Origin of the sequence: Nostoc sp., from assembly GCF_036917515.1 — a bacterium.
Lineage (GTDB): Bacteria > Cyanobacteriota > Cyanobacteriia > Cyanobacteriales > Nostocaceae > Nostoc.
In genome coordinates this window covers 1-57,671 of sequence record NZ_JBALDE010000117.1, presented here as the reverse complement: position 1 = coordinate 57,671, position 57,671 = coordinate 1, and the positions used below count along the sequence as shown (strand labels likewise).

Genomic DNA, 57,671 nt, shown 5'->3' with positions numbered 1-57,671 from the left:
CAATCAAGAAAGGTTGTAAAGCATTAGCTAGTGCGATCGGTAGGAGTAGGCACATTGATAGCGCCAGTAGCCGTCCGTTACGACGGGCATAAGGCACCAAACGCAAAAATAACCGCCAGTCATTTTCAGGCCGACGATCTGGTGTATAAGATTTTTTCAGAGATTGGTAGATGCTCATAGTAAGAGCATTATATTAATGTTTGGAAAAAAACACGCTTGTTTAAAGTAGCGTTTATCTTCTTACTCTGATACCATGCCTGAGATAGAAACTGCAAGACTACTACTAAGACCCTATATTCCTCAAGATTTGGATGATTCCCTTTACATTTTGCAATCTTAAAACTATCAGTCCTCTACCCAGAAATTTTGCCACTGTTTAATTTAATTTGGTGGCTCAAAACGATTCACAACCGTAGCCCACAGAATCATTGACGAACCAACTGCTAAACATAAGGACTTTCTAGGGGTGGAAGCTTTCAGGGTGCGCTGACTGGGTTACAGCCCAAAGGCTTGATTTTTGATTTGAGATTTTTTAAATTTCCTTGGTTTGATGAGTTCACTGCAACTAACAAGTTTTTTGTCACCCGACTGCGAGAAAAAACTGCCTACAAAGTCAACAAGTGTTTGTTAAATGGTCAATTCTATCGCGATGAAATAATCGCGATGGGTGAATACCGTTCTCATCCCTGTAAGCATCGAGTTCGCTTAGTTTCTGTGTTGTGAGGTGCAACTTGGTATTACTATCTGACTAATGTAGTTGATCCGCAAATGTTATTTGCACAACAGGTGTCTGAATTATATCGTATGCGTTGGCGAGTTGAAGACGCTTTTCTACTGACAAAACGGCTTTTGGGTTTAGCTTATATCTGGGTAGGCAATACAAACGGTGTACAAATCCAAATTCTGGCAACACCGGATTTTTTATGCTGTTCTCAATCAATTATGTATTGATATAGCGTAGATGCTTTGCAGCTTGCCTTTGGCATCGCTTTAAATCAACCCAAGGAGCGTATTTATACGTAAATAGTCTTTCGTGGCTTATACTATTTTTCTCAAGCTGTTCTACGTGACGAAGCTTCTGATGTTGTTACCTACCTCATTGAACACCATAAACTCCTGGGATTAATCAAAACCAGGCGTAAGCGTCACCCTTGAGATTGACGCTTACATCCAACAAATTTGGGCTTTATCTTCTTAAGTTGACACCAATGAGTCAACCTGCACCGATTACCAAGTGTCACTCGAAATGAACATCCCATTGTTTCATGCCAATGCTGAAGCTTGGGGTTTGGCAAAAATCATTCTTCCTGCTGTAGTTTGCAAAGCACTTGTGACTACTACTCGTAGTTCACCACCCACATAACTGCTACCTTCTTCAACAACTACCATTGTGCCGTCATCTAGGTAGCCAATACCTTGACTAGGTTCTTTGCCTTCCTTAAGAATTTTCAAATCCAAGTTGTCGCCAGGTAAATAACTAGGACGGACGGCATTTACTAAATCATTCACATTCAAAACAGGTACTTTTTGAACACTGGCGACTTTAGACAAGTTGTAGTCGTTGGTTAGCAGTGTGCCACTAATTTCTTGGGCAAAGCGTACTAACTTCGCATCTACTGTGGGAATATCTTCGTAGTCAACTGCATTAATCAGGATGCGATCAGGATAATCTTCCTTAATACGGTTGAGAATTTCTAGTCCTCGCCTTCCCCGCACCCGTTTTTGGTCTTTGCTAGCATCCGCTACTTGTTGAAGTTCTTGCAAGACAAACTGTGGTACGAGAATTTGCCCTTCTAGAAACCCTGTTTCTAGTAAGGCTTCAATGCGACCATCAATAATACAGCTAGTATCTAAAACTTTGGTATTGGCTGGTTTTAATGTTCCTTCCACTACCAATGATTCGACGGTGTTGGGATTAATGAACCGCAATAAGCCTCGTCCGTGGGTGTCTGCCAAATTCATGCCAGTGACGGAGAGGATGATACTACCGACAACTGCCACCAATGGCTTAATAAATCCAAAATCCGCCGGGATTGGGAGCAAAAATAATGGGGCTAGCATCAGGTTGGCTAGTAATAGCCCAATCACTAACCCAATGGCACGAGTTAAGATCGCTTCCAGAGGCATTTCTTTGACTTGTGATTCTAGGCGACGATATGTCGTCTGGAAACTCAGCCCGATCGCACCACCAATAATAGCGGCAAAGACGGCAACAACTAAGCGTAAAGCTTCTAGATTCGTTACCTGATCTAGCGCCCCATTGGGTAGTAGTTCAATGCTGTAGAACCCTATTCCCGACGCTGCTAGGATGAATGAAAAAATAATAATGGCGTCAAGCATGGTTGTCTTGTTTTCCTGCAACTGTGTTCACCGATAAACTTAAGTATTTTTTATTTCATCGGTAAGATAAACTTATCAATATTGCCTTACACTAAGGGTTTAGGCTGACAATATCTGCAATTATTATAACCAAAGGCTTTTATCTTAATATTTTTCATTGTTTCGTTGTAAAAAGACAAAAACTTGTAAATAAACTACTTATTTTGTAAAAAGTTAGAATCCAGAAGTCAGAATTAAAAAGACTTTCATACCTAGACTTAGTAATTTTAATAAAATTAAGAAGTGATTACACGCTTAATTTTACAATTCTTCTGACTCCTGACTCCTGACTCCTAATTCCTGAATTCTCACGTCATTTTCATTGTCTCTAATTCGCAGTTGAATTAACTTAAAACTTTTCTCAAAATGAGTAAAAAATTTAGTATTTCTGGAATTGCGAGTTCTGCTTATGTGCATATTCCCTTTTGTAGACGGCGGTGTTTTTATTGTGATTTCCCGGTGTCTGTTGTGGGCGATCGCTTGCGGGGCGAAACATCTGGTACTATCTCCCAATATGTTGAGGTGCTATGTCAAGAAATTGCCATTACACCAGCATTTGGTCAACCTCTAAAGACAATTTTCTTCGGTGGTGGTACTCCTTCGCTGCTATCAATAGAGCAGCTACAACGGATACTGACACAGCTACACAAGCATTTTGGGATTGCGTCTGGCGCAGAGATTTCTATGGAAATTGACCCAGCTACCTTTGATTTAGCTCACATAGCAGGCTATCACAGTGCAGGGGTGAACCGGGTTAGTTTGGGTGTACAAGCCTTTCAATCAGAATTATTGCAAAGGGCGGGGCGATCGCACTCAGTTGAAGATATTTTTGCAGCGGTGGAACTAATCCACCAAGTCAAGATTCCCGTATTTAGCTTAGACTTAATTTCTGGATTGCCGCATCAGTCTTTGGATCAATGGCAGGATTCCCTAGAAAAAACGGTGGCGATCGCACCCACTCACATTTCCATTTACGATCTTACCATCGAACCAGATACAGCCTTTGGTCGTTACTACAAACCTGGCGATACTCCAATGCCTACGGATGAAGCCACAGTCAAAATGTACCAGATGGGGCAGCAGGTTTTAACTAGTGCAGGTTATGAACATTATGAAATTTCCAATTATGCTCAACCTGGTCATCAGTGTCGGCATAATCGGGTTTATTGGGAAAACCGCCCTTATTATGGCTTTGGTATGGGTGCGGCGAGTTATGTTGAGGGAAAGCGGTTCACTCGTCCGCGCAAAACTAGGGAGTATTACCAGTGGGTACAAGCTGGCGGTGTAATTGATTGTGATCTGACTCCCCCAAAGGAAGTATTGTTAGAAACGTTAATGTTGGGGTTGCGTTTAGCAGAGGGTTTGAGTTTGGCGGCGTTGGTAGAGGCGTTTGGGGAAGAAAACGTAGAGAAGATTTGCCGATGTTTGCAAGGGTATTTTGAGAAAGGTTGGGTGGAAATTGCAGAGGGAAGGTTGCGTTTAATTGATCCCCAAGGGTTTTTATTTTCTAATGTAGTATTAGCGGAGTTGTTTGAGAAATTAGGGTGACGAACTGCTTATGCAAAAAAATCAAGTTAGAAAAGCTGTGATTCCGGTAGCTGGTTTCGGCACTCGGTTGTTTCCAGCTACCAAAGTTGTGAAAAAAGAACTTTTCCCGATTATTGATCGAGATGGTAAGGCAAAACCTGTGATTCTCGCAATTATTGAAGAGGCAATTAGTGCTGGAATTGCAGAAGTAGGGATAGTGGTGCAGCCGGATGACAAAAAAATATTTACAGATTTATTGAAAAATCCACCCAAAAAAGAGCTTTTACAAAAACTATCACCAGAAAATCAAGAATATAGTCGATATCTGGAAGATTTAGGTAGCAAAATTACAATTTTGTTGCAAGAGGAGCAACTAGGCTATGGTCATGCCGTATTTTGTGCCAAAGATTGGGTGCAAGATGAGCCGTTTTTGCTCATGTTAGGCGACCATATTTATGCATCTGATATTGAAAAATCTTGTGCGCGTCAAATTTTAGATGTTTACGAACAAGTTAATCAAAACATTGTTGGCTTAACTACAATGCCAGCAGAAATTATTCATAAAGCTGGGTGTATAACAGGAGTTTGGCAAGAGTTAAACTCGATTTTGTCAGTTACACAACTCTATGAAAAACCGACTATAGAGTTTGCACAAGAGCATTTACGTGTAGAGGGAATGTCAGAAAATGATTTTTTAGGTATATTTGGCTTATATTTACTAACGCCGAAAATTTTTGATTTTTTAGCAGAACATATTAACCAAAATTTTCGAGAACGAGGTGAATTTCAGTTAACATCCTGTCTTGAAAAATTGCGTCAGGAAGAGGAAATGACCGGATTCGTTGTTAAAGGCAAGTGTTTTGATACAGGTTTACCAAATGCTTATCGTCAAACAATGATTGATTTTATAAAAATATAGATTAATCATAGTTCAATTCGTTTGTCTGGGAGGATCTCACTTTTTAAGATGGCTTAAGCAGACAGTAATCCATTGAGGTAAGCAGAGTGATGAGCAAGGACTTGAGGGATCTTGAAACTATACCGTTTAATTTGCCCCTGGTGACAGCCTCCTGTTTTTTTGTTAAAGCAGTTTTCAGGTAGATGAGTTACAAAATGCAGGACTTTAAATCAGACACAAAGAATTTCTACTTCCTTCCTACTGCCTCCTTAAAAAACTACCTCAAAACTAGCGGTAGTTAGAGCCGGAAAAGAGTTAGTACCCAATTGTGCAAATTTACCCCCGGAATTAATTTCAGCAAAATCATCCGCCGAACCATTAGGGTTATAAAAGAGACTACCATTTGCGCTATTATAAACAATCACCGCACTACTACTTGCAGCTAAAGTATCGTTTATGACTGTATCAAAGTCTGCGGAATTTAATTTAGTTGGGAAGACTGAGTTACTTAGAGCGGTAAAGGTAGATTTAGATAGTTGGATCTTGTCTTGCTCAGGATTGAAGTCACTAATAACATCAACTCCAAGTTCCCCAATATCAAACTTCGATCCTGTTGCAAATGCAAACATATCTGAACCAGCGCCTCCTTCTAGTAAGTCATCTCCACTATCTCCTTGTAGGTAATCGTTGCCTATGTTCCCGACCAGAATATCTTTTCCGCTACTGCCAAAAAGAATATCATCACCGTTGCCCCCCACAAGGTTGTCATCATCACTACCCCCATCGATTTTGTCTGCACCAGTTCCACCAACGAGGACGTCAGAACCTGCCCCCCCATCAATGTAATGATTACCAATAACACTAGAAAGCGAAATGCTGTCATCACCGTCCCCAGCAAAAATAACCTTATCGCCAGTTGAAAAATTCTCTGAACTAAAGGTGTCGTTTCCATTGGTTGTAGTGACATCAGTACTGATCGCATTTCTGGCTCGAGCAACTGCCTCTTTTATGGTATCTGCAAGATTCTCACTTTTAGAACCAAGAGTCAGTACAGCACCTCGACCAAGCTGGGTAACTAGTGTCTCGTAATCGGCTGCAACATTACTCGTAGTTAAAAAAATTGGAATAATGTTATTTGCTTCTAGCGCAGTTTTTACTTGTTCGATCTTTGGATAATCTTCATAAGCATCAGCTATCCCATCTCCATTATTGCCAATACTATCACTTGGTCTAACTGCTGCTCGATCGCCAGCAACGTGATAAATACTATCGGTAGCTACTATAACAACACGAAATGAACCGACTCTGTAACCAAGACTGCCGGTATTTAAAGCTGAGAACAAGAGTGCAAATAATTGTGATTCTGGTCCATCATTGCCACCAAAAGCTTGAAAGTCAAAGATTTTATCTTTAATTGTTGTGACATTATTTGTCAAAGCGACTTCTACTTGATATACATAGTCAGCGTAACCCCCAAAAGGCGGAAGTGGCTTATCCTTGAAAGAGCCAATACCAAATTTCAGGTCATCACCAAAGATACTTGCTAACGTCGGATTGGTTAAGCGATTTACCGTCGCCGGAAGTATGGCTTTAAGCTGGACTAAATTGTCATCAGATGACGATGTTAAGTCTTGTACCAGAACAATATCAGATACTAAACTCATAGTTTTTCCCTCTGACTATTTTTATTCATGGTTTGTATGGCAAAGTGCCTGAGTAGGATTTCAGCTTGATATTAGCAGGGTTAATTGATTTAAGATAGTACTTAAACTCAAGAAAATATAATCTCTTTGATCAAATATTTGCTGTGTCTTTACTCAGGCTTGATTTCGTTTGTCTAGGGCTTGTTGTGTTGAGTTACCGAAGAGAGGCAGAGGGCAGGAGGCAAAAGGAAGAAAATATATTTTTTGCCCTCTACCACTTTCTTTTAGAGCAAGTAAATTTATTTATTGTTCACAAGGTTATAATCGCAGACTTAACGAGAGAGAATGTCACAAGATATGAGTTAAGCTAAAGTGCGTCAAAGGGTGAGCAATGAAGATAATGCTTTGGATTAGAGGATGAATCAGTATTTTGCAACGGTTGCTCGTGGATTAGAAACTCTTGCGGCTCAGGAGTTAGAGCAGCTGGGTGCTCATTCAGTGGAGCCGGGGTTTTGCGGTGTAGCTTTTGAGGGCAATCGCACCCTACTTTATCGCGTCAACCTCTGGGCTAGGCTACCGTTCCGAATCTTGGTAAACATCCATGAGTTTACATGCCTTGATGCCAAGGATCTCTATCGCGGTATCCAGACTATCGATTGGCAAAACTATCTCACGCCAGACATGACGCTGGCAGTGAATGTCACGGGCAAAAACGATCGCCTCAACCACAGCCACTTTACATCTCTCCAGATCAAAAATGCGATCGTTGACCAGCAGCAAGAAAATCTGGGCGAACGTTCAAATGTAGAGCTTCATGACCCAGATGTGCGGATCAATGTTCATATTGAACGCGATAGTTGTACCGTCAAACTCGACAGTTCTGGAAATAGTTTACACCGTAGAGGCTACCGTCCTGCGGTTGGAGCAGCCCCTCTCAAAGAATCTCTAGCTGCTGCCCTGATTCAACTTTCGGGTTGGCAACCAGACCAGATGTTCTACGATCCTCTGTGTGGGTCTGGCACTTTACCCCTGGAAGCTAGCTTAAAGGCACTTAACATTGCACCAGGGCTGTTTCGTGATCGCTTTGGATTTGAAACTTGGCTGGATTTTGACTTATCCCTTTTAGAAAAACTGCTCCAAGAAGCTAAGGACAGCCAACTGGATACCCTGACTGCGCCTATTTGGGGAAGCGATCGCGATGAAAATATAATCGAGCAAGCGATTAACAATGCTCAAAACTGCGGCGTTGATAATCATGTATGGTTTTCTCAAATGGAGCTTGCTGATGTTGTTGCCCCCGCAGACAGTGGGATTTTATTCTGCAATCCACCTTATGGCGAACGGCTGGGGCGAGATAGCGATCTAGGGGCGTTCTATAAACTTTTGGGCGATGTACTCAAACAACGCTTCAAAGGCTGGACTGCATTTGTCCTCAGTGGCAACAAGGAACTGTCTCAATCGATTGGACTCAAATCATCCCAACGGATTGCAGTGTACAACGGAACGCTGCCCTGTCAGTTAATGAAATATGAACTGTACTAAGTACAGCATTTCATTAATTCGTAGCGAATTAAATTTAGCAATACCTTGCAATGTCAATGCGTCCCCCTGCAATGCCAATGCATTCCCCTGCAATGTCAATGCGTCCCCCTGCAATGTCAATGCGTCTCAATACAATGCCAATGCATCCCCCTGCAATGTCAATGCGTCTCAATACAATGCCAATGCATCCCCCTACATTAAAAATGCTACGCTTTTACACAAAACTGTATTAAGACAGAATCGATCAGATTTTGCTATTTCTGGTTTGTAGTATGTTTAAAGCGATCGCTCTCAATTCCTTTTGCTCAGTAAAAAATACATTGCCTGAAAATTTTGTGACACTGGGGATGTACTGTATTGTCGGAGTTTGTGAGAACCGCGACCTAAATCTGCTGTTGCATGGCATTGGCTATCTCGATAGACTCAATCTGAATCGGTAATATTTTTAATACTCTTTAAGAAATTTAAATTAAGTCAAACAAACTTGAAACTATGTGTAAGTCTATATTCTGGCAGTTAGTATGACAACTTTTGAAACAAGTGGCAGTATAATCAGTGACTGACAATCTGCAATTTATTTATCATTAAAAGGCAAGGCTATTTATGTCAGACCAATTCACCTTTACCGTTACCAATAAAACTGAATTGGCAATTACAGAGTTGTGGGTATCTGTCGATGATGAAGAGTGGGCTTCATTTAACTTGGGTGAGTCAGGGATTCCATCAGGTGAAACAGCAACAATTGCTTGGGCTGAATATACGAATGGTTCGCCCTGTGAATGGTACATTTCTGCTGTATTTGAAGATGAATCAAAAACTGAGTCAGCCCTATTTAACTTCTGTAAAGAACCAGCTTTAACAATCGGATAAATTCTGCACTGCGATCGCCTACGGCGGGCGTGTACGCCATCGCGCTTGATAGATGATTGCATATCGACTCCAGACATAAAAACAAAAGCCCTACCTCGAAAGCATCTAGGTGGGACTTGATATTAGAATCCACATGGCTATTTCGCGATCGCCTTTTTTAAATTGACAATCTAGCTACTTGAGTAAATGAATAAAGCTGGCTTTGTCATTTTGCCTAATTTGTTGGGCTGAAACAGGTTTCGTCCTTACTTATCAGACAAAGCTGTTTCTGACCTAAATCGGTTTTGAATTTCACCTGATAAGTTTCATTTTCGGCAGGCAAAGTTTTCGTATAGTTATTAGCTGTGTCGCACGAAAAGTCACGAGTGAAAGTTGCTGGAGACCAGTTAATTGTCATCGTACTGCCGCTCAGACTGACTTTTCCTTTTCGAGATTGAAAAATTTGCTGGTTGCAGCTGCCGTTCATTACGTTCATTATTCCCGTAAATTCGACCGTTCCGTTCGGTAGAAATTGATAAGTGAAACGCGAACCATTCGATCCGATATATGCGCCACTCGTGCTTACAGCACTGTTTCCGGTATGCGTCCAAACCCATTTTCCAACCAGCGACGAAATCTCTCCAATGCTACCAGATGAATTATCAGCATCATTTGAAGCAGTTTCGCCAGCGTGTGCACTATCGTAAACAGACAGTAAAAGTTTAGCTTCTGCATCATTCGGTAAATTTCGCAATTGCCCTACAAATTCTCCGTTAAATGCCTGCCGAATCCGGCTTTGTTCCTCTTCATTCTTAGCACGAGCTTGTGTATAATTAGAAATTATATTATCAATGCTTTTTCTGGTTCCATCTGGGTCTTTGCGAAACTCATTTAATTTGATTGACTGATATTCATTGCGCTGTTCGCTAGTGAATTTTGCTGAAAAAGCCCATTCGTAAAAAGTGATAATTTTATCAATATCCGATTTGTCAAGAGATTCGTTTTGAGCCGTTACTAAAATTTTACTTCCAGCAGCCTGGGCAGAAACATTTATAGTCGCTCCGTCCATCAAAAGGATATATAAAAATAAAATGGAAAAATATTTGAATTTGTTCATCATTACTGTAATTCTGTTGCCATTAAATTAATTGTAAACGTTTAGGGGTACAAATAAGAATAAAAACACCCAAAGCTAAATAATTTATATTACATTCGCAAGTTGTCAAAACTTATCAAGAGTTAAATCAAGCTCTTATAAATGTACTTAATGTAATGACTAAAAAAGACATTAGGGCTTGTCCAATACAGAAGTCATTTCTGTGCTAAATCAGGAATAACTACACTTAGGGAGCCAATTAGTTAGAGAAGCAGGTATATGTCTATTTGCTGTATAAAGTTCGACTGAAATTAAGTTGTTAATTGTTGTGATAGTACTTGCAATATAACTTCCTCTAGAGACTTATTCAAACGTTTTGCTTGAGCATTCAGTGCTTGCTCTAAATCATCAAGAAGGTTTGAGCCATAGATTGTTTTTCGGCGGGCTAGATTGTAACTATTTTAGGCGATCGTTCTCAACTCAAAATCGGATGCTGAGACTGCGTAGTTTACCGCCGTAGGCATCGCATTCACTATTTCAGATTTTACGCTCGCAATGTCAGATTTTATGATTTAAAGATATAGAAATATATAAATTGTAAAAAGTTTATGCAGGTGGACTGCTAGTACAGCTTGGCAAAAATAAATTTTTTCTTACTAAATGCATAATATTGATTCCTCACACCGATAAATATATAGAAGTCAAGTTTCACTTACAAAATAGGAAAAAAACATCATGAATCCAGTAATGCTGACTAATAAATTCACACTTTTGGCAGTTTTAATTGCCAGTTCTATAGGTGGATTTACCATTTACCATACAAGTGTATCAGCACAATCTTCACAGACTGTAACAGATGTAACTTTGTGGGATCAACAAATTGGAAAAGGAGCATCGTTTGATACAAATAATGCTGTGGCCGATTTAACTAAGTTTGGATTCAACAACAAAGCCTCAGCTATTCAAGTCAACAATGGTCAAAAGTGGAGATTCTACGCAGACAAAAACTTCAGAGGTGAATATATTGATGTAGGACCAGACGAGGCTCGTGGAAACCTTGGTAAGCTGAATAATAGAATCTCATCGCTCAAATCAATTCGTTAAGTCATCCTCCAATACAGTTCGGATAAGTATTAGACAGCTAGGAATAAGGCACTTGTCCTGAAAGTGAAGTATGTCACTTAATCCGATCTTCTAAATGCTTTCAACTACTCATACTTTGCACTCTTGGCAGCTTCCCGTAGGCATCGCGTTCACTATTTCAGATTTTACGATCGCAATTTCTCAAAATACTTAAAGCCACCGCCTCTGCTACCTTAATTCCATCGATACCCGCTGAGAGAATTCCCCCCGCGTATCCCGCACCTTCCCCAGCCGGATAAAGACCAACTGTATTCAAACTCTGATAATCTTCTTGGCGTTTAATCCGAATCGGTGATGACGTGCGGGTTTCCACCCCTGTCAACACAGCATCGTCCATTGCAAAACCCTTAATTTGTTTGTCAAAAGCGGGAAGTGCTTCACGGATGGCGGCGATCGCATAATCTGGTAAACTCTGACTCAAATCACCCAAATGTACCCCTGGTGTATAAGATGGCTTAACAGTGTTAAATGCTGTCGAGGGACGATGGTTGAGAAAGTCTCCCACCAACTGCCCTGGTGCTTCATAAGTGCTACCGCCCAACTCAAATGCTCGTTCTTCCAAGCGCCGTTGAAAGTCAATTCCCGCTAAGGCGTTGCCCGGATAATCTGCGGGGGTGATGCCCACAACGATCGCACTATTGGCATTACGCTCATTACGAGAGTATTGGCTCATTCCATTGGTGACGACTCGCCCCCGTTCTGATGTGGCTGCAACCACCAAGCCCCCCGGACACATACAGAAACTATAGACAGAACGACCATTTTCGCAGTGGTGAACCAGTTTGTAATCGGCAGCACCTAAAAGCTTATGACCAGCGTGAGCGCCGAAACGGCATTGGTCGATGAGATACTGAGGATGTTCGACTCGAAAGCCGATAGAAAAAGGTTTCGGCTCTATGTAAACTCCACGATTAAATAGCATTTGGAAAGTATCGCGGGCGCTATGACCAACTGCAAGAACTACATAATCGCTGGCGATATATTCCCCACTGGCGAGGGTGACTCCCCGCACCTGTCCATTTTCGATGTTAATATCTTCCACCCGACTTTGAAAGCGAATTTCACCGCCTAGGGATTCGATTTTGGCACGCATACTTTGGACGATTCCCACCAGTTTGAATGTGCCAATATGAGGTTTGTTGATATAGAGAATTTCTGGTGAGGCTCCCGCATTGACGAGTTCGGTTAGTACCTTACGCCCATAATGCTGAGGATCTTTGACTTGACTGTAGAGTTTGCCATCGGAGAATGTACCTGCACCACCTTCGCCAAACTGGGCATTAGATTCTGGGTTGAAATCTGATTTTTTCTTCCAAAAGTTAAAGGTATCAATGGTGCGATCGCGGACTTGTTTGCCACGTTCTAAAATGATCGGACGGAACCCCATTTGCGCCAGCATCAAACCCACAAACAAGCCACAAGGCCCAGTACCAATCACGATAGGGCGAATCGTCAAATTAGTAGGTGCTTGTGCTACTGGGCGATAATTCATGTCTGGCGTAGCCATTACATGGGGATCTTTTTTCAGGCGCTTGAGTAGATAAGTCTCCTGAGTCGTTTCTACATCCAGAATATAAACAAGGGTAATCTCTCCTTTCTTACGGGCATCGTAGCTACGCTTGAAGATGGAATAGCCGATCAATTCTTCAACCGTGATTTGCAGCTTTTTGAGGATGGCAGTCTTGATTTCATCTTCAGGATGATTGAGCGGGAGCTTTACTTCTGTTAGGCGTAACATAGCGAGGAGAAATGCATACTATCTATCAAAATATTAATCAAAATCAGCGAATTTTGGATAATGGAATTGAAGATTCAAAAGCGTTCGACTGAGCGTTCACGCCGAAGTTTAAAATTTAAAAAGGTCTGAACACGAATTTATCTCTTAAAGCTGCGCCCAAATTTATACTCGCTCCGCAATAAGCAAACTACGCAAAATAAATCTAAAATCTAAAATCCAAAATTATTTGGCTTTTGACTTTTGACTTCCCCAAAGGGGCTGACAGCCGACTCTAACATTCGTATTGTCCCAAGTTCAGCATCTATTTCCACTTCTACACCGATTGGCAAGGTAAATTTATCTTTAATATGACCAATCATTGAACCGTACCAAGCAGGAATACCTAAAGGAAGTATGTGGTCTTGCAATACTTGCATTAAAGTAAATGATGGTTCATCGCCAAAACTACAATTGGTGCATTGCCCAAAGATAAAGCCAGCAACTTGATTAAGTATCCCAGCAGTTTTTAACTGCGTCAGCATCCGATCTACACGATAAATATCCTCGCCAATTTCTTCCACAAACAGAATGCTTTTGTTCCAAGAAGGTAGGTAAGGTGAACCTACCATCGCTGATAGCACTGATAAATTTCCACCCACAAGTTTACCCCTCGCTTTTCCTGGTGCTATTATTTCCACCCGCACTTCGCTAAGGTTGAGATTTTGCATAGTCACAGCTTCACCATTAAATAGAATGCGCCTGAAGTAATCCACTGTAAACTGATTCCAGGTAGACGTAGCAACTGGCCCATGAAAAGTAATCACCTGACTACGGGCATTAATTGCTAACAACAGCGTCGTAATATCGCTGTATCCGATGAGAATTTTCGGATGGGAGCGGATCAGCGAGTAGTTAAGTAAGGGTAAAATGCGATTACAGCCCCAACCACCACGCATGGCAATAATTGCTTTTATGGAGCGATCACTAAACATCAAGTTTACATCCTGGGCGCGATCGGCATCTTTACCCGCTAAATAGCCGTAACGATCTAAAATATGCTTCCCCAGCTTGACTTTTAACCCTAATTGTGAAATTGACTTCTGCGCTGTTTCGATGTCTTTAGCATCAACAATACCCGCAGGGGCGATTAACCCTATGGTATCGCCTACTTGCAGGCGAAGCGGTTTGCGGATAGTGTTTGTGAGTTTACCTTCAGCCGTAAGTGGTAATATTTGGGTAGCTAAGGTAGCAAGTCCACAGGTTGTGAGAAATTGCCGACGTTTGATAGTCATAACCATTCAGTTAAAGTTAGATCCCCGGCTTCTTTGAGAAGTCGGGGATCTGGATACCGCGAATTTTCACAAATTAAATAGGATGGCGATATATAAAATTAAACCTTTTGTACCATATCTGAAATCACAAATCCATTATTAGCAAACCTACCATCAGTATCAAATGAATCACCAATGAAAGGCAAAAGATGATCGTATAATTGCATCGCCTGTAAACAACTATTAATACTAAAAACAGCTGAATTATATGCTGCAATATTTTCTTCAACAACATTCAACAATCGCTGATTATTTGCAATTTTTTCTTCAGCTTCTTGTTGGAGTGTTTTCTCTAAATAAGCACGTGCCTGTGGGTATTGCTGTAAAATTTCATCCGCCTGCTGATTTGCCATTGGCAATAACTGAGTTTTGAGGGTTTGGTTGATGGTTTGACGGAAAGATTTACGAATAGTTTGAGAAACTTTTGGTTCAAAATCTAACTTCAATAACTGCCTAATTGCTGGTTCTGCTTCCACAATACTTTCAGCATCGTAACCTTGAGAAGTCTGTAATAGAGTTTGGCGAAATTGATATATAGAAAAAGTGCCTTCATCATAAAATCTGGGACTTTCTCGCACAAAGCGATCACACTCTACACTAGCTGCACTCACTAACGCTTGAGTAACTACTTTTTCTACAGTTCTTATCTCTTGTTCAATTCCACCATCATTATCTAATAAACGATACAGTTGGTGATAATATTCTGACTTGCGAATCTTTTCAATCAATTGCTGGAAATAATTTGTAACTATTTGTTGAGAAGATTCAACCAAAATATCTTCTAATTGATTTGCTAAGTAATAAAATGCCTCGACTAAAATAGCAATTAAAGGTGCGGTAGCGTTGCGAGGATGGCTGATGGTTGCACGTCGATAAGCATATGCTACAGAAAAAGTATCTAACAACTCATCTAAACGGCGAATCATTCGTGATTGCAATTGCTTAAAATCTGCTTCAAAAGCATCACAGGAATTATTAATTACATGGTTAACTTCTTCTTTGATATGCTCGCTAAATTCTCTCCCAATTTGCTGTAGTTGCTGATTTAGGTGTTGTAACTCTTGCGCCTTCATCATCTCAATTTCTTGGGGCTGACTGTCTAAATCGCGTTGGACGCTCTGATAATATTTTTTGAGCTTAATACAAACATCTTCCAAATCATCAGCAAGGTTTTTAAATAATTGTGGACGCTTTTCTTCTGTAAGATAACGAGTAATAGCTGTGCAAAATTCTTCAGTCCCACTATCTTGAATTAGTTTTTCTATCAGTTCATTTCCCCAATCTCCCAGAATCCGCACATAATTTTGATTTGGTGTTTCATAGCCGTTAACAGAAACACGGAATTTACTGAAAGACAGCTTTCCTGAGTTTACACAGTAGTTGTTAAAGGCATAGACAAATTGTGGTGTTTCTTCTTTACCATCTAAACCTTTAATACTTTCTGCAAAAACAGAATCTAAACCAAATCTATCTTGTTGACTTGTCTGTTTAATCTGACTACCGTAAAATCCTAATAATCCACTCGTTTTATAGACCTTCCTTGAATTGGCAAATTGTCCACTAATTAAATCATCTAATCGTTGCCGTAGCTGAGTATTATACCAAGTTTCATCGATGCGGTTGAAGACATAGAAAACGCGATCGCGTACTCCCCCATTCTCCCGCATTAATTCCAAAAGTTCTGTTTCTTCTTTGGTCATGTCACCCGCCGCAGCAGGTTTTAGCACACACACCACCGCCGAAGTATCAGGATGTTGGATTTTGGCATAAGTTAGCTGTGCATCTTTCTCTACTGGCGCATCTATACCAGGCGTGTCAATAATTACATTCCCATCTTGTAGCAAAGGATGATTACAGTAATATTCTATCCGTTTCAATACTGCACTATTACTACCACGACGGGCATATCCAGCAGCTTCCTTGAGATTAGAAAAGTTAAATTGTTCCATTGAATATGTAGCATTAATCACCGTATTGATGCGATCGTGGTTTGCTATATATCCCTCTACCAACAACATTAACGCCTTCGCCTGTTTTGCGCGTTCTGATTTACTCTCACCACCCTCCTGCTGAATAATAGTTTCAGAATATTGACGTAGCAAGTTAATTAAATCAGGTTGGTTGATATTAGGTACTGTCTTAAATCCTAACTGCTGACACAAAGAAGCTACTTGTTCTCGAATTTCTGCTTCACTTAAAAACGTCAAAACAACACGTTCTTTATCTACTTCTGCATACTCGATTTTGCATTCTGTACCTGTAGCGTGTCCCTCTGCACTGTAGAGTAATTCTCTTTCTAATAGTGCATTAATTAGCATTGATTTTCCAGCACTAAACGCACCTGCAAATACAATTTCAAACTTGGGAGAAATTGCTTTACTTAAAGAAGTTCGTACAGGTGTAATATCTTGGAAACGTAGCGTTGGTTCTTGTTGTAAAAGTTGTAATATAGATTCAACCTGCTCTTTCAAATTTCTGCACTGAAGCGGCATATCTGACATATTCAGCATCCTGACAATATTTATGTATATTTTAGTAATATTTGGTGTTTTAATGGTTCAGTAAAATTTCTGAGACTATCACTGTGCTTTAGCTGCTGGATATTACTAGGACTGACGCACTGTACAAATTAATTAATGAGCGGTTATTTTACAAACTTAAAGCCTACCTGGTTACGGAAGTAGCAGTTAATTGGTAGTTCTTAATAGTGCGCCCAGTCTCACCACATAAGATTTCGTTATGTAAGTGTCGGGGTATACATCTATCATTAGTGTCAACTTAAGGTAAAAGTTAGGTAAAAAAAAGCGTTCTAAAGTTGCCCTCATCCCCTAACCCCTTCTCCTATGTTGTGAGAAGGGGAACTGGAGAATTATGCTCCCCTTTCTCAAATTGGGAGAAGGGTTGAGGGTGAGGGCAAAACTCATGCAGTGAGGAGATTTTAGCTTAAGTTGATACTAATGTACATCTATACGCCCTTACTTAGAACACGGAACTTCAAGCGTAAAACCTTAAAGTTTACTCGCTGACTAACAAGAAATAAACACAGGAGAAAATTAGGCTATACCTTTTTGTCAAAGTCAATTTTTTTAACGAACCGCAGAGGCGTAGAGAACACAGAGAAAAGCGAGAAATGCTTAACTGAATTGTATTGGCTTAGAACTAGCTTTTAGATTGTCTCGTTCCTAGTCGGAGACTGGGAATGCTCATTGTTCTGGCGGCAGAGCCGCTAAGAGCAGCATTTCCAGCCAGAGGTTGGAAACGAGATTTGAAAAGGCTTTTAGCTTAAATTGATACGAATGAGCAATGCTGTACTCCTACGATAACTGAATTCTTTTAATACAATTGCATAGATGATATTTTTACCTCTTTTGAGGTACTAATACAGGTAGTTTACGGGCATTGGCTGCGGATTTGGCGTGTTGTCCAACAGTTAAAACATTAAATTGACTGGATATCATTTCTAAACTTTTGTTCACTATTGCCAGCTTTTTGTAGGTAGGGACACTCATACCTGGAAAGAATGAGAGTTCTGGCACATCTTCTTGACTTACAAAGTCTGTAGGATGGAGTAGCAGAGAAGGCTGAACGCGTGTAACTTTACACAGCCACAGAGCAATTCGCAGGTAAAGTAACGCCACTTCCGAAGAAAATGTACTCAGAAACATTATGTAACTGAAGTGAATTGGCACTTTAAAAATTGGCATGGTGGTAACGGGAATCTCAGTCAGTTTATCCTTATCTAGATGCCAATGGTAAGGTTTTAGCGGCTGCAAACCCTCTTTAAAACCGCCAAACAGCGCTTCTCGTTTTTTACGTTCTTCCTTGCTCAATTTACAAGTTATTAAATAATATGCTCGTGCTATAGGCCCTAAAAATGTGGGAAAAGTCGAAGCATCATATTCGTATCCCCGGCGTGCTAAGACTTTCAATACTGCTGGAGAAAAACTGTATCCTGGTCCCCGAAAGCCGATAGGATGTTGATAAGTGACGCGTTTAATATGTTCTTCGGCGAGCGCCACCTCTTGTTCAATCTCATTCTCTGAATACAGATGTAGCCAAGGATCGTGATAAAATGAATGATTGCCAATTTCGTGACCGGCGCTAGCGATCGCTTGTATTGCCTTGGTATTCTTTTCCAACGCTGCATCTTGACCAACAATAAATACTGTGATTGTCAAATCCCATTGCTGAAGAATATCTAAGAAACGAGGTACTGCGATATCCAGGTAAGAAGGATAAGTCTCCCAACCCGGAGCGCCCTGATTTTTTAAATAAGACCAAATATTATCTAAATCTAAAGAAAGACTGGCTATTGGTTTGTTTCTTTTTTGCTTAATTTTCATTATGAGTTCAAGTATTTAGACAATTTTAAGCGTAAATTATATTGTTAGATTTAGATTTTATCAGTAAAGTTCCATAGTTCAACTCAGGACTGAGTTTAGAATAAACTTCAAGCCAGAATGTTTGCATCTCTTCATTTTCAAAAGAAAGAGTTACTTTAAGAGCAGCATTTCATAGACATTGCTCAGATTATTGGGACAGATTTATATCTGCTTATCTAAAAAATATTCCCGGTGAATTAGATAATGGTTTTTCAGCGCTCCTTTGATATCTATTTTCTCGAACCTTTGAACAGCTTTTTACCTTGATATTTAATTGTTAGTCATTAATTTATTATAACCAAGATACATATAAACTTACATAAGTATTTTTTAGCAATTGCGCTAGATATATGAAGTTATTAATAATTTTGATATTTAATTTTTATCATCACTTCCAATTAAAAGTAATTAGACAAAAATTTTTATCCATATCTTAGATGTTGATTTGCTGCCTCTTAGTCAAACACATAGCAATTCCCTTCTCGTAGTAAGCTGCCTCATTAATAAAAATTGGCCAAACAGTAGATGTACCTTCATAAACAATTGTTTTATCGTCAAAAGTTATAAAAATTGGATCTCCTGGGTTCAAGGCTTGATAGTCTTTATCCTGAAACTCTGGATGAATCATTCCAAAGATTGTACCATCCGGTTTTTTTGGATAGTCCACAACTGATAAGTGGTCATAGAGAATCAAAGTTTCGTTATTTGATGAGATTTTATCCTGGTTAAACTGTTCTAGGTAGTCCAGAAGCGCGCAAACAAGTTCCTCTGTTTGTTGAAACAGCGTTGCTTTTAAGAGTCCTTGGGCAATTGGCCCAACCTCGAACGCAAAGCCTAATTCGCACAGAGAATTTACAAAGGGGTTTTCTGCAATTGATTTAAAAGAGCAGCGATAAACCCTAACTAAAGGATTAAGTTGGCTCAGATAAGCAGCCAATTTTAAGTTAAAAGGATGACTGTTATCAAGAATAATTGTCAGACCCATATTAGCTGTACTGCTGTGCAAGTCTAAGATGAAATCTACTTGTTTATCCCTATTTAATGCTAGGGTATCCTGAATTAATTTAGCTTGCAACTCTTCGTAACTATTCAGAGTCGGATCTTGTAAATCTTGCTTGAGAAAACAGCGATTTAAATCCTTTTCTAAATATCGTCTTCCGGCGGCAAAAGCATTGGGATTTGCTAACAGAGTGATTGTCTCAAAACTCGGTCTAGTAATTAAATCAGGAAACTGGGCAAATTTCTGAATCAGGTAAGCGCCTGTAAACTCATTGCCATGAGTGCCACCGACAATTGTAACTCGATTAATCTGGTTCATGAAGCATTCACCTTGCCAATGCGATCGCGATCGTGTGGTTGATTAAGATAGGACATATCAGGGCCGTTGGGAATAATTCCGCCGGGATTGAGTGGGAATAGGTTTCCGTAGTAGTCCTGCTTCACGCTTTCTACATCGCAAGTGTCAGCCACACCTGAAAGCTGATACAAGTCACGTAGATAAGCTCCAAGATTCTCATAGTCTCGAATTCGCTGCTTATTACATTTAAACAACCCATAATAGGCACTATCAAACCGAAATAATGTTGTGAATAAACGCACATCTGCAAGTGTCAGATATTCACCGCAGAGATAGCGATTAGTCTGCAATGCAACTTCAATCTCATCAAGAGTTGCGAACAGTTCATTACAGGCTTGATTGTATGCTTCCTGACTTTGAGCAAAGCCGCAGCGATATACACCATTATTTACTGCGTGATAAATCTTTTCATTCCACCAGTCAATTTTCTCTTTAAGTTCTTCTGGATAAAGATTTAGCGTCGGATTGTTGGCGAACTCGTTAAACTCAGAGTTCAGCATGAGGATAATCTCTGAACTCTCATTATTGACGATAGTTTTTGTTTGGTTATCCCATAGTACTGGTACTGTAGAGCGTCCACTGTAACCGGGTTCTGCCTTCTGATAAAATTCAGCCAGTGTGCGACAACCTTCTTCTTCTTGGTTGAATATCCAACCGCCTTCAATGGGAGAAGGAGAGACGATACAAACTGATATTACTGTTTCAAGTTTTTTGAGCGATCGCACAACCAAGGTTCGATGTGCCCAAGGACAGCCCAGCCCAACATAGAGTTTGTAGCGCCCCGTTGCTGGTGGGTGTGGATTTCCTGATTCTGTGCCGATGAACTTGCGAAACTGGCTATTAGGACGAATATATGCTCCCGACTGATTGCGAGGAGCAAGATTTGACATCATTATCTGCCACATACTCGTCCAGACAAACTTTCCTAGCCAGATAATCAGCTTGGGAGGAAGCGACTTACCTTTCTTCTTGGGGAGATTTTTCTCGTCATCCATTGGAGTTGAGTTAGTCATGGCGACAATCTTGCTTTGGGAGCGATCAAAGTTAGCGCTGTATATGCTGTTTAGTTTATAGTCGGTAGGTTTTCATACTTACACGCACCTTGACATTTCTTACTTTAACTTTACTACGCTTTGCCTGAACTGTCGGATCTATATTGCAATCATTCTACACAGCTAGAAGAACTATTGGTGGTTACGAAACTATGAATATGATTCGTAAAGGTCAGGTTAACAGGGTAACTAAAGGAGATATTGTCGGTCAAGTAAAGGTCAAGTAAATTTGATTGCAGATATCTTCGGACTTGTTGCATAAACAATCTTAATTCTAGAGGATTTTCTCACTTCAAATATTTTTTGCAACACAACCGATTTCTGTATGAAAGAATCAAGGGCATAGTGCGATAACTGCCACCAATCCTTGTCCATCGGGCAATCCCCAACATCGTGACTCGACCGCTAAGAGCTAACATAGCCAAGATTATCTGGTTCAATTGACGCATTGTTGTAGCGTTTATCTGCGGCAGCAGGCATTGTAACAATGATAAGATATCGGGCATGGGCGGCAAGTGGTTTTTGAGTTGTCGTTGTGAGAGACAATAACTCTACTACGAAACGCCCTACCTCTTCATCCTCTTATTTTGGCAACGGTATTGAGAAGAGACTGGACTTTATGAATAACAACCCTCCTACCACTCCTGCACAATGTCCTTTCCGTGGAAGCCGCATTGGCGGTGCGCTCGGCTCCAAGCCACAAACTGATGATTGGTGGCCGAACCGACTTCAAGTCGAGCTGCTTCATCAAAATTTGCCTCAAGCTAACCCGCTGCGAGATTTCGATTACAAGGGAGCCTTCGCGAAGATTGACTTTGAACAGTTGAAGAGCGATATCAAAGCGCTGCTGACCGATTCGCAGGACTGGTGGCCAGCCGACTATGGTAATTATGGACCTCAGATGATTCGCATGGCGTGGCACGCCGCAGGCACCTACCGGATCGCAGACGGTCGGGGCGGAGCGAGTCAGGGTATGCAACGCTTTGCACCAATCAATTCGTGGTGGGATAATGGGAACACAGATAAATCACGACGGCTGCTCTGGCCCATCAAGCAGAAATATGGTGCGGCAATAAGCTGGGCTGATTTGATGAGTCTGACTGGCAACTGCGCGCTCGAAATCATGGGGTTTAAGACTTTCGGTTTTGGTGGCGGTCGCATTGATGCCTGGGAGGCAGATCGCGCGACATACTGGGGGCCGGAGTTCTGGAACGGCGATCCGGTTGAGGATATCAAGGAACACCCTGGTCATCCTGACGAGATGGTCACTCGCACGATTCGGTGGGTTGGGAAGCCGAACGAGGAATACTACGACCTTGAGAACCCGCTAGCAGCTTCGCACCAGGCGCTAATTTACGTCAATCCAGAAGGTCCAAACGCCGAAGGCGACCCCCATGGCTCAGCGCGAGACATTCGCGAGACGTTTGCGCGTATGGGCATGAATGACGAAGAAACTGTCGCGCTCATTGCTGGTGGTCATGCCTTTGGCAAAAGTCACGGCATGGTCTCGCCGGACAAGATCGGTCCAGCGCCGGAAGCCGCGCCGATTCAGGCTATGGGCTTGGGGTGGCAGAACCCTGAAGGCACTGGGTTTGCCGAATATACGATGACGAACGGGATCGAAGGATCGTGGACTCCAAACCCAATCCAGTGGGACAACAGTTACCTAACCAATCTTTTTAAGTACGACTGGGAACAGACAAAGAGTCCAGTAGGTGCCATTCAGTGGAAGCCGAGCAATCCTGATGCGCCAAAGACACCAGATGCCCATCAACAGGGCGTTGAGCACCCGTTAATGATGATGACTTCGGACATTGCGTTGAAGGTCGATCCCGTCTATTACGAGGTCTGTCAGCGCTACTTGGGTGACTTCGATTACTTCAGCGATGCGTTCGCGCGCGCCTGGTATAAACTGATCCATCGAGACATGGGGCCGAAAACGCGCTATCTTGGTCCGGAAATCCCAGAGGAAGATCTGATCTGGCAAGATCCAATTCCAGCACTGGATCACGAGGTCGTTGATGTCGCCGATATCAATTCTCTCAAGGATAAGATTTTAGCGAGTGGGATCTCTGTTTCGGCGCTTGTGTCAGCCGCTTGGGCATCAGCATCGAGCCACCGCCATTCCGACAAGCGCGGCGGCGCAAACGGGGCGCGCGTTCGCCTCAATCCCCAGAAAGACTGGGAAATGAACCGCCCGCAGGAGCTCGGCGAGGTCCTATCGACCCTTGAGCGAATTCAGGCGGACTTTAACGGTGCTCAGTCGGGCAGCAAAAAAATCTCAATGGCGGACCTTATCGTCCTCGGTGGCTGTGCTGCGGTCGAGAAGGCCGCGCAAGACGCTGGATTTTCTGTTGCCGTCCCGTTTACTCCGGGTCGGATGGATACGACTCAGGAACTGACAGATGTTGAAATGTTTGAATGGTTGAAGCCAGTTTCGGACGGTTTCAGAAATTATCACAATGAGGCGGTCGGCTATAAAGTGAAGCCGGAGCGGATCTTCCTCGATCGGGCGCAGCTCCTTACGCTGACTGCGCCCGAGTGGACGGTTCTGGTCGGCGGACTTCGCGCCCTCGATCAGAATTGGGACTATTCAAAGCACGGTAGCTTCACTGATCGACCCGGCGTCTTGACAAATGACTTTTTCCGTGTATTGACCAGTATGGACTATGAGTGGAAACCGATAGACTATCGCGAGATGCTGTTTAACATCTGCGATCGCAAAACGGGCGAAACGAAGTTCACCGCGACACGTTGCGATCTCATCTTCGGTTCGAACGCGGAACTTCGTCAAATTGCTGAAGTCTATGGCGCTGATGACGGTCACGAGCGTATGGTCAAGGACTTCGTCGCGGTCTGGAACAAGGTAATGATGCTTGATCGCTTCGACGTTCGCGCTTAACAGACTAGTGCAGCGTCACAGCTTATTTTTAGGGTAGACACCTTCGGAATAGCTTGCTAGATGGGAATTTAGGAGATAGTCCACCCTAGTTTTTAGCCTTGACACTGCACTAGCTAAATATTGACGCGCACTGAAGATTGCCTCCAAAAATGGCGATATATCAACTCAGCCTCGTAAATTGGCGAAGGTATTGATATTGTGGATACTGATATCGCCTTAACGCTTCTTTTTACATAGATGATCAAAAATTAAAAATAGTTTATTCCGTTTCAGAATCTCTATCCATTTTATAAGCCTGTAATAAATATTCTCCATTGAAGTGAATGAGATGAGTAGAATCTTCCGCAACCCAAACATCGGTTTCCCAAGCAATTTCAGCCAAATATTCTACCATCGCTTTCCGGCTTAAAAAGCTTGTTACCATTACAAGGGGAATTTTTATATCAGCAAAAATAATTTCAAGTTCTTTCTTACGTTTAGGGTTAATTGGGCCATGAGAAGTTACAGCTTCAATTAAAACTAGCCAATCATTTTTTAGATGATGGATAATCACATCAGGCATTTTTCCGTGAGAATCGATAGTAACTCCTAAATCCTTTAATGCCACTTTATTAAAATGCGCGAACTTTTCATCTGTATCACCAACATAAATTAGTTTTCCTCCAGGTGTAAAACGTTCTGCAAATTCATTAATAATCTTTTCAATCAGAATATTCTGACCACCTGGCGATAGAGTTTTTAACTTTCCTTCAATCACAATAGGGATACGTGATAGTTCCCGCTCCTGAGCATATCGTTTTTTCAAAGTTTCAACTGAGGCAAGGTAAGTATCAAGGCTCTTTTTCCATTCAATGGTTCCATAAGTACGTAATAGCTCAAGCACACTTGCTTCAATTTGATATACTGTTTTCGGACTGTTAACGGGGCGTTCAGGAGCATCTGGATTTACAATTATCAAAGCTGAATCTAAGAATTGATGGACTGTTTGGCCGCGAACAGTTTCCCGCGTATTGGGTTTATATGTTTTGCCATAGTGCTGTGCCATGAATTCCATCATTGGCGTAATTCCCATTAGGGGAGATGTAGCAGCTTCCCAAGTAACAGTCGATTTTAAGTTAAGTAAAGCCAAAAGAGTTAAGGCTGAACGTTCATTCAGCTGTGCTCGTGGAAGTCCAAATTCAATTAGTATTTGCAATGCTTCATCAATACGGGTTTTGATTATTAAGGGGTTATTTTCAAACTGATTGCTCATACTCAGTAACTCTTCTTGCACAAGTTCATCAATTTCTTTCTGTGATGGAAAATGCTCACTAATGTATAGTCCTACGGTCATTAACTGCGCTATTGTCGGATATTTTAAATTTCGTAAATCGGTTGCATTAACCTGAGTATGCCCATTAAACAACCGGAAAAATGCATCAACAAGGCTAGAGTTAAGATAAGCAGCAAGACCACGTGCTAAGGTAAGATTAAGTCCTTTTCCATTCTTGTGAAAATAATTCAGGTGATTTTCAAAACCTACCCAAGAACAATTAATTTGGTTGGCATCATATACAACAGCAACAACTCGTTTTTTTTCCTCTTTGGAGGAGAATCTTTTAGTCAAAACATAATGTTCATTTGGTACTAAAAGAGACACACTTTGTTCTGTATATACCAAAGCTTGATGTTTTTTAGTTACTTTAGGATACTCAACGTATCCTCCTGAGAAATTTAATGGATAAATTAAGGGAACAGTATTTTTGTCTGGCATTAAACACAGATATTCTTTAGCACGAAAGTCTACAACACGTCCCGTTGATACAGTTAATTCTAGGTCTTTTAATGTACAGGTAAAATTAGCCATTTTTTCAATTATCTGCTGACTTAGTGTATCGGGGATAATGTGGATAAATTGTTGCAAGTCGTTGGGAATAATTATCTGTGTATAAGGTAAGGAATTTGACAGAATAAAATCATCATCAACATTTGAACTTGTACTGATAGTTATATTGTCAAACTTTGGTTTTTGTTTAACAGCATGAATAATAATCGTTTCCTGCAAGACTTCATCATCAATAAAAGCTTGCTGTCTGGATTCAAAAAGATGTATCTGGTTTAAAGCCATCATTTCTAAAAACATTCTGCGGAAATCTCTAAAATATGGCCCATTACAGAAACTACGGGGCGAGATAGCTACAAGCTCTCCTCTTGATTCAAGAAGTTGAACTGTAGCAGCAATAAAACCTGTATATAAATTGTTAGCTTCTAACCCTATAGAACGTAACAAATCACGAACTTTAGAATGAGCGTTAATTTTTAAATATGGGGGATTGAGAATAGCGTGGGTAAACCTGCAATTATCAGGATTATCAAACAAACTAGGCTGAAGAAGTCTGACTGTATCCTCAATAAAACCCGTATGTCGGATCTCATAGTTAAAAGAGATACCAGCTATTTGACATTCTGTAGCACACAATTTCAATGTCTGATGCAAATACCCAATCAGAAAAGGGTCGATTTCATAGGCAACAATATTTAAATTGACTGGGCGTTTTTGGCTGTGACAAAGATGAGCTACAAAAGCTGCAAGTAATGAGCCTACTCCGGCTCCAGCATCAAGTAAAGATATTTGAGGAAGATCGAGTTTACCAAACATCCCAGCCATTAATTCTGCTACTGGAGCAGGAGTCAAAAATTGCCCCAGTTTTCCTTTTTGCTTTTCATCCTGTTTCAAGCTTGCAGCAATCCTCAGATGGTCTACTTCACCAAGTAAGTTTCTGGCAGAACATTTTGACAAGCTTTTGAATTTCAACGGCTTGTGATGATTGTTTGTAAACTCTCTACTGCTTGATTGGAACATCACGGCTCATTTTCACAGAACAAAAACCAACTTTATCAGGTTTTGAATTTTCGCCATGATATTTTAAGGGGAAACTGATGCAAGAAGCGCCCTTTTTCCAGAAATTATTTTAAAACTATGCTTCATAAAGTCTTCGTCACTCGTCGCCTACCCATCGAATTAGAGCAACTGCGATCGCTCGCCACTGTGGAAGTTTGGCCAGAACGCCAACCTCCTCCCTACGAAATTTTACTAGAAAAAGTTAAGGAAATAGATGGTTTGCTATGTCTGCTGACTGACCAAATCGATCGCCAACTGATCGAGTCAGGGAAACTCAAAGTCATCAGTCAAATGGCGGTGGGTTACGATAACATTGACATTGCCACCGCTACGGCACGACAAATTCCCGTCGGTCATACTCCTGGGGTATTAACCGATGCTACCGCAGATTTTGCCTGGGCATTATTAATGGCAGCTGCCCGGCGAGTAGTAGAGGCAGATCGGTTTACTCGTGCAGGTTTGTGGCAAACTTGGGAACCAGATTTGTTGTTGGGACCGAATGTTACGGGTGCTACCTTGGGAATTGTCGGTTTTGGGCGCATTGGTCAAGCGATCGCTCGTCGTGCCAAAGGCTTTGAAATGCGGATTTTATATACGAGTAGGCAACGATACAACCCAGAATTAGAACAATCTTTAGGAGTGGAGTTTGCTGCGTTAGAACACTTACTGCAAGAATCTGACTTCGTGACACTACATACACCATCGGCTGATGATACTTACCATTTGATTAGCGATCGCCAATTTGAATTGATGAAGCGATCGGCTATTTTGATTAACACGGCGCGGGGAACTATTGTAAATCCTGATTCTCTGTATCGCGCCCTTAAAAGTGGTCAAATTGCTGCGGCGGCTGTCGATGTCACCGAACCAGAACCTGTTCCTAGTGATAGCCTGTTGTTGACCTTAGAAAATCTAATTATTGCACCTCATATTGGCAGTGCCAGCCATCAAACGCGCTCAAAAATGGCTTCAATGGCGATCGCTAATTTAATTGCGGGACTTAGGGGCGATCATTTGGCTTATTGTGTCAACCCTGAAATTTATAATTCATAATTCATCAATGTCCTTTGATAACCTGTGCAAACTACTTTCAGAAAAACATCCTGTTACCTTTGCCAGTTGGGTTTTGGGTACACAACAAACAAGTGTCAAAGTCCTCAAAACTGAATTGAGTATTGAACCAATTCGCGCTGATTATGTCACATTTTTACAGCTACAAGGACGCATTTTACACCTGGAATTTCAAACCAAACTAGAATCTACACCACCTCTACCCCTGCGGATGCTAGATTACTGGGTACGCTTGTATCGGTTGTATCGTCTACCAATAACGCAAGTTGTTGTATTATTACTTCCACCTGCACCAGAAACGGTAATTGAAACTGCCTTTAGTGTCGAAACCACCCGTCACGAATATCATGTGATTCCCTTATGGGAGGAAAATCCAGAACTGTTTCTCAATGACCCAGCTTTGTTACCCTTAGCACCACTAACAGCAACCACGCAACCCCAAACCTTGTTGCAACGAGTTGTGGAACGAGTAAATCAACTTGAGCCAGAACAACGACCGGAAATTTCCGCTTATACCCAAATCTTAGCGGGGTTAAAATACAATCAAGACTTGATTCAACAATTATTTCGGGAGGGTATGATGCGCGAGTCAGTAATTTATCAAGAAATTTTGGCAGAAGGGGAACAACGAGGAGAACAACGAGAACGATCGCTCATTCTCCCTCAACTCACTCGCCGCGTGGGAGAATTACCCCAAGAGGTGCTAGACCGCATTGAAACCCTCTCTCTAGAAAAATTAGAAAACCTCGCTGAAGCTTTGTTAGATTTTCAGGCGATCGCAGATTTAGAAGCCTGGTTAACTACATTAGAGTAGCACTAGGTAATCTTAATTTTCTGATTTTGGATCGAATTGAGTTTAGATGCTTAAAAGGCTATATTTTAGTGTTTAATTTTAAGTTAGATAATCTAAAGCATATTTCAAGCCAACATTGATGAATAATACTCTAGCTTCTACTTTAGGAGAACTACAAACAAAAATATATTGGCTACATGATGCTGAAAAATTTGCTGAATTGGCAGAAGCAGCAACTAAAATATATATGAAGCTTGAATATGACCAACAAAAAGCAGAAATTGTTGGTCATTTAATTAGTGAAGCCTATCAGTTATCTGATAATGCTGATATATCATACAAGGCTGGAGACATCAAGAAAGAAATAAAATTTTATAATCAAGTCAAAGATAAATTTATAGAAATTGAGGCTATATTAGGTCTACAAAAAAGTATAGCAGAGCATCAAATGAAATGGTGGATTTATTTTCGCCACAAACAGAAACTTAAAATTCTATATCACTTATTCTTACAACATTTTAAACCTTTGGGCTTCAGCTATTTATTTATAGCTATACAATTAACATATTATATGTTAAAAATAGGCAAAGGTCATAATTTGCGCGATATAAAAATAACTCAAAAAAATGCTACAAAATATTGGATGCAATTATTGAAATGTAATATTACCAAATATCCATATTTAGGTTGATTTGGTGTTTTGTAAAATATTCAAAGAAGCAACGCGTAGCGTTTTGTAGAGAAAGTGGTTTGAGAAATTAAGTTTTTTGGCAAATTGTGCGTAAATCTTAGTTTTGTTTGTATCGTTGCGGTTTATAACCACCATTTTAAGTTTCTTACTCATTTCCCACATAGTCAATAAATCGGAAAATTACTGTAATCCTCAAATACTCAGTTAGTTTGAGGTTCAAATACCTATTTGTTTAGTATTTGGTCGTACTTCTATATTTGCAGATATATATCGAGATAAACACTCTTATACATAGAAACATATATTTCTTATATAACCTAGTTTAAATATCAATTTATACCTTGTATTCTTCAACAAGAAGTTCCATGATTGATTGAGAAAGCCCATCGTTATAGGTTGATTGATTAATAATGATGCCGATATACTTCATCAAAATTTCCGCTTGATAGCAAAAAAATATCTGATATTTATCTCAAATTTACTTAGACTGGAGTTTGATTCACTCATGCTAGAAGGATGGATTCAAATTGTATTAACGCTACTAATTGTAGTAGCAATTACTCCTATTTTTGGACGCTATATGGCGCGGGTTTACCTAGAGCAAAGTACTTTTCTCGATCCGATTTTGAATCCGGTCGAGCGAGTGCTTTATGCTTTGGTTGGCGTTAAGACCAAAGAAAATATGACCGGCTGGCAGTATGGGCAGGCAATCCTATACAGCAACGTAGCAATGGGGTTGCTGATTTTCTTGATTATTATGAATCAAGGATGGCTGCCATTAAACCCAACCAAGATAGATGCCCCAACCTGGGATACAGTGTTGCATACGACTATTTCGTTTATTACTAATACTAACCAGCAGCACTATTCTGGTGAAACCTACATGAGCTATGGCAGCCAAATGTGGGGACTTGGTTATCACATGTTTACCTCTGCTGCTACTGGTTTAGCGGTGGGGATTGCTTTTATTCGCGGATTGACGGGTAGATCGTTGGGCAACTTTTATGTAGATTTAATTCGCTCGATTACGCGAATTTTGTTGCCTATTTGTATTGTCGGCGCGATCGCTCTCATGGCGTCTGGTGTTCCCGAAACACTAGCGGGTGCAGCTGTATTCCCCACCCTGGAAGATGCGAATATCAGTCAAGCGATCGCTCGTGGCCCTGTTGCTCATTTTGAAATTATCAAGCAATTAGGGGAAAACGGCGGCGGCTTTTTCGCCATTAACTCTGCACACCCCTTTGAAAATCCCAACGGATTTTCTAACTTGATTCAAATTGTCGCTATGCTTTCGATTCCTACTTCCCTAATTTACACTTATGGGTTGTTTGCGAATAATACTAAGCAAGCTTGGTTAGTCTACGGCATGGTGGGCGTTATCTATGTAATATTTATCATTGTTACTGCTATTGGCGAATACAACGGCAATCCGGCTGTGAATGCACTACTGGGTAGTCAGCAACCGAACTTGGAGGGTAAAGAAGTGCGGTTTGGTTGGGCACAATCTGCACTGTTTGCAACCACTACAACTGGTACTATGTGCGGTGCAATCAACAGTTTACACGACTCCTTCATGCCTAACGGCGGTTTTATCACCCTTTCTAATATGTTCTTGCAAATTATTTGGGGTGGACAGGGTACAGGAACCGCTTATTTGTTTGCTTACCTGATTCTGGCTGTGTTTGCTACAGGGTTGATGGTGGGACGTACACCAGAATTTTTGGGACGCAAGATTGAGAAGCGCGAGGTTGTACTTGCTAGTTTTTTGATTTTGCTAGTTCACCCGATCGCAATTATGATTCCCGCAGGTATTGCCTTGGCGTTTCCCGATCAACTAGCAGGAATTAGCAATCCTGGATTCCACGGCTTTGCTCAGGTTATTTATGAATACGCCTCGGCTGCTGCTAACAACGGTTCTGGGTTTGAAGGTTTAGGCGATTCACAACCTTCACCTTTGGCAATCGCTACAGGTACAGCACCAAATGTAACCGCTTTGTGGTGGAACTTGAGTACGTGCTTCAGTTTAATTGCTGGACGTTATATTCCCATCATCGGTTTGCTGTTTTTAGCAGATAGTATGTCTCGCAAACAAGCTGTTCCTTACACCACTGGGACATTGCAAACCGATACCGGACTATTTACAGGTGTTACCGCAGGTGTGATTTTAATTCTGGGCGCACTTACATTCTTTCCAGTATTAGCATTAGGCCCCATTGGTGAAGCTTTCTTTATCGCTAAAGGTATCGGTTAGGGATTGGGGAGTGAGGGAGTGGGGGAAAAGTTGTACTCATTAACGGAGTTCAAAGACTCATTCACGAGTATCAAAGACTCATCGGCGAGTATCAAAGACTCATTCACGAGTATCAAAGACTCATTCACGAGTATCAAAGACTCGTCGGCGAGTATTAAAGACTCATTCACGAGTATCAAAGACTCGTCGGCGAGTATCAAAGACTCATTAACGAGTATTAAAGACTCGTCCGCGAGTATTAAAGACTCATCCCCTATTCTCCATGCCCCATGCCCAATGCCCCATTCTCAAAATTTAATCTATGCCTACAACTACTGATTCTCCCTCATCCCGTATTCCATCTGGAACTCGTGACTCGCGCAAACACACCCCCAAAACAGATATGCAGGGACTTTACCAGAGAGCAATTCGCGAGTCATTTGTCAAGCTCGATCCGCGAATTACTGTCAAAAACCCAGTGATGTTTGTTGTTTGGATAGGGACAATTATCACCTTGCTTGTTACCTTTAACCCAAATCTGTTTGGTACAATCCAGGCAGATATCAACCAACAACGCCTTTTAAACGGGTTGATTACCTTTATTCTCTTTTTTACCCTCATTTTTGCCAACTTTGCGGAAGCCGTAGCTGAAGGACGCGGTAAAGCACAAGCTGATTCACTGCGATCAACGCGATCAGATACGATCGCTGATAAAATCCTCCCCGATGGTTCGATAGTAAAAGTCAATTCTACAGAACTGCGGCGGGGCGATTTGGTAAAAGTGGCTGCAAATAATATGATTCCCGCCGATGGGGATGTGATTAAAGGCATTGGCTCAGTGGATGAGTCGGCGATTACTGGGGAATCTGCCCCGGTATTGAAGCAACCAGGTACAGATATTGCCAGTTCGGTGACAGGCGGTACACGCCTACTCTCCGATGAGTTGACAATTCGCATTACTGCCGATCCCGGACAAGGCTTTATTGATCGCATGATTGCCCTGGTAGAAGGAGCAGAACGCAGCAAGACTCCCAACGAGATTGCTTTGACGGTATTGTTGGCAGTATTAACACAGGTATTCTTGATTGTGGTGGCGACAATGCCCCCATTTGTTAGCTACATCGCCAGCTTTATCAGTACCGCCTTTGGGGCTGAGGCGGGAAACAGTTTGCGTGCTGGTGCTAGCGTTGCTATTTTAATATCACTACTGGTAGCTTTAATTCCCACAACTATCGGTGGTTTGCTCAGTGCGATCGGTATTGCAGGGATGGACAGGGTTGCCCAGTTTAACGTCATTGCGACCTCTGGTCGAGCGGTAGAAGCTTGTGGTGACATCAACACCTTGGTGCTGGATAAGACTGGCACGATCACCTTGGGTAATCGGATGGCTGATGAGTTTATTCCCCTAGATAATCACTCAATAATAGACGTGGCGCAAGTCTCTTTAGCTGCTAGCTTGTTTGACGATACGCCAGAAGGCAAATCGATTGTGATTTTAGCAGAAAAATCCCAGGCTGCGGTAGACTTTAACATTGATAAAGCCGAAGGTGTGGAATTTTCCGCGAAAACCCGGATGAGCGGTACAAATCTACCCAATGGTAAACAGATTCGCAAAGGAGCGGTAGAGGCGATTAAGGGATTTGTCCGTTCCCGTGGTGGCTACGTTCCTGATGATATAGATGCAGCTTATGAGCGAGTTTCCCGGTTAGGCGGTACGCCCTTAGCTGTCTGCCAAGATGACAAAATTTATGGTGTCATCTACCTGAAAGATATAGTTAAACCTGGTTTGCGGGAACGGTTTGACCAACTCCGCCGCATGGGTGTTAAGACTATCATGCTCACAGGCGACAATCGAATTACTGCTTCAGTAATCGCCGAAGAGGCTGGGGTGGATGATTTCATTGCCGAAGCGACTCCAGAAGACAAAATAGAGGTGATTCGCTCGGAACAATCTGAGGGTAAACTGGTGGCAATGACTGGAGATGGTACGAACGATGCACCTGCTTTGGCTCAAGCAAATGTGGGTGTGGCAATGAACTCAGGGACGCAAGCTGCTAAAGAAGCTGCTAACATGGTGGACTTAGACTCAGACCCCACGAAGTTGATTGACTTAGTAACCATAGGTAAACAACTGCTAATTACTCGTGGAGCATTGACAACATTCTCCATCGCTAACGATATTGCCAAGTATTTTGCGATTATCCCTACAATCTTTGCTGCTGCTGGAATCGGCGCACTTAATATTATGGGATTAAAGAGTGCCCAATCTGCGATCGTCTCGGCGCTGATTTACAATGCTTTAATTATTCCGGCATTAATTCCGCTAGCACTTAGAGGAGTGAAGTTCTTACCTTTAACAGCAGATCAACTGTTACGTCGTAACATCTTCATCTTTGGTCTTGGCGGTATCGTTGCTCCTTTCATTGCCATCAAACTGATAGATATTATCTTACCTTTGTCTTAATTTACTATGAAACCCGTTCATATCCGCCGCACTATTCTTATATCCCAAATATTAGAAGAAATAACTGAAATTTGGTATCAATGGCGTAGACAAAAGCTGCCACTGTATTTATTCTTGGCGATGTGCTTCAACCTAGTGGTTGCGCCTATGGTTTATGCCGCTACTAGCGAACAACTTTCCCGCAGTCAATCTTGGGGATTGGGATTGTTAGGACTGACGACGCTAGGGCTTTCCATCTATTTATTTTTTGTGATGTTTGTACCGGAGAAATTCTAATGAGTTTTGCACGTGAAGCTGGTAGAGCCGTTCGGTCTACCTTAGTACTCTGGGTTATTGGAGCGATTATTTATCCTTTGGCAATGATTGCCATTGGGCAGATTATGTTTCCCTTTCAAGCAAACGGTAGTCTCCTGAAAAATAGCACAGGTCAAGTTGTTGGTTCTGCTTTAATTGGTCAACCTTTTAGTAGCGATCGCTATTTTAACAGCCGTCCCAGTACCACCAGCTACAGCACAGCCGATCCCAAAAAAGACGATACGGGAGTTTTGAGAACTGGGGTTTCCGGTGCTAGTAACTTGGCTCCCAGTAATCCCGCATTGCTGGAACGCATTAAAGGTAAAGATGACCCAGATCCCAGCAAAAAAGTTGATGGTGACTTCAATCGTCTGAAAAAAGCAGGTGTGCAGCCGACTGGCGATTTAGTCTACACCTCTGGTTCCAGCCTTGACCCCCACATTACCCCGGAAGCTGCGATCGCCCAAGTTGCACGAGTAGCCAAGGCGCGAGGAGTTCAACCCAACCAACTCGAAACTTTAATTTCCCAAAACACCGACGGCCGCTTTCTCGGCATCTTTGGCGAACCTGGAGTTAATGTCTTAAAGCTGAATTTAGCTCTGGATAAGATTAAAGGATAAGGGCTTGGTAAATAATGAATATGCTTTCTCTTTTGAATAATTATTTCTAGTAATCTTTAATGATTGCTTAAAATTTTAAAGCTTAGATTCTCAACTTATTTAATAAGTCGAGAACTTTATTTTATATCATGTCTGCTTGAACATCATGACATATTATAAGCAATTTGTCGACATAATAATATAATTAAATAAAATTTAAATCTATATCTTTAAATATATATATGTTTAATTACTTATAAACATATATATATTTGATTAATACATTTTATATATCTTTAAAATATATCTTAGATAAAGCATACTTTTTATAAAAAGTATTGCACAATACTATTAAATAGAGTTAAAAAATATTTTGTGTTAAAAAATAAAAAAGCTCTAAAACCAAGCCTGTTTGGTATTTTAATCCAAGCAAATAGCATTTACTGTGGCATTCATTTAAGTGATATTCAGTTATCGAATAAAGGCAGAAGGCAATTCTAGCTTGCAACAAAAGGAGGAAAATACATTTTTACCTCCTACCTCCTTAACTTTACTAAATTTAAGTTTGATAAACTAAAGGTTTTTAATATGCATACTTCGGAGTTTTTCCGACTTTATGTATCCACCCAAAAAAGTGTTCATCAGTCTACTCTGATTGAAGCTAATCTGGCTAAGGCAACACATAATAATACAAAACTACATGATGGGGACATTTCCTTTGTAGCAGTGTTTTTAGCTCACATTTCCTTCATGGTTGTTTGGACAATTGTCGTTTTTATCGTTTCATTTGTCTGCAAGGCATTAGAAGATCCCCCAGAAAATATGGTACAAGAAAAAGATGAAATAGTAACCATCAAACATTTAGAGCAACATACCTGTAAAAAATGCCAATTTTTTAACAATAACTATTTTCTAAAGTGTGCAGTACATCCTACCACTGCTCTAACAAAACAAGCACTCAATTGCTCTGATTACAACCCTAAATAGGTTTGTTATTTTGAAAAACTTCAAACTTTGTTTAGAAAACCTGAATAAATTTTATGAAACAGAAAGAAACAGTATTTGTTGTTCCAACTTATCGACTGAGAGATGTAGCACAAACCATCGAAAAGTACGATGAGAATTTCTGGGTAAATGGTCATGCTTTAAAAATTATCGTTTTTGACGATTTTAGTATTGCCAACCACAAAAAATATTATCCACTTTTAGAGCAAACTAAGACAGTTAATGACGTGTTTTATGTTGGCCCCCAGAAGAAAGAGCAATTTATTACATTTTTAAACGAAAGACTGTGCGATCGCTTCATGGAAAGTGAGCGCTTGAGCCATGTCTCGGTTTGCCCATGCTTCAATTGCCACAACATAAAGTTTTTCGCGAGCGTTCGCTTTTTTTAGGTAAGATTTCGCCACCTTCAGATGAGATTTGGCCTTGGTTAAGGCAACAGAGCCACCAGCAAATAAATAAAAGGTGGCAACTTGAGCATTGACCATCGCATAAGCCGGATCTCTGCTTCAACTGCTTTGAGAATGACTTGGGCATCGTTACCAACACCCAATAATTGATCAACAAAGCTATTGATGGCATCTACCACTGCTGATGAGTCGGTAGTAATTTCTAGTTCAGATGCATCGTTTTACCATTGATTTTTCCAGAGCATTGCATAGCGACAAACATTACTTTACAAAAGTTAGGCTATAAACTACTGTAGCTAAATCGTGTTACTAGAGTTAATGATGATTGGTATTAATTTTTTTCAGAAGTTGTCGAAGTAGCGCTAACTAGTGGCATTCCAACTGGGTCAATGGTTGAGAGGATAATGGCACGAAGACTCATGTGAAATCTAATGAGGGCATGGTGTTGGAGGTAGTGTTTAAGATAATTGAATACGAGGTACGTCAACGAGTTCAACATTTTTATCCTCATAACTTAATTTCTCCCCTCTAGGTTTTTTCTTGAAAATCCGACTATTGTTATGCAGTTTTTGAATACCTTAATAACCTTTATCTCCCAAGCACTCTATGTCTTCCCTCAACCTTACTTTACTATTTTTAAATATACGAAAATCATGCTCTCTACCCTTACCATGAGCGGTACAGATGATTTTACCATTTGCTTGGTCTACCAGTACTTGTGACTTGAGTGTATGCTGTTACCTTTTTCCACTGGAGAATCTTTTTGTTTCTAGCTAGAAAAAAGATTTCAAATGGGTTCTATAGAAGCTGGTAAACGTACATTGAAACAACTACCAAATCCTAGTTGGCTAGTGACAGTAATTAATCCACCATGATTTTGGGCGATCGCTTGAGCGATCGCTAATCCCAAACCAGAACCACCAGAATTATAAGAACGTGATTTATCTACTCGCCAAAAACGCTCAAAAACCTTGTCGATATGCTCTGGTGCAATTCCCATACCTGTATCTTGCACTTTGACATAAACCTGAGAACCGACACGAGTGGTTTTGATTTCAACTACACCTTCTAATGGTGTGTAATAAAGTGCGTTTTCAATCAAATTAGAAAATAGCCGCGTTAATTGAACTGAGTCACCCATCAAGTAAAGATTCTCTGTTAATTGAGAGATCAAATTAATTTGCTTGGCTTGGGCTTGAGGTTGATAAAGTGGCAATAAGTTTTCCAAAATTGACGTTAAATTGATATTATTCCAATCCACATTCGGAACTTTATCAGTACGTGCCAAAAACAGTAAGTCTTCTGTGAGGCGAGTCATCTGGTTAGTAGCACTGGCGATCGCCTGAAACTTTTCTGCATCTTTTGGCCCGATTTCCATAGGATATTCTAACGGTAACTCAGCATTAATTTTGATTGCCATTAAAGGACTACGTAGTTCATGGGAAGCATCAGCAGTAAACTGTTTGAGCCTTTGAAAACTCTCCTCAATAGGTTGCATCGCTTGACGAGTTAGTAAAATTCCACCAATCCCACTAAGAACCAAAGTTATAATAATTCCACCGCCTAATCCCCAGTCCAATTTTTCGACGGTTTGATTAAATTCTTTTAAAGATTGGCTGACTCTCACATACCCAATCAACTGATGATTATCACTATCAATAACTGCTACAGTTACTCCTTGAATAGGAACTTTATCCTCCGGGTTTGCCAGTCGCCCTACCCAGACGGGAAGCCGCTCTGCGTCTACGTAACGGAGACCGCCAAGACAGGCGCTGGACTCACCTGTCTGAATTTGTAGCATTTTTTTTTGTAACAAGGGTAAATTTAAGAGAGTTTGTCCTTCTTGAGTAATCAAATTACCTTGAGAATCAAACCATTGCAATAATTGATGATCAGCAGTCAGATCTTGTGGATGAAAATCATTTTGAATTGTTAGACGACCTTTTTCAAACTTCACATCTGCCGCTGCACCTTTTCCTATGGCTATTAGTTTATCTGTGATTTGTTCACTCAGACTATGAGTGAAAACAATGCGGATTGCGAGCGCAAATATCCCTAGTAGTGATGAAAAAACCACCAAGTAAGACAACAATAAACGATATCGAATTTTTTGAAACACATTTTTCTGGCTATCAAACTATTGGTGAGCAACTGAAATTTATACTGTTACAAATATAAGTAATACCAATTCTCTATGAAGATACATAGAAAAAAGCTTCATTAAAGAGAGTTTCGAGGATAAAATCATAACTTGTCAAAGAGGAGATTAATTTACAAGACATTTGAGCTAACTTATATAGAATTTGTTGGCGCAGTTCTTGTAAATTAGAGAAACTTTCCCCCTTGAACTGGCGTTTAATAAACTGCCACAATCGCTCAATTTGATTGAGTTGAGGACGAGGGGGCGACAAGAATAGTCAAAGTATTACGGTTAGAGGGATTCAAGTAACATACCCTGTCAAAAAAACGGTTCTTATTGATAATACTGTGGGGTTATTAGATAGCTATTTAGAGGGAGCAGTTTGATGGTAAAAAAGAATGGTCTCGTCAAATTAACAAGACCACACAAATAAATGCTGCCCCAATTTTATCAATAAATCCTAGAAAAGTACCTGAGTAATACATAATTAATTACCTTAAAAATGCTGGTATGGTGTGTATGGGGAGGGCGAGTGGAAAGTCCGTACACATGGAGTCGATAAACGGCGTACATGGCGGAAGTTGCATTTAGGGGTTGATGAGGGAACCTCTGAAATCGTGGCAGCAGTGGTAACTACTAATGATGTAGCAGATTGCGAAGTAATAAGCGACTTGTTAGAGCAAATTGATCAGGAAATTGAACAAGTCTTAGGTGATGGTGGTTATGACACATTCGACTGTTATGACGCGATCACTGAGCGTTCAGCAAAAGCTACTATTCCACCTCGCAGTAACGCCCAGATTCAATCAAAAGGTAATAGCAAAGCACAGCCACATCCAAGAGATGAAAATCTGCGTTGAGTGCATGCTGTTGGACGCAAACAGTGGAAACAAGAAAGTGGCTATCATCGACGTTCTTTATCCGAAACTGCTATGTTTCGGCTCAAAATCATCTTTGGTGGTAAGTTAAGACGACGCTTTTTTGATAATCAAGCCGTCGAATTGTTCCTACAATGTGCTGCCCTTAATCGCATGATTCAGTTAGGCAAACCAGATAGTTATAAGGTGGAAGACTAATTACCAACTCTATTATGAGAAGGTATGTCTTTTTTCTGTTTCATGCAACAAAGCCTTTAAAGATTGTAAAACTAGAGGATATAATTTAGAAGGTTCTCAAGCGAATCCTGACAGACTTGTACGCTTAATTTTATTGATTGCTTTAGCAATGGTTTCTGCATGGTTAAAAGGACAAAAAACTCAATTCTCCAGACAACAATCTTATGTTTGTCGTCCTTGTGAACACAACAGAAGTAGAAAAAGACATAGTGCTTTTTGGATAGCCTTATATGGTTATAATTGGATAGTTTCCCTGAATGAGTGTCAGGAATTGGTTTTGGAAATGATGACTTCCGTTCGCAATAAACAGGCATTTTATCAGCAGGGTTTGATAGCTATGAGCTTTATACAGCAGCCAGCAGCCTCTTTAACTTCTTTGTCGCCCCCTCAACCTCAGAGGTTTTGCAGAGTGACAAAGGCGTGAGGAATGTTTTTTAAACAAATTCACAGCCTTTTCATCTTGTTGTTTGCTCACTCTTCGTGGAATTTTAAGTTTTGCTTGAAGCTGATAGCGTACTATACGATAAACTGTCTTATATTTAACTTCTACATTCCATTCCTGTTTTAGCCACTCTAAGATTTCCCCGTAGCTGCTAAATCCCTGCGGACATTGCAGTTTCTCTACAAGACTTTGCCGCACCTGTGCTTGAATTTTTGCGATCGCTCCTAGGGAAGTTTTTACCTCTAGTAGTTTTTCTAGTCCTCGTCAATATCTTTGTAACCACCGTGTTACAGTTGAGCCATCTCTATCTAATCTTTGGCTCAATTCTTGATGCTGTGTCACTTGTCCTGTTTTGACCCACCACACAAGCAACAATCGTTCTTTTTCCGCAGATGTCCGAGCCTTGCTCAGACTTTTGGACAAATATTCAACACTCTCCGATATTTCTAGATTGAATGGGCGTGCCATTGTTTGTTTCTGGTTTTGAGTCTTTCTCGCTCTCTATTCTAGAGTTCTATGCCGCCTCACATAGAATTGGTATAAGGGTTGAGTCAAATATTTTAATTAAACTATTTTACTGATGCCGTAGACGATAACCAATGCCATAAACATTTTCAATCAAGTTTTCTGAACTTCCAGTAGCTTTGAGTTTATTCCGCAAGTTTGTAATATGGGTTTTGATACTTCCTTCTCCCGGAGATTTATCAAATTCCCACAGTGTATCAAGGATTGCGGAACGAGTCACAACTTGATTTGGGTGTCTTAAAAAATATTCCAATATCATGTATTCTTTAGGAGTTAACGATATAATTTTGTCTGTATAGGTAAATTGTTGGGTTGCCGGGTCTAATTGCAAATTACCGTAGATTAAAATTGGCAAACGCATCTCTAGACTTCTTCGCGCTAAAGCCCTGATACGTGCTGCTAACTCTTTTAGCTCAAATGGTTTAACTAAGTAATCATCAGCACCAGCATCGAGTCCAATAATTTTATCACTTGTTGTATCTCGTGCTGTCAGCATTAAAATTAGAGCATTAGATGAAGCAGCACGTAAACGCTTACATAGAGTGATGCCATCTAATTTAGGCAGCATTAAATCCAATAAGATTAACTCATATAATCCTGATTGTGACCATTTCCATCCCTCAAGCCCATCAGTTGTTATATCTACAATATGGTGTTGTCGGCTTAAATACTCGGCTAAAGGTTTAGCAATCCGATCATCATCTTCAACTATCAAAATTCTCATAATGTCCACTATCCATTATGGTATAACAATTGATGAAACATTAGTGATGAAATAGTCAATATCGGTGGCTTGTGAGAAAGTCGCTACGTTCATGACGATAGTAATATTTCGCTTTCCAAGCTTCTATAGGGATACTCATTCTTCATTAGCTCCTTGATTATTCATCATTGACTTCATTTTTTGGAGACGTTTTTTTTGTTGAGATTTACCAAAAGCAATTTTTTCTATTTGAATATTAGTTTCGCTAAAAGAAGATGTTTGATTTTGAGTTTTGCTAAAGAACTCTGCTAGGGAACTAATGGTCGGGTATCTAAACATATCAAGTAATGATAAATCTATTGGGAATAGTTCAGATAATTGGCTATGAACTTTCACCATGAGTAATGAATGACCACCGAGTTCAAAAAAGTTATTGTGAATGCCTATATTTTCAAGATTGAGAGCCTTTTGCCAAACAGTAGCAATGGTTTGTTCCATCTGTGTTTGTGGCATCACAAAACCAGCTGTCAACTCTGGGTGCAGTGTTTCTGGTGCAGGTAGCGATCGCTTATTTAACTTACCATTTGGTGACAGGGGCAAGGTTGGCAGGATGACGAAACTTGAGGGTACCATATATTGCGGTAGCTTATTCTGAAGAAAGCCACGCAGTTCAGTGCTTGTCAAGACCTGTTCTGAATCAGGGCTGACATAAGCCACTAAGTACAGTTCGCCATGCTCGTCTTCCCTAGCTACTACCGCAGCTTCGCGCACTTTATTGTATTGCTGCAATGTCGCTGAGATTTCGCCCAGTTCGATGCGGAAGCCCCGAATTTTCACTTGCTCGTCGATGCGTCCCAGTAGTTCAATATCCCCATTGGGTAAGTAGCGGGCTAAATCGCCAGTGCGATACAGGCGCATCCCTGATTTTTCACCAAAAGGGTTGGGAATAAATTTTTCGGCAGTCAGTTCAGGGTGATTGAGGTAGCCCCTAGCAATACTAATACCACTGATATACAATTCACCTGGTACGCCTATAGGTGCTGGGTGCAAATGTTTATCTAGCAAATAAATCTGGGTATTAGCAATGGGACGACCAACAGGTACACAATCAGCAGGTTGGTTTTCTTGATAGGTAGTTGGTTGATCTGGTTCATAAACTGTGACACCAATAGTTGCCTCTGTCGGGCCATAAGCATTCAGCCAACGGATATGCAGACAGCGATCGCCTACCAGTTTCTGCCAAAGCGCGAGTTTTTCTGGTAAAGTTTGCTCAGTCCCGACAATTACCAAGCGTAGCGTCGGCGGTAATGATGCTTTCGTTTGAGCTAGGTATGATACCCACTCATGCCAATAGGCTGTTGGTAAATTGAGGACAGTTAGTTTTTCCTGTGCTAAAAATTGTACAAAGTGGGCAAACAATAGTACTTTATTAGGTCGGATGACTACAGTTGAACCACTCAACCATGATGAAAACAGCTCTTCGGCTGCGACATCGAAGCTTACAGAAGCGAATTGTAAAATGCGATCTTCTGGTTGCAGTTCATAGGTTTTGGCAGTAGCAATACTGTGGTTTACTAAAGCCTGATGCGTAATTAGAACACCTTTGGGTGTTCCTGTAGAGCCGGAAGTGTAAATTATATAAGCCAGATTTTCGGCTGTTACCCCACTCTTAGGGTTTTCTTGACTGTGCTGGGCGTATTCGTATTCGTCTAGGCACACAAGCTGAGCTTCAGATACAGGGAGTTCCGCAACCAGATGCTTTTGAGTGAGCAATACTAAAGGTTTGACATCATCTAATATAAAAGCTAGCCGCTCCTTGGGATAACTAGGATCTAGTGGCACGTATGCCCCACCAGCTTTCAGGATACCCAAAATTCCAACTACCATTTCGAGCGATCGCTCGACGCAGATTTCCACTGATACCTCTGGTTTTACCCCCAGTGATCGCAAATAATCTGCCAGTTGATTTGCACGGTGGTTTAGCTGACGATAGGTCAGCTGCTCATCTTCAAATACTACAGCAATGGCATCAGGCGATCGCTCTACCTGAACTTCAAATAATTCATGGATGCACTGATTTTTGGGATAGTCAGTTTGAGTATTATTCCACTCCACCAACAACTGCTGCCGTTCATGTGTTAACATTGGCAACTGCCAAAGGCGCTGTTCTGGGTTAGAGACAATGCCTGACAGCAAATTACAAAAATGGTTTACCATCCTGGAAATAGTAGCAGCATCAAACAAATCTGTATTGTACTCAAACCAGCCTGCTAGTCCTGACTCCGTTTCAAAGAGATCTACGCTCAAATCGAACTGGGCTGTTCGGTTTTCCAATTTTAGGGAACTCAGGGTGATACCGGATAGCTGAAACTCATTTTTGGGGGCATTTTGCAGTACAAATGTCACTTGAAACAGTGGACTATGGCTTAAATCTCGCTCAGGTTGTAGTTTTTCTACAAGATACTCAAAAGGTAAATCCTGATGAGCATAGGCTCCTAAAGTTACTTCACGGACTCGCTTTAACAATTCTCGAAAATTTGGATTACCTCCAACGTCAGTACGTAAGACTAGGGTATTGACAAAAAATCCAATTAACCCTTCTATTTCAAAACGATTACGGTTAGCAGTGGGAGTACCAACCAAAATATCATTTTGCTGGGTATAGCGACAGAGCAGCACCTTGAATGCTGCCAACAGTGTCATAAATAAAGTGACACCTTCTTGTTGAGAAAATTCTTTCAGCTTTTGAGTCAAGGATTGAGGCAGCATTAATGACTGTTTTGCGCCTCGATAGGTCTGAATCACAGGGCGAGGACGGTCAATCGGTAAATTGATGATGGACGGAGCGCCATTCAGCTGCTGCTTCCAATAGGATAACTGAGTTTGTAGCTCATCTCCTTGTAGCCACTGCTGTTGCCAAACAGCAAAATCTGCATATTGAATTGGCAGTTCTAAAAGTGGTGAATGATAACCAAAGTTGAAGGCTTCGTAAACAGCTACCACCTCCTTGATAAGTATCATCATTGACCAATCGTCAAAAATAATGTGGTGCATAGTGAACAACAACACCTGTTCTAGTTCACTTAATTGCAGCAAAGTAGTTCTAAATAATGGAGCCTTAGCTAAATTAAATGGTTGCTGTGCTTTTTCAGCAGCTAGTCGTAAGACTTCAGCTTCTTGGTCAACTTGAGAAAAGTGCCGCAAGTCCACCACTGAGAGAGTAAAATTGAGGGTTGGCTCAACCGCTTGGACTGGCTGCCCCTCTACTGTCATAAAGCTAGTGCGTAGAATTTCATGACGTTGCACAATTTCATTGAGGGTTTGCTCTAGTGCTATGACATTTAGCGAACCTGTAAGGCGCAAGGCATGAGAGATGTTATAGAAAGAGTTGTTAGGTTCTAATTGATTAAAGAACCACAGCCGTTGTTGAGCAAAAGATAAAGGAAAAAAGTCCTTGTTCTCAAGCAGTTGCGCTAGAAGTTCACGTTTTTTTTCTGCTGATACAAAAGATATATGTTCGGGAGTATGTTTCATTTGAGATAGGGCAGGAGGAAGGAGGAAAGAGAGTTTTAGTTTAGTTAGTGGGACTTAGGCAAAAAACACCGATAAAATGACCTCAAACGTATATTCCAAAAGGTTTTGACATCATTTTGTTTGGTTTGTTGATATATCTGGGTTTCAGGCGTTTTCAGGCATTTGGTGTATTTCCCTAACCCTGCAAGGGTTTGAGGCTTATTTATTGCTAAAAAATATTTAAGTCCCGTTAGTTTTTCTTCACAGAGTTTGGTCTGATTGTGCCGACTTACTTATTTCTATTTCTTTGAGTAAAAAATCTACTTGTTGCTCTGAAATTTGATTGACTTTTGCCAAAATATGTTTAGCATTTCCCCGTTTAGCTGTTTCAATTTTCTGAAACTGCGGAATTGCAGGTTGCTCAGTCTGTTTTTGACTTAAAGATTCTGCCAAAGAATTTATAGTTGGATATTCAAATAAATCAGATATAGTGATATTTACGTTGAGTCTTTTTTGTAGTTGGCTACGAACCTGAACAATCAGAAGTGAATCGCCACCAAGCTCAAAGAAGTTATCATGAATTCCGATCGTCTCAATCCCCAGAAGTTCTTGCCAAATTTCAGTAAGCGTTTGTTCAGTTTGATTCCTAGGAGTAATATCAGGATTAATCAATGATGTTCGTTGTGGTATTGGTTTCGATACGTTACTCGTCTCCAATACTTGAGGGTCATTATCTTTACCCTTAATTAGAAAATCACGGCTCTGGAGTTCGTAGGTTGATACTATAACCTGAGATAGAGTACTCCCTAAAATTCGTCGAAAAACTTCTATTCCTTCTGTTGGTAATAGTTCTTCCTTGAGAAGTTGTCTGGAAAATCTGTTTGTAGATACTGCTGGTTTTTTAAATAAGCTAGAACTAGCTGAAGACAGAATAGGAGATGGAGTAGGCGACTGGACAGAAGTTGCTTGGGAACTCATTCTGTCTTCTTTGGTTACTAGGTTGCTTAAAGCTTCTTTATCCTCTAGAGATACTACAATCTTGCCAACATGCTTAGTTGCAGCCATGTACTCAAAGGCGCTAACTACAGATTTTATTGGAAAGACTCGATGAGGAAGAGGACTAAAATTGCCATCGTGGAAGTGTTGTATAATTTCATTCCACAGGTGACTAAAGTTGGGGTGTTCTCGGTTTAACGGAGTAGCAAAAAACGATAAGCTTTTCTCAAAAGGTCGCAGACCCAATTGGCTGTTGTTAAGGATATCCCGCACACCAATTTCTAGGAAACGTCCATAAGGTGCGAGAATCGCAAGGCTTTTGGGTATAAATTCTCCCCCTAATGAATTCAAAACCATGTCTACACCCCTGCCATCAGTGCGTTTCATCACTTCGTCAGCAAAAGCCAAAGACCTAGAATCCATGACATGCTCAATGCCTAATGAATGCAGAAACGCCCGTTTTTCTGAGTTACCTGCTGTGGCAAAGATTTCAGCTCCTACCCACTGGGCAATTTGCACCGCAGCCATACCAACACCACCGGCGGCGGCATGAATCAGAATGCTCTCACCTTGGCAAAGTCTACCGACTTTGATCAGAGAATTATAGGCGGTTGCAAAGGCGATCGGAATTGTTGCTGCCTCCTCCATACTAAGATGATCTGGTTTTAGTACAACCCATTTTGCAGAAGTTATTATAAATGGGCTAAAGCATGAATAGCCAAAAGCAATAACTTCATCTCCTACTTGAAAGTCCTTAACACCTTCTCCTAATGCAACTATCTTCCCAGCGCATTCCAAACCAAACTTGATAGGAATATTCGGTGGAACAGCAAGCAGTCCCAGCGCTATAAGTACTTCTTTAAAGTTGAGACCAGCTGCACCAACTGCGATTTCCACCTCCCCATAACCTGGTTTCTGGCGTGTAGTTGGTTCAAATGTTAAGCTATCTAAATTGCCAAAAGAAGAGATTTTTAAACAAAAGTTTTGGCTTTCAGGAATAGGAGCTATTGTTTCGCTTTGAGTGCGAGACTGTTTAGTAGAAAGTATGTCAATGTCTACCTTCTTTAGGGTGAAATCTTCTATTTCCACCAGTTCCGTTCCGTGCTCATCCATAATTGTGATGTTAAATTTCAGGATTTCTTTTCGGGACTGGTGGTTCTCTACATATTTGATGTAACTATAGATTTTTGTAGACAGTGGTCTTTTTATTCTTAACCTTTTGTAGTAAAAAGGTAGATAAGCAGCTCCATCTTTAAATTTGTCAGCCAAGCAACCTACCGCAGTATCTAATAAAGCTGGATGTAAATGATATGTATTTATGTCTGTGGCAAAGACTTCGGGTAGTTCTATGCTAGCTAATCCCTCGTTTATTCCAAGCTTTCCTTGCTTCAAGTTGTTCCATCTAGGGCCAAATTTTATGTATCCTGATTGAGGTTGATGCTCTTTTGTCAAAAGAATTTCCTGCTCATAGCATTTTGCCTCAATTTCTTTGATGTCATATTTTTTTGGCAATTCTGGCTCTAAACAAACTATTTCTCCCCTAGCATGTTCAAGCCATTGCTTTGACGCCAAGTTAGATTGGCTTGTAATCAAAAATTCAAAGCCATCTCCTTGCTTCTTCAGAACTGTACGAACTTCTTTTTCCTCATCATCTGCTACAACTAAAGGTGTCAAGAAATATACTTCTCGAATTTCAATCGTTTTGTCCTGAGCATGATTTTCAAAAGCTGCTCTGGCTATTTCTAAATAGGCTGTTCCTGGAAGTGTCGCTTGCCCTCCAATCCGATGTTCATCCAGAATCCAATGTTTATTTACACTTAAATGAGAAATGTATATCTCCTGCTTTGAACCCTCAACTATACATTGGTCAAATAAAGGGTGGGTGACTTTTTTGGATTGACGAGTTTGGGAAATCTCTGAAGTTTTAGATCGTTGCACAGCAGCTTCTGCTGCCATCCCCACTTCCTGCCAAGCACACCAGTCAATGGATACGGTAAATATGCCATCTCGGTTAGTTTTATGATGAGCAAAGGCGTCAAGAAAGGCATTTGCACCAACATAGTCTACTTGCCCAAATCCCCCTAGTATGCCAGTACGTGCTGAACATAAAACAAAGAAATCTAGCTGAACATCCTTGAGGATACTATCAATAACCAGAGTACCTTTGACTTTAGGTGCTAAAATACTTTCTGCCATTTCCGGTGTTTTTCGCTGAATCACGCCGCCACCAGCAACCCCTGCTGCATGAATCACACCATTGAGTTGACCAAATTGCTCTTGTGCTTGAGCGATCGCTTGTTGCATTTGTTCAGAGTTGGCGACATCAGCAGCGATCACTAAAACTTCTGCGCCCAGTTGTTCAAGTTCCTGCACTTTCCGAATCTTACGACTGATTATGTCTTGCTCATCGTGACTGGTCAACCATTGTTCCCATTCGTTTTTAGCAGGAAAAGCTGAGCGTCCAGTCAAAATCAGTTTAGTGCCAGTACCAGCTAAATGTTGAGCCAGCACAAGTCCAATACCTCCGAGTCCACCTGTAATTAGATAAACTCCTCCTTGGCGTAATCTTGGTGTTTCTAGCGGCGATTCATCCAATCGCATCGGCTCAAAGTTTTGCACCCAACGATGAAAACCACGGTAAGCAACCACTCGCTCATAAGTATGAGTTTGTAGTTCAACAAGCAATTGGTCTACGAGTTTTTGCTCATTCCAGTTAACAGATTCAGGAATAACAACATCAACGCTACGACAGTTAATGTTTGGGTATTCTTGAGGAATCACCCTAACAGGCCCAAGTAAAGTAGCTTTTTCTGGACACAGTAACTCATCGCCTGCTACTTCCTGCATATTGTTGGAGACAACAATGATTTGCAGTTCATCAGTAAAATTCTTTCCAAGTGCTTGTGCGAGAAAAAGCAGACTGTAAAATCCTGTTTCTTGAGTGTCAGCTGTTTCCAGTCTTAATGTGGTTTCAAGAGGTGTCACGCTCCATAAGTGAGCGATCGTTGTTGGGAACTTGTTTTGTGCTAGAAGTTCATTCAGCAGAGTTTCGTAGTCATGACTTTGTTGAGGATTGATAGTGTATCTGCGATCATTGAGCTTAGAAAATTCTGACCCAATCTTTACAGCAATCACATCTTGCGCCTCAAGTTCGAGTCGTTTCACCAGTTCTTCACCCAAGCCGCACTCATCAATAAACACAAGAGTGCAGGATAAAACTCGATTTTCACTTGCTTGACTAGTAGATAGTGGGGCAATACGGTTTGGATAAGCTGGGGCGGAAAGAGAGTTCTTGTTGAGTAATTCTTCACTCCCCCTGCTTCCCCTACTTACCTCAACAGATAACTTTGTTAGCTGAACCATATTAGGTAGTAGGGAGCGTTTCCAGGATGGAATGTAGAACCAGTTTGCTATTTCCGGGTTTTTGTGTGGAGTTATCAGTAAAGTATTTACATCTGTCTGGATAGTTTTTGTTTGTTTTTCGGGTTCAATCCAGTAACGCTGACGCTCAAAGGGATAGGTCGGCAAAGGCAGGCGATGGGGGTGCTGATCAGTATAGAATCCCGACCAATCCACCTGTACTCCAGTCAGCCATAGCTGACCTAACGTATTTAACAAGAATGCTACATCTGAGCCGGATTCTTGGGGATGGCGTAACGAAGTTAATATAACTTGTTCAGCCGCTTTATCTGGATATCGCCTAGCTAATGTAGTCAACGTTCGCCCTGGGCCAACTTCCAACAAAATTCGCTGCGGCTGTTGCAGTAACTCAGCAACTCCCTCAACAAAGCGTACTGTTTGCCGTAGATGCTTGGCCCAATAACTGGGATTAATTGCCTCTGCGGCGGTAATCCATGTGCCAGTCACATTAGATATAAAAGGAATTTGCGGAGCCTTCAGGTTAATTTTTTTCACCTGTGCCGTGAACGGCCCAATGATTGAGTCCATCATTTGGGAATGAAAGGCATGGGAAGTATGCAGACGACGACAGTCAATTCCTTGCTCAGTCAATTTGTTGTACAATCGGGCGATCGCCGACCTCGATCCTGAAACCACACACAAAGACCGCCCATTGATTGCAGCTAGGGCAAGTTCTTCGTTTAGTAAAGATTGTACTTCCTTCTCTGGTAGAGGTACAGCTAGCATATCGCCAGCAGGCATCTGCTGCATCAGTTGTCCACGAACTGCTACCAATGTTAGTGCATCTTCTAGAGAGAACACGCCAGCAAGGGTTGCAGCTACATATTCTCCGATACTATGACCAATCATCGCAGAAGGAATTACTCCCCAAGCTATCCATAGCTTTGCTAGTGCATACTCAATCACAAACAGCGCACTTTGGGTGATATAAGTCTGTTTCAACTGTTGTGCTGCCGCTTGAACTTGGCTAGCAGGAGGGTATAGTAACGTGCGTAGATCTAGCTCTAAGCGAGATTCAAGGAACTGACAGCAATAATCAACCTGTTCCTGAAAAATTCTCTCACTCTGATACAGTTCTCGACCCATCTCTATATACTGGGAACCCTGACCAGGAAACATAAACACCACTTTTCTTACAGATGTTTCTTGGTAGTGGGTGAGAACTTGTTGTGAATCTTTTGTCTCTAAAACTTTAACTGCATCATCAAAGTTTTGACAAACTACTATCCGCCGATGGTTAAAAGCCCTGCGACCTAGCCCAAGAGTGTAAGCCACATCAGCTAACTTGAGATCAGGATGCTGTTTGAGGTGATTAGCCAGATTTACTGTAGCTGATAAGAGTGCCGATGCCGTTTTCGCAGAAAGAACTAACAGCTGATATCCTCTCCCCTGCCCCCTGCTCCCTGCCCTCTGCCTCTCCACAGGGGCTTCCTCCAGAATTATATGAGCATTAGTGCCACCAATACCGAAAGAACTAACTCCTGCACGTCTAGGGTGTCCGTTTGACTTCCATTCTGAGAGATGATTATTAACATAAAAAGGGCTGTTAGCAAAATCAATCTGGGGATTAGGCTGTTCAAAATGCAAGCTGGGTGGTATTTGCTTGTGTTTGAGTGCAAGAATTGTCTTGATTAAACCAGCAACACCAGCTGCGGTATCCAAATGTCCAATATTTGTCTTTACCGAACCAATGGCGCAGAAAGTCTTTTTCTGAGTTTTGGCGCGAAAAGATTTAGTCAATGCTGTAATTTCAATCGGATCTCCTAAAACTGTGCCAGTACCATGAGCCTCCATATAACTGACCATATCAGGTTCAATTTTGCTGATGGCTAGAGCTTCAGCAATCACTTTGGCTTGACCATCGATACTTGGAGCTGTATAGCCAATTTTGGCTGAACCATCATTATTAATGGCTGAACCTTTGATTACAGCATGAATATAATCTCCATCAGCTAGAGCATCTGCTAATCGTTTTAAAATGACTATACCTACACCATTGCCGCCAACAGTTCCTTGTGCCTTGGTATCAAAGGCGCGGCAGTGGCCATCGGGAGACATAATTCCTCCCTCTTGATATAAATAGCCAGTCTTTTGTAAGCCAGTTACAGAAACTCCACCTGCTAAGACTAGATCGCATTCACGATCTATTAAGCTTTGACATCCTAAATGAACAGCAACTAAGGAACTAGAGCATCCAGTTTGAACAGTAATAGCCGACCCCTTCAGGTCTAATTTATAAGCAACTCTTGTAGTTAGATTATCTGTACGATTATTATGTCTAATTTGGTCTAAACCAACTAGTTTTATCAGTTCACTGTTAGAAAAAAGATTGAATAAAAAATAGCTACTAATACTAGCACTACCGTAAACACTAATCCGACCTTTATAGGTTTTAGAATCATAACCAGCACTTTCCAGAGCCTCCCATGCTGTCTCCAAAAACAGACGGTGCTGTGGGTCCATTATTTCTGCTGTTTTGGGAGAGTAATCAAAGAATGAAGCATCAAATAATTCTATATCTTCCAATGCAGCATTTGCTTTGACATAATTAGGGTCGTTCAGTACAGTTGCATCTATTCCTATAGATTCTAGTTCTCTGTCTGAAAAAAATGAAATTGCTTCCAAACCATCTTTGAGATTCTGCCAAAAATCATTAAGATTTCTGGCTTTAGGAAACCGTCCAGACATACCGACAATAGCTATGTCTAAATCGCTTATTTGATTTTGTGTTTCTAAGCCATTCATCTTGGTAATCTCCTCCTTGATGATTTACATTCGTGAAAAATCGGTTATTTTCCTACCCATTTTTTAATGTGAGTTCGATAAACTTCAAACTTTGAAACCATTACCTAGCCTATTGTCTGTCAGATAGCTGTTCTGAAAAAAGCTTGAGTTTATTGAGAATAAAATCACTAACTCCGGAATTGATCAATTATTGACATTATTCTCAACTAATGTTTGAGGGTTTATTTCAGTCTTAGCTTCAACAACCTTTTATTTATAAAGCTTCTAGCCTCTAGAATCCGTCGAACTTACGTATTTTTTGTTCAAATAATTTTCTCTGTACTGCGCTCTTAATTGCCTTGCAGTAGTGCGACTTATTGCTCGTTGATTGCTTTCCTCAAAAGAGAATGTTTCAGGCGATTTTTGTGTTAAATATTTAGCTAATGAGCTAATGGTTGGATATTCAAATAAATTAATAACTGATATTTCTTGAGGAAAAACTTCTCGCAGTTTGGTGTGAATTTGAATCAGAAGTAATGAATGACCACCGAGATCAAAGAAATTATCATGAATGCCCACCTTTTCAAGCTGAAGCATCTGTTGCCAAATATTAGCGATCGCTTGCTTTACTTCAGTTTGTGATGGCTCATAAGTTACTGTTAATTCTGGGCAATTACCATTTAATTCTGGAAGCGCACTCCAGTTCATTTTACCATTAGGTGTCAGTGGCAGAGCTTTTAACATGATGAAAGTTGCAGGCATCATGTATTCCGGTAGTTTTTCTCTGAGAAATCTTTGCAGTTCGTTAACACTAAGTTTTTGTGTCGGAACAATGTAGGCTACTAAAAATTTATTGCCATCATCTTCTCGAACTGAAACTACAGCCTGCTGCACTTGCAGGTGTTGACAAAGTATAATTTCAATTTCTCCTAATTCAATACGGAAGCCTCTAATTTTTACTTGGCGATCAATTCGTCCAATAAACTCAATGTTGCCATCGGGTAAATAACGTGCTACATCCCCAGTTTTATATAATCTACTTCCTCCTGCCTCTTCAAAAGAATTGGGAATAAACTGTGCTGCTGTTAAATCAGGTTGATTCAGATAACCCCTAGCTAATCCCGCACCGCTGATGTATAATTCACCCGGTACGCCAATCGGTACGGGTTGCAGTTGTTCGTCTAACAAATAAATTTGCATATTGGCAAGTGGACGACCAAGGGGTACTGTCAGTGCATGATTAATTTGCCGATCAACTGCAAAGGTAGTCACCCCGACGGTAGCTTCTGTAGGGCCGTAGTGATTGAAAATTAAGCAAGATGGTGCTTGCTGCTGAATTTGTTCGATCAATTGCCAACTTGCAGCTTCGCCACCCAGAATCAATTGCTGGCGGGGCAAGATGGAATCAGATGGTGCAGCTGCAAGAAGAGTGGCAAGGTGAGAAGGGACAATTTTCAGACAGTCGATAGGATGTGTGCGGCAGTATTTTACCAAGGCTGCTGAGTCAGTAACACACTCGGCAGATAATATATGCAGACATCCACCAGTACAAAGAGCTGCAAAGATGCCAGTATTACCTAAGTCCGCAGCTAAGGTGGAAACAGTAGCGAAGTTGGTTGTGGTTGATAAATCTAACCTCTGGATAATCGCGTTAACGTAATTTAGCAGTTGTCGATGTTCTGTTGCTACTCCTTTGGGTTTACCAGTAGAACCGGAGGTGAATAAAACATAAACTAAATTTTCAGTTGTGACTTCACTGCTGGGATTTTCATCTTTGTGTTGAGCAATAATATCCCAATCTGTATCTAAGCAGACTATCTGTGCTGTGTGCGTCGGTAAAGCATCTACTAATCGCTGTTGTGTCAAGATTACTGGTATTTGAGCATCCTGCAATCGGCTGGCAAAACCCTCCTTGGGTAAAGTTGGATCTAGCGGTAAATAGGCTCCACCAGCCTTGAGAATGCCCAAAAGTCCAATAATCATCAAAAGCGATCGCTCTGTGCAAAGTCCCACTAAAACTTCCGGCTTGACTCCTTGCTGCTGTAAATAGTCAGCAAGTTGATTGGCTTTACTATTCAACTGTACATAGGTTAATTGCTGGTTTTCAAAGACAACAGCAATTTTATTTGGTGTTTTTTGTACTTGTGCTGCAAATAGTTGATGAATACATATATCTTGTATATTATCAATATTTCTTTGGTTAAATTCAACTAATAGTTGTTGGCGCTCGCTTAAGCTAAGAATTTCTGATTGACTGATTTTATTTTCTGGATTAGCAGTTACATTGTTTAATAAAGTTTGAAACTGTCTAGCTAAACGCTCTATAGCATCTGCTTTGAAGCAACTAATATCGTAGTAAAATTCTGTAATTAAAGAATGCTTGCGTTGAGTACAAGTAAGTTTTATTTTAAATTTTTCAATACAACTATAATATTGCTCTAGAGAAAATGATACGTCTCTAGCAACAAGTTTTTCTGGTAGTTCTTCAAACTCGAAACCGATGGAGAAAGCTAACTTATCGTGATTTTCTATTAATTCTGGTACAAAATAATCTTGCCATACTGCATTAGCTTCTATAGTTTGATTAGCTAGTTCTAAAACTTCTCTAAAGCATAAATCTGGTGTCAAATAACTTTTAATTGGCAACCAAATAGCAACCAGTCCTAATAAGTTTTGTAGTTTTTCATACTTTCGGCGATTACAAGCCATGCCGATAATAATTTCTGACTGTTTTGTAAGTCGCCAAATGAGTATTTGCCAACAGGTTAGTAATACAATTGCAGTAGATGTCTGATATTTTTGGGCTAAAGTTTCAATTTCGGCTGTTAGCTTCGGAGTTATCCCTAAGTGGAAACAGTTGATCTCAAACTTTGATTTCTTTAATAAATCTTTCTCAAAAGGTAATTTTAATGTAGTGCTCGCAGAAAGTTTTTGTTTGTGCCAGTATTGATTAACCGCTTCTATATCGTCTTCTTGGAGTAATTGATTTTGCCATTCTGAGAATTGTAGGTATTGAATAACTTCATTAGATAATTCCTGTTTTTGTAGACAAATTTCATATGATTGACTAATTTCATTAACTAGATTTTTAATTGTCCAGTTATCTGCACAAATCGCGGGCAATGATACAAGTAAAGTATATAATTTTTGTGACAGCTTCAGTAAAGACAAACGTAATATCGAACCTTGCTCGAAGTTAAAGGCTAGATGCCTTGCTGACTGAAAAAGCTCCTCAATTTTGTTTAACTGTTCTTGCTGATGATAATTGCTTAAATCAATCTTTTGCCACAAAGGGAAACTGATATCAGCAACAACCATAATAGGAATCTTTACACTAGGCAGACAACAAAAATTTGTCCGCAGAATTTCATGTTTCTTGACAACTTTTTGTAATGCTGCTTCTAAAACATTTGTTTGGAGATTCCCTTCTATTAAGAAAGCACCTTGAGTTAAGTAAGCAGAACTATTTTGCTGTAACAACCAAAGGCGTTTTTGATGAGGAGAAAGTTTAAAGCCGTTATTAGTGTCTGTTTTCATTTATTTCCTCCTAATATTGTAATAAAGCGCTATTTGGTTTTACATCATTTCTCTTATTGTCACTACGATTTTAGGTTTTACTAAATAAGGATAGCGTCCATGTGCAACAAGCATATTATCTAGCATAAGAATGTCTCCTTGTTGCCAATAGAAGCTAATCTTTGTCTGTTGATAAACTTCATTAATTTCTGCAATAACTGAATCTTCTATAGGTGTTTCGTCACCATAATAAACATTGCGCAGTAGCTTTTGAGCGCTTCAGTCAGCTTTTTAGACAGATCTATAGAATGCTTTGCACCTTGATAAGTCTGGACTGTTGGTCGCGGACGGTCTGTGGGCAGTTAGTTGCAGAACAGGAGCATTATCGAGTTGTTGTTCCCAGTAGGAAAGCTGAGTTTTTAGTAATTCTCCTTGGAGCCATCGCTGCTGCCAATAGACAAATCTGTATATTGAATGGATAGTTCTGGTAGCGAAGGTCTTCCAGTCAAGAAGGCGTTGTAGTGTGCTGCTATCTCCTGAATAAATACCATTTTGTTATTCTTGATTTTCGGTAGAAATTGAATTGCTCTCATATGCAATAAAGCTATTTGCAAAGCCTGAATTTTGCGTCGTCAACAAACAATCTCCTGCTATTTCTCCCAGATTGGTTGCACAAATATTTATTTTAATAATTGTTTCATCATTTGAATTACTTGCAGAATATTTATACTTTACATAGCAAAAGTCAAGAAAAAGTCAAGATTTGATTTTCGACATTAGTGATTTTTACAACCATTCCCCTGGCACTTTTGGGCTGGAGTTCAGGTTTAAGACTTTATTTCCTAACAGAAACTAAAATTTATAGACAAAAAGTGGAAACTAAAGCCACGTAAACATTTGAGCGATTAAATGGGAGCATCCCATTTTTGCAGAAATACCGAGTCACCAGTGTAGTATGGGGATAAGACAATACTGACTGAAAGTATGCCATGACTCCTGAAGAAAAAGAACGGTTACAAGCAGCAGTAAAAGAAATCGCGGCAATTCTGTATAAAAATACATCAGCGTCTGAGTTGCAAACTTTGCAAGGAATCGAAAAAACAGTGCGCTCGCAAATGGTGGAACACATCAGCTCGAAAATCGCCTTTTTTTATCGAACAAACAATAGGCACAAATAAAGGAAGATCCAGACAAATCAAAAGTTGTGTAGGGCATTTGCCAATCACACAAAAACAAGCACAAAAATTAGGTTTGGAGCCCAGAACCCACTTGAGTCCAGTATTAGAGAAATGTAGCTTACGACTTTGTGCTAATGAGTCCTACCAAAATGCGGAGTTAGAACTGGAAGCATTAACGGGTATAAAAATGGGACACAGCACGTTACACAGGCTAGTAAATAGACAAAATCTGCCACAGCCATAGGCTTTACAAGCAGTAAAAGAAGTAAGTGTGGATGGGGGTAAGGTACGATTGCAAACGTCAAAAGGTCAAGAATGTGAGTGGCGCGATTATAAAGCAGCACGCTTAGGTGGAATTTATTATGGTGCTTTTTTTAGAGACCATCAATCTCTCTTGGATTGGGTTAACTCACAAAGGCTGGTTAACCCAAAGCGTGTATTTGGGGGATGGACATGATGGTGTGTGGAAATTATTTACTGAAATTGGCAGTTCTTCAACCCGACTTGAGATACTTGATTGGTATCATTTACGAGAAAATCCCTATAAAGTTGGCGACTATTAATTCATACTCTGTGAGAATTTATTTAACAATTTCATAGTCACTAGAGTTTTTTTTACTTGTTCTAACATACTTGAAGGTAACAATTCTTTTCACAGGGGGAACCAATAGTTAAAAGTGTCATTGGCTATGGTCTCACTAACTCCAAATTGGATACCCAGCAATTGAAATGTAGTCAAATGTCTTAGATAAATTAAAGTTAATATTATCTGCTTTTCCATAGACAGCTTCACTTTCTGACCTCCACCTCTCTTAATAATTCTTATTTTTTGTTTTTCGGCTATCAACTTTTGATTATCTGTGTTCAGTGCGTTTGGAATTAGCTGCTGTAATTAGTCATATTTTAGACCTACTAAGCACTGTGCTTGCTCTGGATTGTTCTCGATGTGCTCTAGTATGTTAGCCATTTTTGTGTACTAAAAAGCTCATTTTATATTCTTTTATTACGAAAAAACTATTTAGGAGATGTCTATTAGTAATCGAATAGATAGTTTAACCTGAGTTCGGGATAAGGAAAGGAGCAGGTAGTAAGCTGAAAATAGCGTTAAATCCAGCACCTGCCCTATGTTTAGTTTAGAAGCATTAT

At 40.6% G+C, this 57,671-nt stretch carries 37 protein-coding genes and 7 pseudogenes (1 of these 44 running past the window's edge); 19 read left to right on the top strand and 25 right to left on the bottom strand.

Annotated features, from left to right (window positions below; genetic code table 11):
* Window positions 1-178 carry the start of an ABC transporter ATP-binding protein gene (locus tag V7K89_RS15215; protein WP_335188416.1) on the bottom strand. The gene continues 1,703 nt to the left of window position 1, outside the view, so only the first 178 of its 1,881 coding nucleotides appear in the window; its start codon is at window positions 176-178; its stop codon lies off the left edge, out of view.
* Between the two features lie 332 nt (window positions 179-510).
* Between V7K89_RS15215 and V7K89_RS15210 the strand changes: the two are divergent.
* A pseudogene (locus V7K89_RS15210) lies at window positions 511-1,198 on the top strand (transposase); the annotation flags it as partial.
* Window positions 1,199-1,263: 65 nt separating this feature from the next.
* Here V7K89_RS15210 and V7K89_RS15205 read toward each other — a convergent pair.
* Window positions 1,264-2,340 carry a PIN/TRAM domain-containing protein gene (locus V7K89_RS15205; RefSeq protein ID WP_335188414.1) on the bottom strand — a complete coding sequence of 359 codons (1,077 nt, stop codon included), beginning with the start codon at window positions 2,338-2,340 and terminating at the stop codon, window positions 1,264-1,266.
* A gap of 405 nt (window positions 2,341-2,745) precedes the next feature.
* Between V7K89_RS15205 and hemW the strand changes: the two genes are divergently transcribed.
* Both hemW and V7K89_RS15195 read left to right on the top strand, forming a co-directional pair.
* A complete protein-coding gene (gene hemW / locus V7K89_RS15200) occupies window positions 2,746-3,927 on the top strand; it encodes a radical SAM family heme chaperone HemW (RefSeq protein ID WP_335188411.1) in 1,182 nt (393 codons plus the stop codon).
* A 10-nt stretch (window positions 3,928-3,937) separates the two neighbouring features.
* Window positions 3,938-4,825 carry a UTP--glucose-1-phosphate uridylyltransferase gene (locus tag V7K89_RS15195; protein ID WP_335188409.1) on the top strand — a complete coding sequence of 296 codons (888 nt, stop codon included), beginning with the start codon at window positions 3,938-3,940 and terminating at the stop codon, window positions 4,823-4,825.
* A gap of 248 nt (window positions 4,826-5,073) precedes the next feature.
* Here the strand turns inward: V7K89_RS15195 and V7K89_RS15190 are convergent, their stop codons facing one another.
* A complete protein-coding gene (locus tag V7K89_RS15190) occupies window positions 5,074-6,468 on the bottom strand; it encodes a hypothetical protein (RefSeq protein ID WP_335188407.1) in 1,395 nt (464 codons plus the stop codon).
* Between the two features lie 396 nt (window positions 6,469-6,864).
* On the opposite strand from V7K89_RS15190, the gene V7K89_RS15185 reads away from it, so the two are divergent.
* Window positions 6,865-7,989, top strand: coding sequence for a THUMP domain-containing class I SAM-dependent RNA methyltransferase (locus tag V7K89_RS15185; protein ID WP_335188405.1), 1,125 nt, complete (start codon window positions 6,865-6,867; stop codon window positions 7,987-7,989).
* 603 nt (window positions 7,990-8,592) lie between these two features.
* Window positions 8,593-8,859 carry a hypothetical protein gene (locus tag V7K89_RS15180; protein WP_335034998.1) on the top strand — a complete coding sequence of 89 codons (267 nt, stop codon included), beginning with the start codon at window positions 8,593-8,595 and terminating at the stop codon, window positions 8,857-8,859.
* Window positions 8,860-9,073: 214 nt separating this feature from the next.
* Here the strand turns inward: V7K89_RS15180 and V7K89_RS15175 are convergent, their stop codons facing one another.
* Complete coding sequence (locus V7K89_RS15175; protein ID WP_335188403.1) at window positions 9,074-9,958, bottom strand: hypothetical protein; 885 nt, start codon at window positions 9,956-9,958, stop codon at window positions 9,074-9,076.
* 711 nt (window positions 9,959-10,669) lie between these two features.
* Between V7K89_RS15175 and V7K89_RS15170 the strand changes: the two genes are divergently transcribed.
* Window positions 10,670-11,038: a beta/gamma crystallin-related protein gene (locus V7K89_RS15170; RefSeq protein WP_335188401.1), complete on the top strand. Its 369-nt coding sequence runs from the start codon at window positions 10,670-10,672 to the stop codon at window positions 11,036-11,038.
* A gap of 157 nt (window positions 11,039-11,195) precedes the next feature.
* Here V7K89_RS15170 and V7K89_RS15165 read toward each other — a convergent pair whose 3' ends face one another.
* The 6 genes from V7K89_RS15165 to V7K89_RS15140 form a co-directional block, all read right to left on the bottom strand.
* Window positions 11,196-12,815 carry an NAD(P)/FAD-dependent oxidoreductase gene (locus V7K89_RS15165; RefSeq protein WP_335188399.1) on the bottom strand — a complete coding sequence of 540 codons (1,620 nt, stop codon included), beginning with the start codon at window positions 12,813-12,815 and terminating at the stop codon, window positions 11,196-11,198.
* Window positions 12,816-13,024: 209 nt separating this feature from the next.
* Complete coding sequence (locus tag V7K89_RS15160) at window positions 13,025-14,086, bottom strand: S66 peptidase family protein (protein WP_335188397.1); 1,062 nt, start codon at window positions 14,084-14,086, stop codon at window positions 13,025-13,027.
* 98 nt (window positions 14,087-14,184) lie between these two features.
* Window positions 14,185-16,626: a dynamin-like GTPase family protein gene (locus V7K89_RS15155; protein ID WP_335188395.1), complete on the bottom strand. Its 2,442-nt coding sequence runs from the start codon at window positions 16,624-16,626 to the stop codon at window positions 14,185-14,187.
* 858 nt (window positions 16,627-17,484) lie between these two features.
* Window positions 17,485-18,468, bottom strand: a complete 984-nt coding sequence (locus V7K89_RS15150) for a polysaccharide deacetylase family protein (RefSeq protein WP_335188393.1) — start codon at window positions 18,466-18,468, stop codon at window positions 17,485-17,487.
* A 472-nt stretch (window positions 18,469-18,940) separates the two neighbouring features.
* Entirely contained in the window at window positions 18,941-19,825 is an 885-nt protein-coding gene (locus V7K89_RS15145) for an aspartoacylase (RefSeq protein WP_335188391.1), read from the bottom strand.
* Window positions 19,822-20,877 carry a glutathione S-transferase family protein gene (locus V7K89_RS15140; RefSeq protein ID WP_335188389.1) on the bottom strand — a complete coding sequence of 352 codons (1,056 nt, stop codon included), beginning with the start codon at window positions 20,875-20,877 and terminating at the stop codon, window positions 19,822-19,824. The genes V7K89_RS15145 and V7K89_RS15140 overlap by 4 nt, the downstream gene beginning before the upstream one ends.
* A 134-nt stretch (window positions 20,878-21,011) precedes the next feature.
* Here V7K89_RS15140 and V7K89_RS15135 point away from each other — a divergent pair.
* Window positions 21,012-21,143 (top strand): annotated as a pseudogene (locus V7K89_RS15135) (IS6 family transposase); the annotation flags it as partial.
* A gap of 178 nt (window positions 21,144-21,321) precedes the next feature.
* Here the strand turns inward: V7K89_RS15135 and V7K89_RS15130 are convergent.
* Complete coding sequence (locus tag V7K89_RS15130) at window positions 21,322-21,462, bottom strand: hypothetical protein (RefSeq protein ID WP_335188520.1); 141 nt, start codon at window positions 21,460-21,462, stop codon at window positions 21,322-21,324.
* A 73-nt stretch (window positions 21,463-21,535) separates the two neighbouring features.
* Here V7K89_RS15130 and katG point away from each other — a divergent pair, with 73 nt between their 5' ends.
* On the top strand, window positions 21,536-23,818 hold the full coding sequence (gene katG, locus V7K89_RS15125) for a catalase/peroxidase HPI (RefSeq protein WP_335188387.1): 2,283 nt from the start codon (window positions 21,536-21,538) through the stop codon (window positions 23,816-23,818).
* A gap of 259 nt (window positions 23,819-24,077) precedes the next feature.
* On the opposite strand, the gene V7K89_RS15120 is transcribed toward katG, so the two are convergent.
* Entirely contained in the window at window positions 24,078-26,660 is a 2,583-nt protein-coding gene (locus V7K89_RS15120) for a BsuBI/PstI family type II restriction endonuclease (protein WP_335188385.1), read from the bottom strand.
* A gap of 117 nt (window positions 26,661-26,777) precedes the next feature.
* On the opposite strand from V7K89_RS15120, the gene V7K89_RS15115 reads away from it, so the two are divergent.
* The 9 genes from V7K89_RS15115 to V7K89_RS15075 all read left to right on the top strand — a co-directional run bounded on the left by V7K89_RS15115 (window position 26,778) and on the right by V7K89_RS15075 (window position 36,235).
* The gene (locus tag V7K89_RS15115; protein ID WP_335188383.1) at window positions 26,778-27,752 is read left to right on the top strand and encodes a 2-hydroxyacid dehydrogenase; all 975 of its coding nucleotides are present in this window, start codon (window positions 26,778-26,780) and stop codon (window positions 27,750-27,752) included.
* A gap of 7 nt (window positions 27,753-27,759) precedes the next feature.
* The gene (locus V7K89_RS15110) at window positions 27,760-28,584 is read left to right on the top strand and encodes an Rpn family recombination-promoting nuclease/putative transposase (protein WP_335188381.1); all 825 of its coding nucleotides are present in this window, start codon (window positions 27,760-27,762) and stop codon (window positions 28,582-28,584) included.
* Window positions 28,585-28,702: 118 nt separating this feature from the next.
* Window positions 28,703-29,254, top strand: a complete 552-nt coding sequence (locus tag V7K89_RS15105) for a hypothetical protein (RefSeq protein WP_335188379.1) — start codon at window positions 28,703-28,705, stop codon at window positions 29,252-29,254.
* 505 nt (window positions 29,255-29,759) lie between these two features.
* A complete protein-coding gene (kdpA, locus tag V7K89_RS15100; RefSeq protein ID WP_335188377.1) occupies window positions 29,760-31,505 on the top strand; it encodes a potassium-transporting ATPase subunit KdpA in 1,746 nt (581 codons plus the stop codon).
* A 301-nt stretch (window positions 31,506-31,806) separates the two neighbouring features.
* Window positions 31,807-33,948, top strand: coding sequence for a potassium-transporting ATPase subunit KdpB (gene kdpB, locus V7K89_RS15095; protein ID WP_335188375.1), 2,142 nt, complete (start codon window positions 31,807-31,809; stop codon window positions 33,946-33,948).
* 6 nt (window positions 33,949-33,954) lie between these two features.
* Window positions 33,955-34,224 carry a potassium-transporting ATPase subunit F gene (locus V7K89_RS15090; protein WP_335188373.1) on the top strand — a complete coding sequence of 90 codons (270 nt, stop codon included), beginning with the start codon at window positions 33,955-33,957 and terminating at the stop codon, window positions 34,222-34,224.
* Window positions 34,224-34,862: a K(+)-transporting ATPase subunit C gene (gene kdpC / locus V7K89_RS15085; RefSeq protein WP_335188371.1), complete on the top strand. Its 639-nt coding sequence runs from the start codon at window positions 34,224-34,226 to the stop codon at window positions 34,860-34,862. The genes V7K89_RS15090 and kdpC overlap by 1 nt, the downstream gene beginning before the upstream one ends.
* Before the next feature lie 567 nt (window positions 34,863-35,429).
* Window positions 35,430-35,828 (top strand): hypothetical protein, encoded by a 399-nt coding sequence (locus tag V7K89_RS15080; RefSeq protein ID WP_335188369.1) that lies wholly within the window; start codon window positions 35,430-35,432, stop codon window positions 35,826-35,828.
* 53 nt (window positions 35,829-35,881) lie between these two features.
* A complete protein-coding gene (locus tag V7K89_RS15075) occupies window positions 35,882-36,235 on the top strand; it encodes a hypothetical protein (protein ID WP_335188367.1) in 354 nt (117 codons plus the stop codon).
* Between the two features lie 38 nt (window positions 36,236-36,273).
* Here V7K89_RS15075 and V7K89_RS15070 read toward each other — a convergent pair whose 3' ends face one another.
* The 3 genes and pseudogenes from V7K89_RS15070 to V7K89_RS15065 form a co-directional block, all read right to left on the bottom strand.
* On the bottom strand, window positions 36,274-36,432 hold the full coding sequence (locus V7K89_RS15070) for a hypothetical protein (protein ID WP_335188365.1): 159 nt from the start codon (window positions 36,430-36,432) through the stop codon (window positions 36,274-36,276).
* Window positions 36,433-36,831: 399 nt separating this feature from the next.
* Window positions 36,832-36,978: pseudogene (locus V7K89_RS35915) on the bottom strand (IS5/IS1182 family transposase); the annotation flags it as partial.
* Window positions 36,979-37,040: 62 nt separating this feature from the next.
* Window positions 37,041-38,372 (bottom strand): sensor histidine kinase, encoded by a 1,332-nt coding sequence (locus V7K89_RS15065; protein ID WP_335188364.1) that lies wholly within the window; start codon window positions 38,370-38,372, stop codon window positions 37,041-37,043.
* Window positions 38,373-38,908: 536 nt separating this feature from the next.
* On the opposite strand from V7K89_RS15065, the pseudogene V7K89_RS15060 reads away from it, so the two are divergent.
* A pseudogene (locus tag V7K89_RS15060) lies at window positions 38,909-39,469 on the top strand (IS5 family transposase); the annotation flags it as partial.
* 406 nt (window positions 39,470-39,875) lie between these two features.
* Here the strand turns inward: V7K89_RS15060 and V7K89_RS35910 are convergent.
* The 9 genes and pseudogenes from V7K89_RS35910 to V7K89_RS15020 form a co-directional block, all read right to left on the bottom strand.
* Window positions 39,876-40,148, bottom strand: coding sequence for a winged helix-turn-helix domain-containing protein (locus V7K89_RS35910; protein WP_442941672.1), 273 nt, complete (start codon window positions 40,146-40,148; stop codon window positions 39,876-39,878).
* A 66-nt stretch (window positions 40,149-40,214) separates the two neighbouring features.
* Entirely contained in the window at window positions 40,215-40,418 is a 204-nt protein-coding gene (locus V7K89_RS15055) for a hypothetical protein (RefSeq protein ID WP_335188362.1), read from the bottom strand.
* 106 nt (window positions 40,419-40,524) lie between these two features.
* A complete protein-coding gene (locus V7K89_RS15050) occupies window positions 40,525-41,199 on the bottom strand; it encodes a response regulator transcription factor (RefSeq protein ID WP_335188360.1) in 675 nt (224 codons plus the stop codon).
* Between the two features lie 135 nt (window positions 41,200-41,334).
* Window positions 41,335-44,712 (bottom strand): non-ribosomal peptide synthetase, encoded by a 3,378-nt coding sequence (locus V7K89_RS15045; RefSeq protein WP_335188357.1) that lies wholly within the window; start codon window positions 44,710-44,712, stop codon window positions 41,335-41,337.
* Window positions 44,713-44,952: 240 nt separating this feature from the next.
* Window positions 44,953-47,556: pseudogene (locus tag V7K89_RS35905) on the bottom strand (zinc-binding dehydrogenase); the annotation flags it as partial.
* A 96-nt stretch (window positions 47,557-47,652) separates the two neighbouring features.
* Window positions 47,653-51,852 (bottom strand): annotated as a pseudogene (locus tag V7K89_RS15035) (type I polyketide synthase); the annotation flags it as partial.
* Between the two features lie 264 nt (window positions 51,853-52,116).
* Window positions 52,117-55,368, bottom strand: a complete 3,252-nt coding sequence (locus tag V7K89_RS15030; protein WP_335188355.1) for a non-ribosomal peptide synthetase — start codon at window positions 55,366-55,368, stop codon at window positions 52,117-52,119.
* 39 nt (window positions 55,369-55,407) lie between these two features.
* Window positions 55,408-55,611, bottom strand: coding sequence for a TauD/TfdA family dioxygenase (locus V7K89_RS15025; RefSeq protein WP_335188513.1), 204 nt, complete (start codon window positions 55,609-55,611; stop codon window positions 55,408-55,410).
* Window positions 55,612-55,766: 155 nt separating this feature from the next.
* Window positions 55,767-55,898 carry a hypothetical protein gene (locus tag V7K89_RS15020; RefSeq protein ID WP_335188353.1) on the bottom strand — a complete coding sequence of 44 codons (132 nt, stop codon included), beginning with the start codon at window positions 55,896-55,898 and terminating at the stop codon, window positions 55,767-55,769.
* 438 nt (window positions 55,899-56,336) lie between these two features.
* Between V7K89_RS15020 and V7K89_RS15015 the strand changes: the two are divergent.
* Window positions 56,337-57,079: pseudogene (locus tag V7K89_RS15015) on the top strand (ISKra4 family transposase); the annotation flags it as partial.
* Between the two features lie 98 nt (window positions 57,080-57,177).
* On the opposite strand, the gene V7K89_RS15010 reads toward V7K89_RS15015, so the two are convergent.
* The gene (locus V7K89_RS15010; protein WP_335188511.1) at window positions 57,178-57,306 is read right to left on the bottom strand and encodes a helix-turn-helix domain-containing protein; all 129 of its coding nucleotides are present in this window, start codon (window positions 57,304-57,306) and stop codon (window positions 57,178-57,180) included.
* Window positions 57,307-57,671 lie beyond the last annotated feature (365 nt).

Excerpts from the sequence above, each read along its gene's own strand:
- V7K89_RS15205 (WP_335188414.1), bottom strand. The coding sequence starts at position 2,340 with ATGCTTGACGCCATTATTATTTTTTCATTCATCCTAGCAGCGTCGGGA.
- hemW (WP_335188411.1), top strand. The coding sequence starts at position 2,746 with ATGAGTAAAAAATTTAGTATTTCTGGAATTGCGAGTTCTGCTTATGTG.
- V7K89_RS15195 (WP_335188409.1), top strand. The coding sequence starts at position 3,938 with ATGCAAAAAAATCAAGTTAGAAAAGCTGTGATTCCGGTAGCTGGTTTC.
- V7K89_RS15190 (WP_335188407.1), bottom strand. The coding sequence starts at position 6,468 with ATGAGTTTAGTATCTGATATTGTTCTGGTACAAGACTTAACATCGTCA.
- V7K89_RS15185 (WP_335188405.1), top strand. The coding sequence starts at position 6,865 with ATGAATCAGTATTTTGCAACGGTTGCTCGTGGATTAGAAACTCTTGCG.
- V7K89_RS15180 (WP_335034998.1), top strand. The coding sequence starts at position 8,593 with ATGTCAGACCAATTCACCTTTACCGTTACCAATAAAACTGAATTGGCA.
- V7K89_RS15175 (WP_335188403.1), bottom strand. The coding sequence starts at position 9,958 with ATGATGAACAAATTCAAATATTTTTCCATTTTATTTTTATATATCCTT.
- V7K89_RS15170 (WP_335188401.1), top strand. The coding sequence starts at position 10,670 with ATGAATCCAGTAATGCTGACTAATAAATTCACACTTTTGGCAGTTTTA.
- V7K89_RS15165 (WP_335188399.1), bottom strand. The coding sequence starts at position 12,815 with ATGTTACGCCTAACAGAAGTAAAGCTCCCGCTCAATCATCCTGAAGAT.
- V7K89_RS15160 (WP_335188397.1), bottom strand. The coding sequence starts at position 14,086 with ATGACTATCAAACGTCGGCAATTTCTCACAACCTGTGGACTTGCTACC.
- V7K89_RS15155 (WP_335188395.1), bottom strand. The coding sequence starts at position 16,626 with ATGTCAGATATGCCGCTTCAGTGCAGAAATTTGAAAGAGCAGGTTGAA.
- V7K89_RS15150 (WP_335188393.1), bottom strand. The coding sequence starts at position 18,468 with ATGAAAATTAAGCAAAAAAGAAACAAACCAATAGCCAGTCTTTCTTTA.
- V7K89_RS15145 (WP_335188391.1), bottom strand. The coding sequence starts at position 19,825 with ATGAACCAGATTAATCGAGTTACAATTGTCGGTGGCACTCATGGCAAT.
- V7K89_RS15140 (WP_335188389.1), bottom strand. The coding sequence starts at position 20,877 with ATGACTAACTCAACTCCAATGGATGACGAGAAAAATCTCCCCAAGAAG.
- katG (WP_335188387.1), top strand. The coding sequence starts at position 21,536 with ATGAATAACAACCCTCCTACCACTCCTGCACAATGTCCTTTCCGTGGA.
- V7K89_RS15120 (WP_335188385.1), bottom strand. The coding sequence starts at position 26,660 with ATGTTCCAATCAAGCAGTAGAGAGTTTACAAACAATCATCACAAGCCG.
- V7K89_RS15115 (WP_335188383.1), top strand. The coding sequence starts at position 26,778 with ATGCTTCATAAAGTCTTCGTCACTCGTCGCCTACCCATCGAATTAGAG.
- V7K89_RS15110 (WP_335188381.1), top strand. The coding sequence starts at position 27,760 with ATGTCCTTTGATAACCTGTGCAAACTACTTTCAGAAAAACATCCTGTT.
- V7K89_RS15105 (WP_335188379.1), top strand. The coding sequence starts at position 28,703 with ATGAATAATACTCTAGCTTCTACTTTAGGAGAACTACAAACAAAAATA.
- kdpA (WP_335188377.1), top strand. The coding sequence starts at position 29,760 with ATGCTAGAAGGATGGATTCAAATTGTATTAACGCTACTAATTGTAGTA.
- kdpB (WP_335188375.1), top strand. The coding sequence starts at position 31,807 with ATGCCTACAACTACTGATTCTCCCTCATCCCGTATTCCATCTGGAACT.
- V7K89_RS15090 (WP_335188373.1), top strand. The coding sequence starts at position 33,955 with ATGAAACCCGTTCATATCCGCCGCACTATTCTTATATCCCAAATATTA.
- kdpC (WP_335188371.1), top strand. The coding sequence starts at position 34,224 with ATGAGTTTTGCACGTGAAGCTGGTAGAGCCGTTCGGTCTACCTTAGTA.
- V7K89_RS15080 (WP_335188369.1), top strand. The coding sequence starts at position 35,430 with ATGCATACTTCGGAGTTTTTCCGACTTTATGTATCCACCCAAAAAAGT.
- V7K89_RS15075 (WP_335188367.1), top strand. The coding sequence starts at position 35,882 with ATGAAACAGAAAGAAACAGTATTTGTTGTTCCAACTTATCGACTGAGA.
- V7K89_RS15055 (WP_335188362.1), bottom strand. The coding sequence starts at position 40,418 with ATGGCACGCCCATTCAATCTAGAAATATCGGAGAGTGTTGAATATTTG.
- V7K89_RS15050 (WP_335188360.1), bottom strand. The coding sequence starts at position 41,199 with ATGAGAATTTTGATAGTTGAAGATGATGATCGGATTGCTAAACCTTTA.
- V7K89_RS15045 (WP_335188357.1), bottom strand. The coding sequence starts at position 44,712 with ATGAAACATACTCCCGAACATATATCTTTTGTATCAGCAGAAAAAAAA.
- V7K89_RS15030 (WP_335188355.1), bottom strand. The coding sequence starts at position 55,368 with ATGAAAACAGACACTAATAACGGCTTTAAACTTTCTCCTCATCAAAAA.
- V7K89_RS15020 (WP_335188353.1), bottom strand. The coding sequence starts at position 55,898 with ATGGTATTTATTCAGGAGATAGCAGCACACTACAACGCCTTCTTGACT.
- V7K89_RS15010 (WP_335188511.1), bottom strand. The coding sequence starts at position 57,306 with ATGGAAAAGCAGATAATATTAACTTTAATTTATCTAAGACATTTGACT.